Origin of the sequence: Pseudoduganella plicata (genome assembly GCF_004421005.1) — a bacterium.
In the GTDB taxonomy this organism is placed as follows: domain Bacteria; phylum Pseudomonadota; class Gammaproteobacteria; order Burkholderiales; family Burkholderiaceae_D; genus Rugamonas; species Rugamonas plicata.
Genome location: NZ_CP038026.1, coordinates 3,566,005 through 3,621,424 on the forward strand (window position 1 = coordinate 3,566,005; position 55,420 = coordinate 3,621,424).

The 55,420-nt window shown below is 64.6% G+C and carries 59 protein-coding genes, 1 tRNA gene and 1 pseudogene (2 of these 61 running past the window's edge); 24 read left to right on the forward strand and 37 right to left on the reverse strand.

Features of this window, described 5'->3' with window-relative positions:
* Positions 1-146, forward strand: partial view of an MmcQ/YjbR family DNA-binding protein gene (locus E1742_RS15595; protein ID WP_134385899.1) — the final stretch only. 208 nt of this gene lie to the left of the window's left edge; only the last 146 of its 354 coding nucleotides appear in the window; its start codon lies beyond the left edge, outside the window; the stop codon is at positions 144-146.
* Between the two features lie 73 nt (positions 147-219).
* Entirely contained in the window at positions 220-795 is a 576-nt protein-coding gene (locus E1742_RS15600) for a hypoxanthine-guanine phosphoribosyltransferase (RefSeq protein WP_134385901.1), read from the forward strand.
* Positions 796-924: 129 nt separating this feature from the next.
* Here E1742_RS15600 and E1742_RS26820 read toward each other — a convergent pair.
* Positions 925-1,332: pseudogene (locus tag E1742_RS26820) on the reverse strand (ATP-dependent Clp protease proteolytic subunit); the annotation flags it as partial.
* Between E1742_RS26820 and E1742_RS27395 the strand changes: the two are divergent.
* Together E1742_RS27395 and E1742_RS15610 are read left to right on the forward strand one after the other, a co-directional pair.
* Positions 1,249-1,500 (forward strand): hypothetical protein, encoded by a 252-nt coding sequence (locus tag E1742_RS27395; RefSeq protein WP_371860161.1) that lies wholly within the window; start codon positions 1,249-1,251, stop codon positions 1,498-1,500. The pseudogene E1742_RS26820 and the gene E1742_RS27395 sit on opposite strands and share 84 nt — an antisense overlap.
* Positions 1,501-1,617: 117 nt before the next feature.
* Entirely contained in the window at positions 1,618-2,304 is a 687-nt protein-coding gene (locus tag E1742_RS15610) for a hydrolase (RefSeq protein ID WP_134385903.1), read from the forward strand.
* Positions 2,305-2,380: 76 nt separating this feature from the next.
* On the opposite strand, the gene E1742_RS15615 is transcribed toward E1742_RS15610, so the two are convergent.
* From E1742_RS15615 to E1742_RS15630, 4 genes are all read right to left on the reverse strand, one after another.
* The gene (locus E1742_RS15615; protein ID WP_134385905.1) at positions 2,381-3,334 is read right to left on the reverse strand and encodes an NAD(P)H-dependent flavin oxidoreductase; all 954 of its coding nucleotides are present in this window, start codon (positions 3,332-3,334) and stop codon (positions 2,381-2,383) included.
* Between the two features lie 379 nt (positions 3,335-3,713).
* A complete protein-coding gene (locus E1742_RS15620) occupies positions 3,714-4,622 on the reverse strand; it encodes an MBL fold metallo-hydrolase (protein ID WP_134385907.1) in 909 nt (302 codons plus the stop codon).
* Entirely contained in the window at positions 4,619-5,062 is a 444-nt protein-coding gene (locus E1742_RS15625) for a hypothetical protein (protein WP_134385909.1), read from the reverse strand. Before E1742_RS15625 ends, E1742_RS15620 begins: the two co-directional genes overlap by 4 nt.
* A 10-nt stretch (positions 5,063-5,072) precedes the next feature.
* A complete protein-coding gene (locus tag E1742_RS15630; RefSeq protein WP_134385911.1) occupies positions 5,073-5,291 on the reverse strand; it encodes a DUF1289 domain-containing protein in 219 nt (72 codons plus the stop codon).
* A 268-nt stretch (positions 5,292-5,559) separates the two neighbouring features.
* On the opposite strand from E1742_RS15630, the gene E1742_RS15635 reads away from it, so the two are divergent.
* Complete coding sequence (locus E1742_RS15635) at positions 5,560-6,576, forward strand: extracellular catalytic domain type 1 short-chain-length polyhydroxyalkanoate depolymerase (RefSeq protein WP_134385913.1); 1,017 nt, start codon at positions 5,560-5,562, stop codon at positions 6,574-6,576.
* On the opposite strand, the gene E1742_RS15640 is transcribed toward E1742_RS15635, so the two are convergent.
* A complete protein-coding gene (locus E1742_RS15640) occupies positions 6,563-6,784 on the reverse strand; it encodes a cysteine-rich CWC family protein (protein WP_134385915.1) in 222 nt (73 codons plus the stop codon). The two genes, E1742_RS15635 and E1742_RS15640, sit on opposite strands and share 14 nt — an antisense overlap.
* Positions 6,785-6,947: 163 nt before the next feature.
* Between E1742_RS15640 and argB the strand changes: the two genes are divergently transcribed.
* Both argB and E1742_RS15650 read left to right on the forward strand, forming a co-directional pair.
* The gene (gene argB, locus E1742_RS15645; protein ID WP_181259275.1) at positions 6,948-7,874 is read left to right on the forward strand and encodes an acetylglutamate kinase; all 927 of its coding nucleotides are present in this window, start codon (positions 6,948-6,950) and stop codon (positions 7,872-7,874) included.
* A 59-nt stretch (positions 7,875-7,933) separates the two neighbouring features.
* A tRNA-Thr gene (locus E1742_RS15650) sits at positions 7,934-8,008 on the forward strand.
* Positions 8,009-8,046: 38 nt separating this feature from the next.
* On the opposite strand, the gene E1742_RS15655 is transcribed toward E1742_RS15650, so the two are convergent.
* Complete coding sequence (locus E1742_RS15655) at positions 8,047-8,970, reverse strand: TraB/GumN family protein (protein ID WP_229466005.1); 924 nt, start codon at positions 8,968-8,970, stop codon at positions 8,047-8,049.
* A 23-nt stretch (positions 8,971-8,993) separates the two neighbouring features.
* Between E1742_RS15655 and E1742_RS15660 the strand changes: the two genes are divergently transcribed.
* The 4 genes from E1742_RS15660 to pabB are packed head-to-tail and all read left to right on the forward strand — an operon-like array spanning position 8,994 to position 13,057.
* Positions 8,994-9,719 carry a pyrimidine 5'-nucleotidase gene (locus E1742_RS15660; protein ID WP_134385917.1) on the forward strand — a complete coding sequence of 242 codons (726 nt, stop codon included), beginning with the start codon at positions 8,994-8,996 and terminating at the stop codon, positions 9,717-9,719.
* A gap of 26 nt (positions 9,720-9,745) precedes the next feature.
* Entirely contained in the window at positions 9,746-10,321 is a 576-nt protein-coding gene (slmA, locus tag E1742_RS15665; protein WP_134385919.1) for a nucleoid occlusion factor SlmA, read from the forward strand.
* A 19-nt stretch (positions 10,322-10,340) separates the two neighbouring features.
* Entirely contained in the window at positions 10,341-11,213 is an 873-nt protein-coding gene (locus E1742_RS15670) for a DMT family transporter (RefSeq protein ID WP_229466007.1), read from the forward strand.
* A complete protein-coding gene (gene pabB / locus E1742_RS15675; RefSeq protein ID WP_134385921.1) occupies positions 11,210-13,057 on the forward strand; it encodes an aminodeoxychorismate synthase component I in 1,848 nt (615 codons plus the stop codon). Before E1742_RS15670 ends, pabB begins: the two co-directional genes overlap by 4 nt.
* Positions 13,058-13,182: 125 nt before the next feature.
* On the opposite strand, the gene E1742_RS15680 is transcribed toward pabB, so the two are convergent.
* Together E1742_RS15680 and ftrA are read right to left on the reverse strand one after the other, a co-directional pair.
* Positions 13,183-13,536 (reverse strand): DUF1428 domain-containing protein, encoded by a 354-nt coding sequence (locus E1742_RS15680; protein WP_134385923.1) that lies wholly within the window; start codon positions 13,534-13,536, stop codon positions 13,183-13,185.
* 38 nt (positions 13,537-13,574) lie between these two features.
* A complete protein-coding gene (gene ftrA / locus E1742_RS15685) occupies positions 13,575-14,540 on the reverse strand; it encodes a transcriptional regulator FtrA (protein WP_134385925.1) in 966 nt (321 codons plus the stop codon).
* An 88-nt stretch (positions 14,541-14,628) separates the two neighbouring features.
* Here ftrA and E1742_RS15690 point away from each other — a divergent pair, with 88 nt between their 5' ends.
* The gene (locus E1742_RS15690; RefSeq protein WP_134385927.1) at positions 14,629-15,018 is read left to right on the forward strand and encodes a rhodanese-like domain-containing protein; all 390 of its coding nucleotides are present in this window, start codon (positions 14,629-14,631) and stop codon (positions 15,016-15,018) included.
* A gap of 3 nt (positions 15,019-15,021) precedes the next feature.
* Here the strand turns inward: E1742_RS15690 and E1742_RS15695 are convergent, their stop codons facing one another.
* Positions 15,022-15,621 (reverse strand): glutathione peroxidase, encoded by a 600-nt coding sequence (locus tag E1742_RS15695; RefSeq protein ID WP_134385929.1) that lies wholly within the window; start codon positions 15,619-15,621, stop codon positions 15,022-15,024.
* Positions 15,622-15,851: 230 nt separating this feature from the next.
* Here E1742_RS15695 and E1742_RS15700 point away from each other — a divergent pair, with 230 nt between their 5' ends.
* Positions 15,852-16,916 (forward strand): extracellular catalytic domain type 2 short-chain-length polyhydroxyalkanoate depolymerase, encoded by a 1,065-nt coding sequence (locus tag E1742_RS15700; protein ID WP_229466010.1) that lies wholly within the window; start codon positions 15,852-15,854, stop codon positions 16,914-16,916.
* Positions 16,917-17,004: 88 nt separating this feature from the next.
* Here the strand turns inward: E1742_RS15700 and gabD are convergent, their stop codons facing one another.
* From gabD to dgoD, 11 genes are all read right to left on the reverse strand, one after another.
* Positions 17,005-18,456: an NADP-dependent succinate-semialdehyde dehydrogenase gene (gene gabD, locus E1742_RS15705; RefSeq protein ID WP_134385930.1), complete on the reverse strand. Its 1,452-nt coding sequence runs from the start codon at positions 18,454-18,456 to the stop codon at positions 17,005-17,007.
* A gap of 76 nt (positions 18,457-18,532) precedes the next feature.
* Positions 18,533-19,354, reverse strand: a complete 822-nt coding sequence (locus tag E1742_RS15710; protein ID WP_134385931.1) for a PPK2 family polyphosphate kinase — start codon at positions 19,352-19,354, stop codon at positions 18,533-18,535.
* 26 nt (positions 19,355-19,380) lie between these two features.
* On the reverse strand, positions 19,381-20,328 hold the full coding sequence (locus E1742_RS15715; protein WP_134385932.1) for a LysR substrate-binding domain-containing protein: 948 nt from the start codon (positions 20,326-20,328) through the stop codon (positions 19,381-19,383).
* Positions 20,329-20,349: 21 nt separating this feature from the next.
* Complete coding sequence (locus E1742_RS15720; protein ID WP_134385933.1) at positions 20,350-21,123, reverse strand: SDR family oxidoreductase; 774 nt, start codon at positions 21,121-21,123, stop codon at positions 20,350-20,352.
* Between the two features lie 14 nt (positions 21,124-21,137).
* Complete coding sequence (locus E1742_RS15725) at positions 21,138-22,337, reverse strand: glycoside hydrolase family 53 protein (RefSeq protein ID WP_166793497.1); 1,200 nt, start codon at positions 22,335-22,337, stop codon at positions 21,138-21,140.
* A gap of 22 nt (positions 22,338-22,359) precedes the next feature.
* The gene (locus E1742_RS15730; RefSeq protein WP_134385935.1) at positions 22,360-23,277 is read right to left on the reverse strand and encodes an SMP-30/gluconolactonase/LRE family protein; all 918 of its coding nucleotides are present in this window, start codon (positions 23,275-23,277) and stop codon (positions 22,360-22,362) included.
* Positions 23,277-25,919 carry a TonB-dependent receptor gene (locus tag E1742_RS15735; RefSeq protein WP_134385936.1) on the reverse strand — a complete coding sequence of 881 codons (2,643 nt, stop codon included), beginning with the start codon at positions 25,917-25,919 and terminating at the stop codon, positions 23,277-23,279. The genes E1742_RS15730 and E1742_RS15735 overlap by 1 nt, the downstream gene beginning before the upstream one ends.
* Positions 25,920-25,964: 45 nt before the next feature.
* Positions 25,965-28,412: a beta-galactosidase gene (locus tag E1742_RS15740; RefSeq protein WP_134385937.1), complete on the reverse strand. Its 2,448-nt coding sequence runs from the start codon at positions 28,410-28,412 to the stop codon at positions 25,965-25,967.
* Positions 28,413-28,452: 40 nt separating this feature from the next.
* On the reverse strand, positions 28,453-29,082 hold the full coding sequence (locus E1742_RS15745) for a 2-dehydro-3-deoxy-6-phosphogalactonate aldolase (RefSeq protein WP_134385938.1): 630 nt from the start codon (positions 29,080-29,082) through the stop codon (positions 28,453-28,455).
* 10 nt (positions 29,083-29,092) lie between these two features.
* On the reverse strand, positions 29,093-30,034 hold the full coding sequence (locus tag E1742_RS15750; RefSeq protein ID WP_134385939.1) for a 2-dehydro-3-deoxygalactonokinase: 942 nt from the start codon (positions 30,032-30,034) through the stop codon (positions 29,093-29,095).
* Positions 30,028-31,176: a galactonate dehydratase gene (gene dgoD, locus E1742_RS15755; RefSeq protein WP_134385940.1), complete on the reverse strand. Its 1,149-nt coding sequence runs from the start codon at positions 31,174-31,176 to the stop codon at positions 30,028-30,030. Before dgoD ends, E1742_RS15750 begins: the two co-directional genes overlap by 7 nt.
* Before the next feature lie 327 nt (positions 31,177-31,503).
* Here dgoD and E1742_RS15760 point away from each other — a divergent pair, with 327 nt between their 5' ends.
* The 4 genes from E1742_RS15760 to E1742_RS15775 all read left to right on the forward strand — a co-directional run bounded on the left by E1742_RS15760 (position 31,504) and on the right by E1742_RS15775 (position 35,204).
* Complete coding sequence (locus E1742_RS15760) at positions 31,504-32,205, forward strand: response regulator transcription factor (RefSeq protein ID WP_134385941.1); 702 nt, start codon at positions 31,504-31,506, stop codon at positions 32,203-32,205.
* Positions 32,183-33,382, forward strand: coding sequence for a sensor histidine kinase family protein (locus tag E1742_RS15765; protein ID WP_134385942.1), 1,200 nt, complete (start codon positions 32,183-32,185; stop codon positions 33,380-33,382). Before E1742_RS15760 ends, E1742_RS15765 begins: the two co-directional genes overlap by 23 nt.
* Before the next feature lie 74 nt (positions 33,383-33,456).
* Positions 33,457-34,332 (forward strand): extracellular catalytic domain type 1 short-chain-length polyhydroxyalkanoate depolymerase, encoded by an 876-nt coding sequence (locus E1742_RS15770; RefSeq protein WP_134385943.1) that lies wholly within the window; start codon positions 33,457-33,459, stop codon positions 34,330-34,332.
* A 122-nt stretch (positions 34,333-34,454) separates the two neighbouring features.
* A complete protein-coding gene (locus tag E1742_RS15775) occupies positions 34,455-35,204 on the forward strand; it encodes a carbonic anhydrase (protein WP_134385944.1) in 750 nt (249 codons plus the stop codon).
* Between the two features lie 117 nt (positions 35,205-35,321).
* On the opposite strand, the gene E1742_RS15780 is transcribed toward E1742_RS15775, so the two are convergent.
* Positions 35,322-36,944, reverse strand: coding sequence for an NAD(P)-binding protein (locus E1742_RS15780; RefSeq protein WP_134385945.1), 1,623 nt, complete (start codon positions 36,942-36,944; stop codon positions 35,322-35,324).
* Complete coding sequence (locus E1742_RS15785) at positions 36,944-38,458, reverse strand: polyamine aminopropyltransferase (RefSeq protein ID WP_134385946.1); 1,515 nt, start codon at positions 38,456-38,458, stop codon at positions 36,944-36,946. Before E1742_RS15785 ends, E1742_RS15780 begins: the two co-directional genes overlap by 1 nt.
* A 59-nt stretch (positions 38,459-38,517) precedes the next feature.
* On the opposite strand from E1742_RS15785, the gene E1742_RS15790 reads away from it, so the two are divergent.
* The 6 genes from E1742_RS15790 to rsgA all read left to right on the forward strand — a co-directional run bounded on the left by E1742_RS15790 (position 38,518) and on the right by rsgA (position 43,345).
* On the forward strand, positions 38,518-38,904 hold the full coding sequence (locus tag E1742_RS15790) for a DUF350 domain-containing protein (protein WP_134385947.1): 387 nt from the start codon (positions 38,518-38,520) through the stop codon (positions 38,902-38,904).
* A gap of 19 nt (positions 38,905-38,923) precedes the next feature.
* Entirely contained in the window at positions 38,924-39,967 is a 1,044-nt protein-coding gene (locus tag E1742_RS15795; protein ID WP_134385948.1) for an SPFH domain-containing protein, read from the forward strand.
* Between the two features lie 16 nt (positions 39,968-39,983).
* Positions 39,984-41,453 carry a DUF4178 domain-containing protein gene (locus E1742_RS15800; RefSeq protein WP_229466842.1) on the forward strand — a complete coding sequence of 490 codons (1,470 nt, stop codon included), beginning with the start codon at positions 39,984-39,986 and terminating at the stop codon, positions 41,451-41,453.
* Positions 41,450-41,608 (forward strand): hypothetical protein, encoded by a 159-nt coding sequence (locus tag E1742_RS26205; RefSeq protein ID WP_166793498.1) that lies wholly within the window; start codon positions 41,450-41,452, stop codon positions 41,606-41,608. The genes E1742_RS15800 and E1742_RS26205 overlap by 4 nt, the downstream gene beginning before the upstream one ends.
* The gene (speD, locus tag E1742_RS15805) at positions 41,605-42,015 is read left to right on the forward strand and encodes an adenosylmethionine decarboxylase (protein ID WP_134385950.1); all 411 of its coding nucleotides are present in this window, start codon (positions 41,605-41,607) and stop codon (positions 42,013-42,015) included. Before E1742_RS26205 ends, speD begins: the two co-directional genes overlap by 4 nt.
* 286 nt (positions 42,016-42,301) lie before the next feature.
* A complete protein-coding gene (gene rsgA / locus E1742_RS15810) occupies positions 42,302-43,345 on the forward strand; it encodes a ribosome small subunit-dependent GTPase A (RefSeq protein WP_134385951.1) in 1,044 nt (347 codons plus the stop codon).
* A 121-nt stretch (positions 43,346-43,466) separates the two neighbouring features.
* On the opposite strand, the gene E1742_RS15815 is transcribed toward rsgA, so the two are convergent.
* Entirely contained in the window at positions 43,467-43,856 is a 390-nt protein-coding gene (locus E1742_RS15815) for a VOC family protein (RefSeq protein WP_134385952.1), read from the reverse strand.
* A gap of 439 nt (positions 43,857-44,295) precedes the next feature.
* Between E1742_RS15815 and E1742_RS15820 the strand changes: the two genes are divergently transcribed.
* Positions 44,296-44,847 (forward strand): hypothetical protein, encoded by a 552-nt coding sequence (locus tag E1742_RS15820; RefSeq protein ID WP_134385953.1) that lies wholly within the window; start codon positions 44,296-44,298, stop codon positions 44,845-44,847.
* Positions 44,848-45,113: 266 nt separating this feature from the next.
* Here the strand turns inward: E1742_RS15820 and E1742_RS15825 are convergent, their stop codons facing one another.
* The 13 genes from E1742_RS15825 to mnmG form a co-directional block, all read right to left on the reverse strand.
* A complete protein-coding gene (locus E1742_RS15825) occupies positions 45,114-45,539 on the reverse strand; it encodes a F0F1 ATP synthase subunit epsilon (RefSeq protein WP_134385954.1) in 426 nt (141 codons plus the stop codon).
* 49 nt (positions 45,540-45,588) lie between these two features.
* Positions 45,589-46,989 (reverse strand): F0F1 ATP synthase subunit beta, encoded by a 1,401-nt coding sequence (atpD, locus tag E1742_RS15830; RefSeq protein WP_134385955.1) that lies wholly within the window; start codon positions 46,987-46,989, stop codon positions 45,589-45,591.
* A 30-nt stretch (positions 46,990-47,019) separates the two neighbouring features.
* A complete protein-coding gene (gene atpG, locus E1742_RS15835) occupies positions 47,020-47,895 on the reverse strand; it encodes a F0F1 ATP synthase subunit gamma (RefSeq protein ID WP_134385956.1) in 876 nt (291 codons plus the stop codon).
* A 55-nt stretch (positions 47,896-47,950) separates the two neighbouring features.
* Positions 47,951-49,492, reverse strand: a complete 1,542-nt coding sequence (gene atpA, locus E1742_RS15840; protein WP_134385957.1) for a F0F1 ATP synthase subunit alpha — start codon at positions 49,490-49,492, stop codon at positions 47,951-47,953.
* Positions 49,493-49,567: 75 nt separating this feature from the next.
* Positions 49,568-50,101, reverse strand: a complete 534-nt coding sequence (locus E1742_RS15845; RefSeq protein WP_134385958.1) for a F0F1 ATP synthase subunit delta — start codon at positions 50,099-50,101, stop codon at positions 49,568-49,570.
* Between the two features lie 2 nt (positions 50,102-50,103).
* Entirely contained in the window at positions 50,104-50,574 is a 471-nt protein-coding gene (locus tag E1742_RS15850; RefSeq protein ID WP_134385959.1) for a F0F1 ATP synthase subunit B, read from the reverse strand.
* Positions 50,575-50,611: 37 nt separating this feature from the next.
* A complete protein-coding gene (gene atpE / locus E1742_RS15855) occupies positions 50,612-50,893 on the reverse strand; it encodes a F0F1 ATP synthase subunit C (protein ID WP_107139967.1) in 282 nt (93 codons plus the stop codon).
* Between the two features lie 113 nt (positions 50,894-51,006).
* Entirely contained in the window at positions 51,007-51,804 is a 798-nt protein-coding gene (gene atpB, locus E1742_RS15860; protein ID WP_134385960.1) for a F0F1 ATP synthase subunit A, read from the reverse strand.
* Between the two features lie 66 nt (positions 51,805-51,870).
* Positions 51,871-52,239 carry an ATP synthase subunit I gene (locus E1742_RS15865; protein ID WP_134385961.1) on the reverse strand — a complete coding sequence of 123 codons (369 nt, stop codon included), beginning with the start codon at positions 52,237-52,239 and terminating at the stop codon, positions 51,871-51,873.
* 367 nt (positions 52,240-52,606) lie between these two features.
* Complete coding sequence (locus tag E1742_RS15870) at positions 52,607-53,491, reverse strand: ParB/RepB/Spo0J family partition protein (protein ID WP_134385962.1); 885 nt, start codon at positions 53,489-53,491, stop codon at positions 52,607-52,609.
* A 135-nt stretch (positions 53,492-53,626) separates the two neighbouring features.
* A complete protein-coding gene (locus tag E1742_RS15875; protein ID WP_134385963.1) occupies positions 53,627-54,397 on the reverse strand; it encodes a ParA family protein in 771 nt (256 codons plus the stop codon).
* 114 nt (positions 54,398-54,511) lie between these two features.
* On the reverse strand, positions 54,512-55,177 hold the full coding sequence (rsmG, locus tag E1742_RS15880) for a 16S rRNA (guanine(527)-N(7))-methyltransferase RsmG (protein ID WP_134385964.1): 666 nt from the start codon (positions 55,175-55,177) through the stop codon (positions 54,512-54,514).
* Positions 55,177-55,420: the 3' portion of a tRNA uridine-5-carboxymethylaminomethyl(34) synthesis enzyme MnmG gene (gene mnmG, locus E1742_RS15885; protein ID WP_134385965.1), read on the reverse strand. Its footprint extends 1,685 nt past the window's final position; the window shows 244 of its 1,929 coding nt (coding positions 1,686-1,929); its start codon lies off the right edge, out of view; the stop codon is at positions 55,177-55,179. The genes rsmG and mnmG overlap by 1 nt, the downstream gene beginning before the upstream one ends.

Here is a 55,420-nt window from a genome sequence, read left to right on the forward strand (position 1 = left end):
ATCTGGCGCGGGCAAAATGGGTGCAGACTGCCGACCCGAAGGCCGTTTCCGATGCCGAGGCGGCGCAATTGCTGATCCGGGCGTATGAGCTGGTATTCGCCAGACTGACGAAGAAACTGCAGCGCGAGATTGCCGGGGCGACCTGAGCACTGCCACGTGCGACCGTCGCGCCCAATATGACGGATAATCGGGCCATTACTCACCCCGCCGTCAACGCATATGTATGAATTTCACCATCAACGCGCCCGCGCCCTGCTCGACAACGCGGAAGAGATCTTTGACGCAGCCGCCGTGCAGCACGCCGTCAGCAATGTGGCGCGCACGCTGAACGAACGCTTCGGCCACGACGACGAATTCCCCCTTGTGCTGGGCGTGATGGGCGGCGCCGTCGTGTTCACGGGCCACCTGCTGCCGCAGCTGACCTTTCCCCTTGAATTCGACTACATCCACGTCAGCCGCTACGGCGACGAGGACCGCGGCGGTGAAGTGGTGTGGAAGGTCGTGCCCCGTTCGAACGTCGAGGGCCGCACCGTCATCGTCGTCGACGATATCCTCGACGAGGGCGAAACGCTGGCGCACGTCAAGCAGCGCCTGCTGGACATGGGCGCGCGCGAAGTCGTCATCGCCGTCTTTGCCGACAAGGCCATCGGCAAGATCAAACCGATCCATCCCGATATCGTCGGGCTGACGATCCCCAACCGCTTTGTCGTCGGCTTCGGCATGGACGCTTACGGCTACTGGCGCAACCTGCCGGGCCTGTGGGCCCTGCGCGGCGAGGATCTGTCGACGGGCTGACCGTTCGGCCCTGGGGACACTCCAGCGCTGCATCGGCCAGGCCATAATCGACGGCGCTGCGGGCCGACATGAAGCCGACATGAAGTTGTCTCGCTCCCTGCCGCGGGCAATGCAAGCGCTATCCTGGCCCGTGTTCTCCGCCATGATGCGGTTGAGCTGCTCGCGCAGATACAGCACTTCCTTCGTATGGATTTCCACGTCCGCCGCCGTCTCTTGCGATCCGCCGCTGGGCTGGTGGATCATGATGCGGGCGTTCGGCAGTGCGCAGCGCTGCCCTTCTCCTGGCCGCCAGCAGGAACGCGCCCACGCTGGCCGCGAAGCCCGTGCAGCCACCGCCGGGCGGATGAAGCGCAGCGTGTCCATAATCGCCATACTTGCGTAGACGGACCCGCCCGGGCAGTTGATGGACAGTGAGATGTCCTTGTCCGGGTTGTCCGCCTCCAGGAACAGCAGTTGGGCGACGACCAGGTTGGCCGTGTCGTTGCCGATGGGGCCGACGAGGAAGACGATGCGCTCGCGCAGCAGCCGCGAATCAATGTCGTAGGCCCGTTCGGCGCGGCCCGTCTGTCGATCACGGTGGGGATCATCATGGTGTGGCTCGGGTGGTGGCGGCCGCGCCGCGGCGCTGGCCAGCGCGTTTGTCGCGGCAATACGCGAACAGGACAAGGCGGCAATGCTCCGCCTGCTGGCGCCGAAGTCGCGTAACCCGGGTCGCGTAACCCCACTTTGGGGGAGACGCCTGCCCCTTCCTAAGCCCGATGGGCGCGGGCGCGCGAAAGACTTACCATTTTTGCATACCCTACAACCGACGAGGTACAAAAAATGAGCAATGCAAAACTGGAAGTCCTGACCCCGCACAACAGCCAGATCATCTTCATCGATCACCAGCCGCAGATGGCATTCGGCGTGCAGTCGATCGACCGGCAAGTCCTGAAGAACAACACCGTCGCGCTGGCCAAGGCGGCGAAAGTGTTCAACATCCCGACCATCATCACGACTGTGGAAACGCAGAGCTTCTCGGGCAATACGTACCCGGAACTGCTGGACGTATTCCCGGGCCAGCCGATCCTGGAACGCACGTCGATGAACTCGTGGGACGACCAGAAGGTGCGCGACGCCCTGGCGCAGAACGGCAGGAAGAAAGTGGTCGTTGCCGGCCTGTGGACGGAAGTGTGCAACAACAGCTTCGCCCTGTGCGCGATGCTCGAAGGCGACTACGAAATCTACATGGTGGCCGACGCGTCGGGCGGCACGTCGAAGGAAGCGCATGACTATGCCATGCAGCGCATGATCCAGGCCGGCGTCGTGCCGGTGACCTGGCAGCAGGTGATGCTGGAATGGCAGCGCGACTGGGCGCACCGCGACAGCTACGATGCCGTCATGGACATCGTCAGGGAACACTCGGGCGCATACGGCATGGGCGTCGACTACGCCTATACGATGGTGCACAAGGCCCCGTCGCGCCAGGCATCGCAGCATGAGACGCTGGCTCCGGCGCCGGCCAGATAAGCGAGATAGAAATAACCGGAGCCAGGCACCGGTTATTTTCAAAACCGGTGCCTGGCTCCGGTTTTCCAGTTTTTGCTTACAGCGCCAGCCGCGCGCGCGCGGCGGCGTACTCCGCCTTCAAGCGCTCCACCATCTCGGCCACGGTCGGGATGTCGTCCATCAGGCCCACCCCCTGCCCCGCACCCCAGATATCGCGCCACGCCTTGGCGCTGCCGGAGCCGAAGCTCATCTTGCTCTTGTCCGATTCGGGCAGCGCTTCCGGATCGAGGCCGGCGGCGACGATCGATTTCTTCAGGTAGTTGCCGTGCACGCCCGTAAACAGGTTGGTGTAGACGATGTCCGCCGCTGCCGATTCGACGATCGCATCCCGGTAATCCTGACTCACGTTCGATTCCTGCGTGGCCAGCCAGCGCGAGCCGATGTAGGCAAAGTCGGCGCCCATCGCCTGCGCGGCCAGGATCGCGTCGCCGGTGGCAATGGAGCCGGACAGCGCGATCGGGCCGTCGAAGAACTTGCGCACTTCGCCCACCAGCGCGAACGGCGACAACGTGCCAGCATGGCCGCCGGCGCCCGTGGCGACGAGAATCAGGCCATCGACCCCGGCTTCCAGCGCCTTCTGCGCGTGGCGGATCGACACCACGTCGTGCAGCACGATGCCGTCGTAGCTGTGGATCGCGTCCAGCATCTCCTTTGGCGGCGCGCGCAGCGACGAAATGATGATCGGCACCTGGTGCTTGACGCAGACTTCGACGTCATGCGCCAGGCGGTCGTTCGACTGGTGCACGATCTGGTTGACGGCGATGGGGCCGACCTTGTTGTCCGGATTGGCGCGCTGGAAATCGGCCAGCTCGGCCTGCAGGTCCGTCAGCCACGTATCGAGCAGCTCGGCCGGCCGCGCGTTCAGCGCCGGAAAGGAGCCGACAATGCCGGCCTTGCACTGCGCCGCCACCAGGGCCGGGCCGCTGGCGATGAACATCGGCGAAGCGATAACGGGAAGGGACAGGTTTTGCAGCACTGGAGGCAGGGCCATGGTCGACTCGCGCAAAGTAAGTAAAGGTTAAGGGAGGATGCAGCCGATTATAGACCCGAAAAAGTACGGTCGTGCGAATTCTAGATGGAACGCTCTATCCACAGCCGCACCGTGTCCCACCAAGGTGACAACATCGGGGTCAGGCACAAAAACTGTCACAAGCTCAGCCTTTAAGTGGCTGGCGCCGAGGCCGTGACAGTTCTTGTGCCTGACCCCTTTGTTGTCACGAGCTCGGCTGTCAGGCGTTGACGAGGTAGTCGCCCTCGGTGACAACATCGGGGCCAGGCACCAGAACTGTCATGAGCTCAGCCTTTGATGGCTAGCGCCGAGGCCGTGACAGTTTGCGTGCCTGACCCCTTTGTTGTCAGGAGCTCGGCTGTCAGGCGTTGACGAGGTAGTCGCCCTCGACCTTCGCGGCCAGTCCCCGCACCAGTTGCTTGATGGTCCACGCGGCCAGCTCTTCTTTGCTTTTATGCAGGTAGCGCCGGTTCGATTCGACGACGACCGGGATCGATGCCAGCAGCGGCGCCACGTCCGCCACGGCGATCTTCTGGCGGTCCAGCAGCAGGAATTTGAGCAGCACCTTGACGCCGTATTCCGCATTGTTGGATGGCTTCGACGACAGGAAATCGAGCCGGCGGCGGGCCCGCTGCAGCGCCGCGCCGACGTCGTCGAAGACGGCGCCGTGGCCCGGGATGACGATGTCCACGTCCAGTCCGGCGATGACGTCCAGCGTGGCCGCCGCCTCGGCGAAGCCGGCGTCGCCTTCCAGTTCCGGGAAGATGACGCCGAAGCCGTTGTGCCACAGCGCGTCCGCGGAAATCAGCACTTTATATTGCGGGCAGTACCAGATCAGCGAATGGGCGTGGTGGCCGGGGGCGCCAAGCACGTGCCACTCGTTGCCGCCCAGCGTCAGGATGTCGCCCGGCGCTACTGTGCCGGCAATGGCGAACCGGGGACATTGCTGGCCGGTAGCCTTGAACGTCAGCGCGTCCTCGTCCCAGCGGCGCACCTTGTCCTCTTCCTCCGCCGGCACATAGGTGGCGCAGCCGTAATGCGCCTGCAGCGCCGCGTTGCCGCCGCAGTGGTCCGAATGCAGGTGCGTCGTATACAGGCGCTGCAGCGGCCGGCCCTGCAGCGCGTGGCGCACCAGTTCCACGGTCTGCGGCGCGTGCGTGACGTAGCCGCTGTCGACCAGCGCCGTGTCGTCGGGGCCAGCCAGCAGGATGTTGTTGGCGGAGAGCCAGCCGCGTTCGAAGACGCGGATGGAGTCGGGTAATGTGTTCATCGCTTTAACTGGAAAGCCAGGGATATCCTGGCGAATTCCACCAGCACGTCCTGTGTGCCGCCATTGAACGTGGCAAACGCCGTCCCGGTGCGCACGATCATCCGCGGCGGGAAAAGCCACGACAGGTACGGGATGCCGATCATCTTCGCGCCGCGCACTTCATCCCAGCGCACCCTTTTATCGATCACGCCCGTCTGGCGGATGCCGTCGGCGTCGATGGTCGTCGTGGCATGCAGGAACCAGTACAGGCTGACGGCCAGCATCGCACCGGCTCCCAGCAACAGGGCCTGCACGCCAAAGCTGAACGCCGGCAGCGGATAGCGCACGGCCACGCTGACGGCGTAGGCAGCCAGCGCGATCGTCAGGATGGCAGCGATGGTCTTGAAACCACGGCCGTAGCTTGGCCCCGAGATGGTGCGTTCGGGTCGATAGAAGGACATGGGCGGTAGCTTAATCGAAATCGATCGTCTGCTCGCGGCGCCGCAATTGGGCCCACACGGCGCGCTTGTAGTCGTCGCTGGCATTGGCCCATGCGACGATTTCGTCAATCGTGCGCAGGCAGCCCTCGCAGTAACCCGTATCGCGATTCATCTTGCACAGACTGACGCACGGGGACGGCACGGGCGATGCCAGAGGCGGTGCACTCTCCGGCGGCGGAACAGAATTCATGGTGAGGTGGAGTTGAATGGTAAGCCGTATTCTAGCCGATACAGTGTGGCGCCGGTCCGTGGCGATTCTGGCTATACTGGCCCGAAACAAGGCCCGTGGAACGCGATTGATCGAACACGGAGCGCCGAGGAGACGCAGTCCCGAAGTGCGCCAAGGTTGTACTCGAGGAAGAGTGTACCCAGCGTGCAGGTAGCGCGGCGGCAGTCATTGCGGTGTGAAATCCGCAAGGCTGGCGCAACTGACGAATCCACCAGCCTCCGAGGTACTCATGAAACACGGTCAACTATGGTTTACCCAGGTCCGAAAGACGGCGGAAGCCATCTTCGGTCGCAACGCCTTCCCTGACGGCACGTTCGACTTTCCTGCGGCCTTCGAGCTGCCCGAAGCCGTCTTCGACGCGCCGCCACCCGTGCCGCCTCCCCTGCAGCCGGGGGCCCGGTTTCTGCACGGCGTCTACAGCAACGATGCAGGCACGCGCCGCTATAAGCTCTATATTCCGTCGACATGGCGGGGGCAGCGGCTGCCCCTGGTCGTGATGCTGCACGGCTGCGCGCAGGATCCGGACGACTTCGCCGCCGGCACGCAGATGAACGCCGTGGCCGAGGAACGCAAGTGCTTCGTGCTGTATCCGGCGCAGTCCCCGGATGCCAACAACTCGCGCTGCTGGAACTGGTTCAATGCGCTCGACCAGCGTCACGGCCAGGGCGAGCCGTCCATCGTCGCCGGCATGACGGAACAGGTGCTGGCGCACTATCCCGTCGCACGCAACCAGGTGTATATCGCCGGCATGTCCGCCGGCGGCGCGATGGCAATCATCGTTGGCACGCTGTATCCGGAGCTGTTCCGCGCCGTCGGCGTGCATTCCGGCCTGCCCTACGCAGCGGCGCGCGACCTGCCGTCGGCGCTGTCGGCCATGCAGCGCGGCGCGGCGGGCGCCAGCCGCACCAACAGCGCCGGCCTGCCAATGATCGTGTTCCACGGCGACCAGGACACGACCGTCCATCCGGTCAACGGCGAGGAACTGCTGGCGCAAGGCCTGCGCAGCCACCCGCTGGGCGGCACCTCGCGGCCATCGCGGCTGGCGGGCCGCGTACCGGACGGCCATGCCTACACGCGCATCAAGCACTGGCTGCACGACGGTTCGCCGCTGGCCGAGCACTGGGTGATCCACGGGGCCGGCCATGCCTGGTCCGGCGGCAGCGCGACGGGCAGTTATACCGATGGCAAAGGGCCGGATGCCAGCCGCGAAATGATGCGCTTCTTCAGCACCGTCAGGACCGGCTAGGCGGCGCCGGCACGGCCGCGGGATGGGCCAGAATATGGGCGCGCAGGCATGTCGGACACCAGCAGCCGACAGCAGCCTGCACGTCCGGCACCGGCACGGCCGGGGGCAAGGTCGTGCACCAGCAGGGTGCAGGGTCGGCCTTGCCGTCGGGCCCCGGGACCGCCATCGCACAGTGAAAGGTCGCGCCGCAGCGCTCGCAGGTGCTCATGGGGCGAGCCTAGCGCAAGCGCGTCGAAAATACAATCTTTGGCCCTATAATGCGCAGGCACGCCGTAAAATCGCGCTGCGCCGCGACAGGCGCGCCGCCGGCCGCCGTGCCGGAGCCTGCCGCTTCGCTGTAAAATCGCCACAATATTTTTACCGGACCCGCCATGACCCAACTGACCAACTTGAGCCTGGACATGCCAGCAGACGACCTGACCGCGGTTTCGCCGCAGATCAAGGCACAAATCCTGGCCGAGGCTCTGCCGTACATCCGCAATTTTCATGGCAAAACCATCGTCATCAAATACGGCGGCAATGCGATGACCGACGAGCGCCTGAAGCACGGCTTCGCGCGCGATGTGATCCTGCTGAAACTGGTGGGCATGAATCCGGTGGTGGTGCACGGCGGCGGTCCGCAGATCGACAATGCGCTGAAAAAAATCGGCAAGCAGGGCACCTTCGTGCAGGGCATGCGCATCACCGACGAGGAAACCATGGAAGTGGTCGAGTGGGTGCTGGGCGGCGAAGTGCAGCAGGATATCGTGATGCTGATTAATCACTACGGCGGCCAGGCCGTCGGCCTGACGGGCAAGGACGGTGGCCTGATCCGCGCGCGCAAGATGGCGATGCCTGACAAGCAGAATCCCGGCCAGTACCTGGACATCGGCTTTGTCGGCGAGATCGATGCGATCAATCCAGCGGTCGTGAAAGCGCTGCAGGACGACGCGTTCATCCCGATCATCTCGCCGATCGGTTTCGGTCAGGATGGCCAGGCCTACAACATCAATGCCGACGTCGTGGCCGGCAAGATCGCGGAAATCCTGAAGGCTGAAAAACTGATCATGATGACCAATATCGCGGGCGTGCAGGACAAGAACGGCAACCTGGTCACCGACCTGTCGGCGCGCGAGATCGACGAGATGTTCGCCGACGGCACCATCTCCGGCGGCATGCTGCCGAAGATCTCGTCCGCGCTGGACGCGGCCAAATCGGGCGTCAATACGGTCCACATCATCGACGGGCGCATTGAACATAGTCTGCTGCTGGAAGTGTTGACCGAACAGGCGTTTGGCACTATGATCCGGTCTCATTAAAAAATCGGCGGCGCAGCAGCAACAGTAGTCACAACGCAGCGCCGCCCGGTTCTTTCAATGCCCTTTTAGCTCAGTGGTAGAGCACTCCCTTGGTAAGGGAGAGGCCACGTGTTCAATCCACGTAAAGGGCACCATCGGTTCAGCTCCCTGCCCGCAGCACCCTCCCCGCCTGTCAGTACACCCGCTCCACCCGCAATCCTTTCTTGCACAGCAAGTCCGGCACGCTGCCTGCGCCAACCAGGTGCAGCACGCCGATGGCTGCCACGCTGCGCCGCTCCGTCTTGAGCAGGTGCGCGACGCCGTCCGCCAGGCCCGGATTGCGCTCGGCCAGCAACACCTGGCTGACGAATTTTCCGGAGTAGGTCGTGTCGCTGGCAGTCTTGGCCGCAATGCGGTCCAGTGCCGCGGCGTCCGCGCTTTGCCACGCCTGGGCGATGACGCGCGCGTCAATGGCCTGTTCCTTGTCCTCGATCGCGTCGATGCTCTCGCGCAGGAAGCGCGCCTGGTCGGCGGCGCTCATGCGTCCGAACAGCGCCATCTGCGCACCGACCGACTCCAGTTCCACCACCTTCTGGCCGCGCGCATGCGCCTGCCGCGACAGCCAGGCATCGACGGCCAGGTCGGCCTGGTAGCCCTGCGCCTCGAACTCGCGCACGGCTAGCAGGCTGGCGATCATCCACGGCTTCATCAGCGCCACCGTGCGCGGGTCGATGCCGTACTGGCGCAGCAGGCGATCGAGTTTCGGCCGATACGCGGCGGGCAGCTCGGCGCTGGCCGGCCCGCGCCCGTTCTGGTACATGCCATGTTCGCGCACGGCACGCGCGATCTCGTCCTGCGCGCCGAGCGGATCGACTTCCAGTGCCAGCGCGTCCGCCTCGCGCAGCGCCGTCATCAGGCGCGGCTCCAGCGGATAAAAACTGTTTGCGCCCACGTGGATGGTGCCGAACAGCCAGGCCACGTGGCTGCCCTGCTCGATGCGAAACAACGCGCCCCGGTTGGGCGCCAGCCCGCTTTCCCGTGCATGGGAGAAGGACGGCGCCAGCCCGGTCGTAAACCAGAGCAGGCTCGTAAACATCACTATAATCAGGCGTCTCATGCTGTCCTTCTATTTCAACAGACGTGAATATTAAACCCTCCGCACCGGTCTGGCTGTTCGACCTCGATAACACGCTGCACAACGCGTCCCACGCCATCTTCCCCGCGATCATGGCGAACATGAACACGTATATCGCGCGCGTGCTGGGCGATGGCGTCACGCCCGCCGGCATCGACGCCGTCAACGCGGCGCGCACGCTGTACTGGAAGCGCTATGGCGCCACGTTGCTGGGACTGATCCGGCATCACGGCGTGCGGGCCGACCACTTCCTGCGCGAGACGCACGACATGGACGACCTGCTGTCGATGATTCGCCACGAAAAAGGACTGGGCAGCTTGCTGCGCCAGCTGCCGGGACGCAAAATCCTGCTGACCAACGCGCCGCATCGCTACTCGACGAAGGTCCTGCGCCACCTGGGCATCCACCGCCAGTTCGCCCACCACATCGCCATCGAATCGATGCGGGTCCACGGGCAGCTGCGGCCCAAGCCATCGAAACTGTTGCTGCGCAAGGTCATGCGCCACCAGCGCGTGCCGGCGCGCCGCTGTATCCTGGTCGAAGACACGCTGGCCAACCTGCGCACGGCCCATGCGCTGGGGATGCGCACGGTGTGGGTTACGCAGTACCTGAAAGTGGGCGACCCGATCGGCACCGCCCATCCGCCAAAACGGCTGACGCGGCCCGGTTGGGTCGATGTCAAAGTAAAATCCGTCCGGAAGCTGCCGGCCCGCTTGTCCCGGCTGCTCTGATTCCCGCGTTTTTTCAAAGAGAACCCATGGCAAGCACACCTCCTGGCCAACGCAAGCTGCAAATCCTGCAAGCCCTCGCCACGATGCTCGAGCATCCGAAGGGTGAGAAGATCACCACCGCCGCACTGGCGCGCAAACTGGAGGTGTCCGAAGCGGCGCTGTATCGCCACTTCGCCAGCAAGGCGCAGATGTTCGAAGGGCTGATCGAATTCATCGAATCGACCGTGTTTGGCCTCATCAACCAGATCGCCGAACGCCAGCAGGACGGCCTGGCGCAGGCGCGCGATATCCTCGGCATGCTGCTGCAGTTCGCGGCCAGCAATCCGGGCATGACGCGCGTGCTGATCGGCGACGCCCTCGTCAACGAGGACGAGCGGCTGCAGCAGCGCATGAACCAGTTTTACGGGCGCGTCGAGCTGGCGCTCAAGGGCGCGCTGCGCCAGGCGGCCGCCGAAGGCCATGGCCATGAAGCCGATGTCGCCGCGCGCGCCGACCTGCTGGTCAGCTTCGTGCTGGGCCGCTGGCACCGTTACGCGAAAAGCGGTTTCCAGCTGGCGCCCGGCCAGGAAGCGGCGGTGCAGATCGCCCTGCTGCTGCATTGACGCCGTTACCGATATCGCGATGAAACCATTTAACGCTGTGGCGTTCGCCGCCCTGCTGGCCGGCGGCGTGGCCATCGGTTTTGCCGGCATCTTCATGCGCCTGTCCGACGTCAACCCGATCGCTTCGGCTTTCTGGCGCATGCTGCTGGCCGCACCCGTCCTGTGGGGCTGGGCATTGATGGCAGCGCGCGGCGACCGCGCCGTCGGCCTGCGCACGGACCTCTCGACAATCCTCGTGCTGGCGGGCCTGTTCTTCGGCATCGAACTGGGCATCTGGCACCTGTCGCTGCATTACACCACGGTGGCCAATGCCACCCTGCTGTCGAATATGGCGCCGCTGTTCATCGCGCTGTGGCTTTGGCTGGCGCACGGCACCCGCTTTTCGCGCGGCTTCCTGGGCGGCATGGCGCTGGCCCTGATCGGGGCCGTGATCCTGATCGGCCCCAGTGCAGCCGGCGGCGGCACGCATTTGCTGGGCGACGGCCTCGGTTTGCTCTCGACGACGTTTTATGCGGCCTACCAGCTCGTCATCAAGGATGCGCGCGACAGCTATTCGACGGCGCGGCTGATGGCATGGAGCACGACGATCACGGCCATCGTGCTGTTTCCCTTTGCCCTGTGGATGCCTGGCGCGTTCTGGCCCGCCGACGCCGCCGCGTGGCTGCCGCTGCTGGGCCTTGCACTGATCGCCCAGATCGGCGGCCAGACCGTGATAGCCTATGCGTTCGCACATCTCCCCGCGTCGCTCGCTTCGGTCAGCCTGCTGATCCAGCCGTTGACGGCGGCCATTGCGGCGCTGGCTATCTTCGGCGAACGCATCGGCCCATGGCAGCTGGGCGGCGGCGCCCTGCTCCTGTGCGGCATCTACTTTTCCAAGCGTGGTTTCAAATGAGTACCGAATGCTTTGCCCTGCTCGATGACGCGGGCGCCGGCCGCCGTTCCCGGCTGTTCAGCCGTCATGCAGGCACCCTGACCTGCGCCAGGCCGGACGACTGGCCGGCACTGCTGGCGGACCTGCAGGCAGCGCTGCAGCGCGGCCAGCATGCCGTGCCGCTGTTGACCTATGAGCTGGGCCATGTGCTGGTCGGTCTGGCGCCACGCGCGCCAGCGGCGCCGCTGGGACAGGTGCTGCTGTTCGACCATTGCGACCTGCTTTCGCAGCAGGAGGTGGCGGCCTGGCTGGCGCAACGCACCGCCGGCGACGACGCCCCCGCCGGCATTGCGGCGATCCAGGCCAATATCACGGCGGCGCAGTTCACGGCGGCGATCGACCGCATCCGCGCCTATATCGCCGCCGGCGACACGTACCAGGTCAACTACACCTACCGCCTGCGCTTCGACGCTTTCGGCTCACCGGCTGCGCTGTATCAGCGCCTGCGCGCGCGCCAGCCGGTGCCGTATGGCGCGCTGGTGACGCTGCCCGACGGCGGCGCCGTGCTGTCGCTGTCGCCCGAGCTGTTCATCCGGCACGACGCCGGCACCCTGACGGCGCGGCCGATGAAAGGCACGGCGCCGGCAGCCACAGGCCCCGATGCCGACGCGGACAACGCACAGCGCGCCGCGGCGCTGGCTGCCGACCCGAAGAACCGTGCCGAAAACCTGATGATTGTCGACCTGCTGCGCAACGATATCGGCCGCGTCGCCGTCACCGGGTCCGTGCAGGTGCCCGCGCTGTTCGACGTCAACCGCTATGCCAGCGTGCTGCAGATGACGTCGACCGTGCAGGCCACGCTGCGTCCCGACGCCACGCTGGCCGACATTTTTTCGGCACTGTACCCGTGCGGCTCCATCACGGGTGCGCCGAAGCGTCGCACGATGGAAATCATCGCCGAGCTGGAACCGGCGCCGCGCGGGCTGTACACCGGGGCCATCGGCTGGTTCGATCCGGCTCCCGCGGGCGCGTCCTTCGGCGACTTCTGCCTGAACGTGCCGATCCGCACACTGTCGCTACAGCCGCCCGTCAACGGCGTGCGCCGCGGCGAGATGGGCGTCGGTGCCGGCATCGTCTACGACAGCATGGCCGCCGACGAATACGACGAGTGCGGCTTGAAGGCGCGCTTCCTGACCGGACTGTCGAACGATTTCGAACTGTTTGAAACCATGTACGCCACGCGCGAGGAAGGCGCGCGGCACGTCGAACGCCACCTGGCGCGGCTGGCGGGATCGGCCCGTTATTTCGGCTTCGCCTGGGACGAGGCGGCCGCCCGCGCCTACGTCGCGATCGCTTGCGAAGCGCTGCCGCCGGCCACACCGCACCGCCTGCGCCTGGTTACGAACCGGGCCGGCGCCTTTGCCGTGCAAACGGGCGCGCTGACGCCGCTGACAGAGCCCGTGCGCGTGCTGCTGGCATCTGGCCGTACTACGTCGGACGACCTCTTCCTGCGCCATAAAAGCACACTGCGCGCCGGCTACGACGCGGCGTGGCGGGCAGCCGAAGCGCAAGGCGCGTTCGACCAGCTGTTTTGCAACGAACGCGGCGAGATCACGGAGGGTGGGCGCAGCAACGTGTTCGTGCGGCTGGACGGCCAGTGGCTGACGCCGCCGCTGTCGGGCGGCCTGCTGCCGGGTGTCATGCGCGCCGTCGTGATCGACGGGTGGGGCGCGCGCGAAGCCGTCATCACGCCCGCGATGCTGGCCGCGGCCGAGGAAATCGTCGTCTGCAATGCGCTGCGTGGCGCCCTGCGCGCCGTGCTGGTGCCCGCTAGTGTGGTGAATCACCAGTTCATTGACGAATAAATTTGACGAAATCGTCTCAGACAAGCCGGAAATTCACGGTAAGGCCGGGGCCTTTCCGTGAATTTTCGACGCGGTATTGGGGCGATTTTCGTCGGATTTATTCAATGAATCTGTGATTCGCCACACTAGAGACTGACGAACGGGGTGAACCCGCCCATGATCATGCGCTTGCCGTCGAACGGCATCGTCTCCATCATGTCGCCCATGCGTGGATCCTTCATGACCTTGTCGTTGACGGCATCGCGTTCTTCGCGCGAGTTGTAGACGATCCACGAGAAGAACACGACCTCGTCATCCTTGAGCTGTACGGCCTGTGGAAAAGATGTCAGTTGTCCCGGCTTGACGTCTTCGGCCATGCATTCGCGAAACTCCAGCGCGCCGTGTTCGCGCCAGATGGCACCGGCCTTTTCCGCCAGCGCGCGGTAGGCGTCCAGCTGAGATTTCGGGACAGGTAAGATAAATCCGTCGACATAAGCCATGCTGATCTCCTGGTTGTGGTGGGTGGTACGCCACCAGCTTAGTCAACGGATGCGCCTGCAACAAGGAATGCTTTGCGATAAGCCCCCGGGCTCGTGTCCAGCAGGCGGCGGAAATGGTGACGCAGCGATTCCTCCGAGCCGAATCCGGCCCGCTCGGCCACCTGCGCCAGCGGCAGGGGCGACTCCAGCAGGTCCCTGGCGATGGCGATGCGTTCGCGCGTCAGCCATTCGGTCGGTCCCAGGCCGGTGGCGTCCTGGAACTGCCGTTGCAAGGTGCGCGGGCTCATCGCCGCGCGCCCCGCCATCGACGCCACCGTGTGCGGCCCGGCCGGGTGGCGGCGCAGCCAGTCCATCAACCGGGCCAGCCGCCCCGCCTCGTCTGCCGGCATGGGACGCGGCAGGACCTGCGCCTGGCCGCCCGCCCGATGAGGCGGCACCACCAGCCGCTGCGCCACCAGATTGCCGACCCGCGCGCCGTAATCGCGCCTGACCAGGTGCAGCAGCATGTCCAGCCCGGCCGCCGAGCCGGCCGACGTGATGACCTGGCCGTTGTCGATGTACAGCGCGTCCGGCTCGACCTGTATGCGCGGGTAGCGGCGTGCCAGCCGGTCGGCGTAGCGCCAGTGCGTGGTAACGCGCTGGCCGTCCAGCACCCCGGCCGCGGCCAGCACGAATACGCCTGAGCAGATGGAACACAGGCGCGCCCCGCGCCGGTGGGCCGCGCGGATCAGCGCCAGCAGCGCGGCGGGCGGCTCTTCGTCGGCGTCGCGCCAGCCGGGAATGACGATCGTGTCGGCCCGCCGCAGCAGCCCGGGCGCGTAGCGCGCCTGCACGGTAATGCCGCCGGCGGCGCGGATCGGCCCCCGCTCGACGGCGGCGACACGGAAGTCGTACCAGTCCACGCCCAGTTCCGGACGGTCCAGGGCAAACAGCTCGACGGTACAGCCGAATTCGAACGTACACAGGCCGTCGTAGGCCAGGGCGACAACGCGATGGGAGCTCATGGCGCAATCTTAACGCATGTTGGCATTCGCGCCAGTGCCCGACCGGCGGCACCGCCCCGACAATAGAGGCACACACACAGGAGGAAACATGTCGATCGTAACGGAAGTGGCGCCAGCCGCCAGCGAAGAGGCGCTGGCGCATTTTGAACGTTCGCTGCGCTTTGAAACGGATTGCTGGGACGTGCACAGCGTGCTTGGCACACCCGAACAGGATTTCGTGCTGCTCGACGTGCGCGGCACGGAAAGCTATGCGCGCGGCCACATACCCGGCGCCGTGGATCTGGCGCACCGCAAGATCATCGCATCGAAACTGGCGGACTACCCGCCCACGACGGTGTTCGTCACGTATTGCGCGGGCCCGCACTGCAACGGCGCCGCCCGCGCCGCCATCCGGCTGGCGCGGCTGGGGCGGCCCGTCAAGATCATGCCCGGGGGGGTGACCGGCTGGCTGGATGAAGGTTTTACGCTGGTGGCCTAACCGTCAACCGGCCAGCGCCTTTTCGACGGCGCCCACGAGGTCCTTGTCGGTCGGCTTGACCTTGCTGGGGAAACTGTCGAGGACTTTGCCATCGCGGCCGATCAGGTACTTGTGAAAATTCCAGGCGGGGGTCTTGCCGGTGGCCTTGATCAGGTCCGCGTACAGCGGGTTCGGCGCGCTGCCCGACACGACGCTCTTGGCGAACATGGGGAACTTGACGCCGTAGGTGTTATAGCAGAAGTCGGCGATCTCCTTGCTGCTGCCCGGTTCCTGCTTGCCGAAGTCGTTCGACGGGAAGCCCAGCACAACGAAACCCTTGTCGGCATATTTGGCATACAGGCCTTCGAGCCCCTCGTACTGGCTCGTGAACCCGCAGTAACTGGCCGTGTTCACGACGAGGACGACCTTGCCGGCGTACTGGCACAGCTCTTGCGGCACATCGTCCTGCAGGCGCTTGAACGACTGGCGCAGGATCGTCGGGCAGCTGGCGGGACGGGCGCCCAGCGCCGGTGTGGCCGGCTTGGCGGGCTGCTGCGCAAAGACCGGCGCCGTGCTCAGCAAGCCTAGCAGCGATAAAGACGCAACGAGAATCGTATAAGTCATGGTGGGCTCGACAAAGTGAAGGGAAAAGCTCATTGTATGCCACCGTCGCGGGGGCCGTGATTCGTCCGCAGCAGGGGTGCATGCAAGCGGCCGGCGGGCAGTGCAATGCGTATCGCGCTGTGTGTCATGACTGCCTGCCGTTACGATTCAGCGACAATTCGAAGGCGGCTTTGCGCGACACTGTAGCCCGGCACGCAGCATCCGACGCCATCGCTATGGAGAGGTCCGCCATGTATCGCATCAGCCGTACCCTTCTCGTTCGCCTTCTGATCGCCCTGGCCATGCTGGTGGCGACACTACTGCTGCCACCGGCGTTGCGGCCCACTCAGGCACAACCGATCGCCTTGCCGGCGCTGAAGGCGGACCAGCTATCGGTGTCCGGCCTGTCGTCCGGCGGCTTCATGGCCGTCCAGTTCGACGTGGCCTATTCGGCCAGCGTTGTCGGGGCCGGCATCATTGCCGGTGGCCCGTACAACTGCTCGCGCGGCAGCGTCAATGTCGCCACGATGATCTGCAGTTGTACCAGCGGCCTGCCGTGGTGCAGCGTGTCCGAAGGCGGCACGGGTGTGGCGAACCTGGTCGAGACCACTGCGCTGTACGCGTCGCGCGGCCATATCGACCCTACCGCGAACCTGGGCGGGCAGCGCATCTGGCTGTTCTCGGGCCGCGCCGATACCGTCGTGCCCACCGCTGTGATGAACGACCTGGCGGCCTACTACCGTCATTACCTGCCGCCCGAACGCATCCGCTATCGCAGCGATATCAGAGCGGAACACGCCATTCCCACCGATAATTTTGGCAACGCCTGCGCACAGCTCGGTGCACCATACATCAGCGACTGCGACGTGGACGGCGCGGGAGAACTGCTGAACTGGATTTATGGCGCCCTGAATCCGAAATCGGCGGGGGCGCCGGCGGGACGGTTCATCGAATTCGACCAGGAAGAATTCCTGCCGTCGCCGCGCCGGCACGGCATGGCCAGCACGGGCATCCTGTATGTGCCACCGGGCTGCGAAGGCGACGCCTCCGGCTGCCGGCTGCACGTTGCCTTCCACGGCTGCAAACAGACCGCCGCGCTGGTCGGCGAAGCGCACACCCACCACGCCGGGTACAACGCCTGGGCCGACACCAACCGCATCCTCGTGCTGTATCCGCAAGCCGCCCCCGTCTTCCCGTGGACCAATCCCAACGCGTGCTGGGACTGGTTCAGCTATGACGACGCCAATTACGCCATCCAGTCCGGGCGGCAGATGCGCGCCGTCAAACGGATGACCGAACGGCTGATGGGCCAATAAAAAAGGAACCGGCACCTCGTCGGGCGAACGCCCGGCAAGGTGCCGATTCCGACGTAAAGACCCTGGCGTCTTCCGGGCGACCTGCCCCTTACATCCCGCCCAAGCAGATATATTTGATGACCAGGTAATCGTCGATGCCGTACTTGGACCCTTCACGTCCCAGACCCGACTGTTTCACACCGCCAAACGGCGCGATCTCGTTCGAGATCAGGCCCGTATTGACGCCCACCATGCCGGACTCCAGCCCTTCGGAGACGCGCCAGATACGGCCGATATCGCGCGAGTAGAAATAGGCAGCCAGGCCAAACTCGGTGCTGTTGGCCAGCGCCACCGCCTCGTCGTCCGTCTTGAAACGGAACAGCGGCGCCAGCGGGCCGAACGTCTCTTCGCCGGCCACGATCATGTCGTTGCTGGCGTCGGCAATTACGGTGGGCTGGAAGAAGCTGTGACCCAGCGCGTGGCGCTTGCCGCCAGTCAGGACGCGGCCGCCCTTGGCCAGTGCGTCCGCCACGTGCTGCTCCACCTTCTGCACGGCCTTCTCGTCGATCAGCGGGCCTTGCGTGACGCCCTGCTCCACACCGTTACCCACTTTGAGCTTGTTGACGGCGGCGGTAAACTTCTCGGCAAAGGCCTCGTAGATGCCGTCCTGCACGTAGATGCGGTTAGCGCAGACGCAGGTCTGGCCGGCGTTGCGGTATTTGGAGGCGATGGCGCCTTCCACGGCCGCGTCCAGGTCGGCGTCGTCGAACACGATGAATGGCGCATTGCCGCCCAGCTCCAGCGACAGTTTCTTGATCGTCGGCGCGCACTGCTGCATCAGGATACGGCCCACGGCGGTGGAGCCGGTGAACGTCAGCTTGCGCACGATCGGGTTGGCGCACATCTCGGCGCCGATCTCTTTCGGCGAACCCGTGACGACCGAGAATACGCCCGGCGGCACGCCGGCCTGCTCGGCCAGCACGGCCAGCGCCAGCGCGGAAAACGGCGTCGCCTCGGCGGGTTTGAGCACCATCGGGCAGCCGGCGGCCAGGGCCGGACCCACCTTGCGGGTGATCATCGCGATCGGAAAGTTCCACGGCGTGATGGCGGCGCAGACGCCGATCGGCTCCTTCGTGACGATCAGGCGGCGGTCGGGCCATGGCGAGGCCAGCGTGTCGCCGTGCACGCGCTTGGCTTCCTCGGCAAACCATTCGATGAAGCTGGCGCCGAACGCGACTTCGCCCTTCGCCTCGGCCAGCGGCTTGCCCTGCTCCGTCGTCATCAGGAGCGCCAGGTCGTCCGCATTGGCCATGATCAGGTCATACCATTTGCGCAGCACGGCGGCGCGCTCCTTGGCCGTCTTCTTGCGCCACGCGGGCCACGCCGCATTGGCCGCCTCGATGGCGCGGCGCGTCTCGGCCGCGCCCATCATGGGAATGGTGCCCAGGTGTTCGCCTGTGGCCGGATTGGTCACGGGATGGGTCTCGCCGTTGTCGGCATCGAGCCAGGCGCCGTCGATATATGCCTGCTGGCGCAGCAGGGTCGGGTCTTTCAGTTGCATGGTCGTTCTCCGCATTGGTCAATAGTGAGAATAAGACAACCACTATGCCACATCGTGCGCGGCCTTGCAGGCGACGCTAACGGACCCGGATGTTGGACAATTCGGGGTCGCCCGGCGGCCAGCGCAGGTCCATCTCTTCCAGCGCCTCGACCAGCAATGTCGCCACGGCCAGGTCGCGGTGCGGCTTCGAATCGGCCGGCACAATGTACCAGGGCGCATGCGGCGTGTCCGTCTCGGCGATGGCCTTTTCGTAAGCACGGTGAAAATCGTCCCAGCGTTCGCGGTGTTTCAGGTCGGCCGGATCGAACTTCCAGTGCTTTTCCGGATTGTCGATGCGCGCCTGCAGGCGTGCGCGCTGCTCGTCCTTCGAGATATGCAGGAAGATCTTGAGGATCGTCGTTCCCGTCTCGGCCAGCATGCGCTCGAAATCGCGGATGTGAGCGTAGCGCTGGCTCAGCGCCGCCGCGTCGAGCTGGCCGTAGACGAACGGATGCAGCACGTCCTCGTAATGGCTGCGGTTGAAGACGGCGATCTGCCCGCTGCGCGGCACCTGCCGGTGCACCCGCCACAGGTAGTCATGGGCGAGTTCTTCGCCGGTCGGCACGTCGAAACGGGCCGCGTCCAGGCCCATCGGATTGATCTTGCGGAACAGCTGATGGACGGTGCCGTCCTTGCCGGAACAGTCCACGCCCTGCAGCACGATCAGCACCTTGCGGTGCCGCTCCGCGTACAGTTTTTCCTGCAGTTCGGCGATGGTGTTGTGCAGGCGTTTCGCCCCGGCCTTGTCATGCTTGGCGCCCTGACCGTCGTCGTCCCCCGCGCACAGTGGCGTGGCGGCGGCATCGGCATCCTTGAAACGGGGCTGGGCGGAGGCACGGAATCGTTTACTGGCCTTCAAAAGCGGGTCTCCTGGCGGGCGCAAGGTCACCGGGGATAACGCAGCGCCGCCACCTCGCGCAGGGCCGCCAGCATTGCTTCCGCGCCGGGGGCCAGACGATGCTGCTTGCGTGTGACGATACCATACAGGTCCATCCGCAAGCCCAGGTCGTACGGCAGTACCGTGAGCAGTCCCATGTCCAGGTACGGACGCACCAGTTCTTCCGGCAGCGCGACGACCATGCGGCTGCCGATCAGCAGGTTGGCGATGACGGGCAGCGCCAGCGACTCCACCGTCTCGGCCGGCGGCTCAAGGCCGTGCGACAGGAACAGTGCCGTCAGCCGGTCGCGCAGGATGCTGCCGGCTGGCGGCATGATCCACGGCTCGCCGGCCAGTTCCTCCAGGCTCAACGTGCCGCATGCCGACAACGGGTGGCCGGCACCGGCAATCAGGCAATGGGGTTCGTCGGTGACGGGTTCGAAATGCAGTTCGGCGGCGGCATCCGAATCGAGCACGCGGCCGATCACGAGATCGAGTTCGCCGGCGCGCAGGCGCTCGGTCAGGATCTTGCTGGTATCGACGGTAACGGACACCTTCACGCGTTCGTAGCGCGACTTGAGCAGCTTGATCGCATCGGGCAGCAGGCCGGCGGACGGCGTCAGCACGGCGCCCACGGCAACCGTGCCGGCAATCCCCGCCAGCAGTTCCATCACCTCCTGGTAGCCCGCATCCATTTCGGCCAGCGCGGCGCCGGCGCGGCGGATCATCACTTCGCCATACCAGGTGGGCTGTACGCCGCGCGGCAGGCGTTCGAACAACTGCACGTTGAGGGAGTATTCCAGCTCCGCGAGCAGTTTGGAGGCGGCGGGCTGCGTCAGGTTCGCCGCTTGCGCGGCGTGCAGGATCGATCCATGCCTGCCCAGTTCCACCAGCAGGACCAGCTGGCGCATCTTCAGGTGAGAGCGTACGAACCGGTCGGCGTGGATGTCGGGCATGCGATCTGTCAAGGCAAAGGCTTACTCATGATAGAGCTGCGACCTGCCCCCGTCAATCAGGATGTCCGCCGCGTTGATGAAGCGCGCTTCGTCGCTGGCGAGGAACAGTGCCGTATAAGCCACTTCCTCGGGCGTGCCGATGCGCCTGGGCGGCAGCAGCGCGGCCTGGCGTGCTTCCTCGGCGGCAGGGTCGGGACAGCCATCGAGCCAGGCACGGATATTGTCCGTCATGATCAGGCCCGGCGAGATCGAATTGACGCGGATGCCGCGCGCGGCGTACTCGATGGCGAGCGACTTCGTCAGCCCCAGCAACGCGTGCTTGGCGACAGGGTACGGGAAGCACCCCGGGATGATCTTGTGGCCATGAACCGATGCGATATTGACGATGCTGCCAGCTCCCTGCTCCAGCAGCGCGGGAAGCGCGCTGCGGATCACGTTCCATGCGCCTTCCAGATCGACGGCAAAGCAGCGCTGCCACTCTTCGGCCGTGGTCTTCAACGGATCGGTGAACACGTTCATGCCGGCGTTGTTGACGATGATGTCGATGCGTCCGAAGTGCATCAGCGCCTCCTTCGTCATCGCCGCCACCGCGTCGCGGTCGGCGATGTCCGCGACAATGAACAGCGTGCTGGCGCTGCCCAGTTCCTCCCTTGCTGCCGCGGCGTGCTCGTCGTCGCGGTGGCTGTTCAACACCACTTTTGCCCCTTCGGCCAGGAACAGCCTTGCCACTGCCTTGCCGATGCCCTGCGTGGAGCCAGTGACGATGGCTACCTTGTCCTTCAGTCTGTCGACCATGCGCTTCCTCTTTACTAATCAACTTCCGGCACGGGCGCCGTGTGGACATGCCAGCTGTCGAGCACGGGCAAGGCACGTCCCTCAAAATCGAACAACGTTGTGTTGGCGACCACGTTCGGTCCAGGTTTCCGGTCGGCGTCACGCACGGCCCAGCCGACGCCCGGCGTGGCGACCATCACCGGGTCCCAGTACAACAGGCCCAGCACGCGCGGCGCGCGCCGCAGCGCCGGCAGCAGTTCGTCCATGAACGCGCGCTGGCCCTCGGGTGAACTCATGGCTGCGGGATACGGGCCGTTGTCGCTCAACTGGCCGGGATAGCCATTGGGAAGATTGGGTGCCCAGTTGAAGCCGGCCTCCATGATGAACAGGTCCTTGTCGTACCGCGCCGTCACCGCGCGGCTGAAGTCCACGACCTGCTGTACCGTTTTCTTCGTCCAGAACGGGTAGTACGATGCGCCGATCACGTCGTAGTCCACTTTCAGCGCGCGCAGGTGATCGAAGTAGCTGCGGTACTTGTCCAGATTGCCCGCATCGTCCAGGTGCAGGATCACGCGCGACGTCGGCGACACCGACTTGACGCCCTCGTACCCGGCCTGCAGCAGCGCCCCCAGGCGCGGCCAGTTCGCCTCCGTCATCGCGCCATACGGATACAGCATCCCTCCCTCGATTTCGTTGCCGACCGAGACGAACTGCGGCACCGTGCCCTGCGCCTGCAGCGCGCGCATCACCTCGCGCGTGCGTTCGAACACGAGCTGGCGCAGGCGCGCAAAGCGCGCGTTCTCGTCCGGCAGCTTGTCAAGCTGTGCGCGCCACTGTACCGGCACGTTCTGCGTCTTCGAATTGGTCCAGAAGTCGCTGTAGTGGAACGTCAATTGAATCTGCATGCCCAGTGCGGCGCTGCGCCTGGCCATCGCCAGCAGATCCGGTAAATCCATCGATCCGGCCGGCCAGTGATAGCCGTCGTTGCCGTTGCCGGGACCGGGCGCTTCGTACAGGCGCAGACGGACGATGTTATGGCCGCTGTCGCGCAGGATTTTCAAGGCATCGCCCTGCCTGCCCTGGCGGTCGAAGTAGCGCGCGCCGTGCTGCTCCATCAAGGGCAGCACGGAGACGTCCCCACCGGCCAGAAATGGGGTGGACGGCATGGCGGCATGGGTGTGCAGCGCGAGCGCGCAGAAAACGGCGCCCACGGCGCGGAGCAGAAACTTGACCATGCGGTTTTCCTGGTGGATGGCCTCAGCCATCGTTGAATAAGGTATCGGCGATGCCGCGCACGCCCGGCGTCGCCAGGCCGAACAGGCTGCCCGCGCCCGGCGCGGACGGTTTGCCGGCGCCGCGTGGACCGGCACTCGTGACCATCAGCCTGTCTAACGCCGCGCCGCCGAATGCCGGCCGGGTCGGATGCGCCACCGGCAGCAGGTGGCTGCGCATGACGGCACCGTCGGGCGCATAGCGCGTCAGCCGGCCACTGCCCCATTCGGCATTCCACAAGCATCCTTCGCTGTCGATGACGGCGCCGTGCGGGCGGGAGTCGCCATCGACCAGCTGGGAGAACGGGCGCACGGCCGCGACCTGGGCGCCGTCGGCGTCGTAATCGCATTGCAGGATGTGGCGCCGCCCGGCATCGCTGAAGTACATCGTGCCGCCATCGGGGCTGAAGCAGATGCTGCCGGCGACAGCCGCCGCGGGCAGCGCCAGGCGGCGCAGCCCGTGCGCATGCGAGAACTGATAAAAGCTGCCGATCGCGCGCGCTTCGGTCGCTTCGTTGCGCGTGCCGAAGACGAAATTGCCGGCACGGTCGGTGCGGCCGTCACCCACGCGCGTGCGTGGTTCGGCCGGATCGACCGCCACGACAGGCTGCAACGCCAGCCGCGCCGGCAACGGGGCGGCCGGTGTCTCGGCATAGCACAGCCACTTGGCCAATCCCACCAGCATTCGCCCTGAGCGGCAGAACGCGACGCTGCCGGCGCGGTCCGGCAGGCGGCACGCATAAGCCGACGGCGCGCCGTCATCCCATGCGTACAGCATGGCGGCCGGCACGTCCGTCCACCACCAGCGCGCGGCGCCCGGCTGCCACAGCAGGCCGTCGCCCAGCGCCGCACGATGGGGCAACGCCAGCGACAGCGCCTCGCCTTCGTGCGGTCGGTGCGCCATTACAGGTCCGCGTGCAGGCTGAGGGCGAAGCGGCGGTCGTCCACGTAACGGCCGAACGGCGTGCCGGTGGCGCCGTAGCTGCTGCGGCGCGACGTGCGCGTCAGGTTGCTGACTTCGAACGACAATTTGACGGCCTTGCTGACGGCATAGCTCATGTAACCGTCGACCATGCCGTAGCCGTCCGTGTACAGCGGCGTCTGCGCCAGCGTATTACCGTTGTTGACGTAGTAGTTCTTCGTGCCCGACAGGTAACGGCCGCGGTAGTTGTACGCCAGGCGGAAGCCGAAGTCGTTGTAATCGTACATGCCGACGATGTTGTAGCTGGTGCGCGACAGCCCTTCCAGCGACGTCTCCTGGCCGCCGATCGGACCCGGCGCCTTGCTGTCCACGTACGTGAAGTTCGCCTGCAGGCCCAGGCCGCGCAGCATGCCCGGCAGGTTCGTGAAGAAGCCCTGGTAGCCCAGTTCCACGCCCTTGATCGTGCCGTCCTTGCCGTTCGTCGGCGTCGACACGTCATACGTCGTGCCGGCGTACTGCAAGGTGCCTGGCGTGGTCTGGATAAAGCCGTCGACCTTCTTGTAGAACGCCGCGCCGAACAGGTAATCGCTCTTGCTGATGTAGTACTCCAGCGTCGTATCGAACTGCTTGGCCGTCAGCGGCTGCAGGTCCGGGTTCCCCATGTACGCGGTGCGGTCGTTGGCGTTCAGCGACAGGCTGGGTGTCAGCTGGTCGAAGTTCGGGCGTGTCACGACCTTCGACGCGGCCACGCGGGCCACCAGCTTGTCGCTCAGCTCCATGCGCACGTTCAGGCTTGGCAGGACGTCGTCGTCGCTGGTGCTGTTCGAACGCGGTACATACGTGCCGTTTTCCAGCATCGAGTAGCCGCGCGCCGTGCGCGTTTTCACGTAGCGCACGCCGACGTTACCGGAGACGGCCTTGCCCAGCAGTTCACTTTCGAAGTCGGCCATGCCGTAGATGGCGCGGGTCTTTTCGCTGAAGTCGAACGTCTGCGCCGCATCGAAGTCCGGCACGGGCAGGCCGATGGCTTCCCGGCTGGCCTGCGTGTTGCGCAGCCAGTCCAGGTTGGCGATCGAGAGCCACTGCGTCGGCCACGTGCCGCCGCCTTCGCGTTTCAGCAGGTCATTGTGCGGCGTCACGCCGATCTGGCTGGCCAGACCCGGCAGCGCACCAGCCACGGCGCCGGTACCGGCGGCGTTCCAGATGTCGTTGATGGTATTGACTTCGCTGCTGCTGGCGTCGCGGTTGGACAGGCGCACGCCGGCGCGCACGCGCGGAATGAAATCGCTGTCCAGGGAACGTTCGCCGTCCACGCGCCACACGGTCTCTTTACCGTCGTTCTTCTGGCGGAAGTACAGCGCCTTGCTGGCCCAGTATTTGGACGGATTGACCAGGTCATCCTGGTTCGCCAGTTCCGGGTAGGCGGATGGGATTTTCGTCGTCAGGTCGTATGTGAACGCCGTGGATGCCGCGCCCAAGCGCACTTCCTGGTAGATGCGGGCGAAATCGCTCTTGGTGTGGCCCAGTTCCGATTTCACCACCCAGCCGTCGGCCTTCCAGCTGCCGCCGATCGCCAGCTGGCGCGTCCTGGTGTTGTTGTCGCCGATGTAGCCGGACGTCGTCAGGTCCGCGCCGAAGAAGGTGCCCTTCTGGAAGCTGCCGTCGGCGGCCGTCGTGACGGGGCCCTTGGGCCACATCGCGCCCGCATTCGTAGCCGCGTTGTAGTTCGGCCAGTATGGCGTGCCGTAGAAGCCGTAAGTGTCGGTCGTGGTGTCGAGCTTCGTGTAGTTCGCGTCGAGGTAGAAGTCGAGCTGACGCGTCGGGCGCCATTGCAGGGTGGCGCTCACGCCGGTGCGTTCGCGCTCGCCCGTCTCGTACGAATACCAGGCGCCGATGGGTGCGTAGGTGCCCGAGCCGTCCGCCAGCTGGGCCGGCGCGCCGATTTCCTGCGTGTCCGAGCGGTAGTCGCGCTTCTGGTGCGCCACGCTGAGCAGCGCGCCGAAGTCGCCGCCGCCCACCTTCCAGCGGTTGCTGACCAGGAGCGAGCCTTCGGCGTTGCGCTTGTCGGCGTAGTCGGCGTCCGTCGCCTTGATCGTGCCGGCCACCTTCATGCCGGCGAAGTCGAACGGCCGGCGCATGCGCAGGTCGATCACGCCGCCGATGCCGCCTTCGACCTGGTCGGCCGTCGGAGTCTTGTAGACGTCGGCGCCGGCCAGCAGTTCGGCCGGCACGTCCTGGAACGACAGGCCGCGCTCCTTGCCGGCGGTGAAGATCGAGCGACCGTTCAATAACGTCTGCGTTTGCGACAGGCCGCGAATCTGCACGCGGTCGCCTTCGCCGCGGCTGCGCGAGATCTGCACGCCCGTGATGCGCTGCAGCGCTTCGGCCACGTTCGCGTCCGGCAGCTTGCCGATATCGTCGGCCACGATGGAATCGACGACCTGGTCGGCATTGCGTTTCAGGTCCTGCGCCTTGGACAGGCTGGCGCGCATGCCCGTCACGACCACCTGCTGCGGTTCGGCAGCGGTATCGGCAGTCTGGGCCCAGGCGGGCATCGTGCAAAGGGCGGCGGCGGCAGCGGCGATCGCGCGGCGGCGGCCAAACATCGTCTGGTTGTTGCTCATTTGGGTAAAGTCTCCGTGATTGAATTCTTATTTGCGTCGGTCGTGTTACGGCTTGATCGCCAGGCGGTACACGGGAACGATGCTGATCTTGTTGACGCGGGCGATCTGCGGCTGGCCGCCGAAATCGGGGCGGCCTTCGCGCGGGATGTAGACCGGGGCATCGGCACGCAGGGGCAAGACGGCCAATGTCAGCGGCCCCTTGGTCCCGGCGGCCGTCAGCTCCTTCAAGCCGATCTGCCATGGGTAGCCGCTGTAGTACCAGTCGTCGACCATGCGCGTGCCGGCCAGCAGGCGGCCGATATCGCCCGTGAAGTCGAGTTGCAGCAGTGCGTCGTCAAGGCCCTCCAGCGCGTTTTGCGGCAGGTCGATACGCCACGTGCCGGCCGCGCGCCAGGCTTCGGGGATCGGCTGGATGGCCGCCTTGGCCAGGCCGCCGCGCATCACGGCCGGTGCCGGCTGCGCCGCGCGCACGGGCGTCACGTTGACGACCGGCTTGCGCTCGGGCAGTTGCGCTTCGTACGCCTGGAACACGCCGTCCTGGCCGGCCGCCTTGACCTCAGCAGGCGCCTTTGCCAGCGCCGGGTAGACGGCCACGCGGAAGCGGTTGCTGCCGGCCGAACGCAGTTGCAGCGCGCCGTCGTCGAACCACGCCTGCTGGGCGCTCAGCACGAGGCGGCGCTGGCCGGCGAAGTCGCCCACGGCCAGCTGCTGCGCCTGTTCCGGCGACAGCACCAGCACATTCACGTTGCGACCGCCCTGGCGGCGCACCGTCAGCGCCGTGCCGGTGCCCGGCTTGACCCCCTCCACCAGCACGCTGCCTGCGGTGCGCTGCACGCGCGGCGCATCGACCGTGGTGCCGGCCGGCGTATCGATCGCCAGTTCCACCGGCACGCCCGCGCTGGCGGCGAAAACGTATGTGATGCCGGCTGCGCCCTGGTCCAGGCGCGTGACCGGCTGCGCCGTCGCGTAGCGCAGGCACGTGCCGTCCATATCGAAATTGACGGGCCAGACGAAATACGCGCCGTTCGGCACGTCGACACCTTTACGGGGGAATTCGACGGTACCGCCAGGCAGCTTGACGGCAAACTTGATGTCCTTCTGCGCTGGCATCGGGTATTGGCGCACGTGGTTGTTCACGAACAGGAAGGCGCTGTCGCCCGCGGCGCGCAGCGCCACGCGCGCCGTTTTCAGGTCGGTTGCATTGGCCGGCGTGATGGCCGGACGGCGCACCGTCATCGGCGCCAGGCGGCTGCCGAAATCGTGCATGAAGTAGTGGAACGGACGCAGTTTCGTCAGCACGGCGCGCTGCTGGCCGTCCGGGCCCAGCGGCGCCTGGAAATCGTAGTTGACGGCCGTGGTGTCGTTATAGCCGCCGGACAGCGTGCTTTCCTCCAGCGTGCTGTCGCCGATCGGATTGCGGCCGCCGTGGAACATGTAGTAACCCATCAGGTTCACGCCGGAACCCAGCTGCACGGGCAGCATCGAGGCGATATCGTCCGGCGAGACGACGGGACGGCGGCGGTACATGAACGGCAAGCCGGCGCCATACTCCGCGCCCAGGAACGGCGTCAGCGCGATGTCCGTTTCGGCGGTGCCAGGCGCCTGGGCGGCCGTCTGCGCGCCAAGGTCGCCGCTGACGCGGCTGTCGAAGCGGAACGCGTACGTCTCCTTCGGGGGCAGCTCCGTCGTGCTGGTGCTCCACGGCTCATCCGGGTAGCCGCCGAACACCGGCGTGACCTGGCCGGACGGATAGACGGCGCCATCCCAGCCCGTGACGGTATAGAACGGCACGTCCATGCCCGCCTTCAGCGCCAGCTTTTTCAGTGTGGCGATGTGCTGGGCGCCCTGGTCGGGCCCCGTCAGGTTGTATTCGTTTTCCAGCTGGATGCCGATGACCGGACCGCCGTCCTTCCAGTATTGACCGCGCAACTGGCGGCCGATCTCGTCATAGAAGCGGCCCACGTAACGCAGGTATTCCGGATCGTCGCCGCGCGTGCGCATGCTGGTGACGACCCAGTCGGGAATGCCGCCGTAGCGCACTTCCGCATGCACCCACGGGCCGACGCGCACGACGGCCTTCAGGCCCACCTTGGCGCACAGTTCGATGAAACGGCGCAGGTCGCGGTTGTCCTGCCACGTGTACTTGCCCTCGTGTTCCTCATGGTGATTCCACATGACGTAGCTGGCGACGACGGTGATACCCGCCGTCTTCATCTTGCGCAGCTCCGCTTCCCACGTGTCGGCCGGGCTGCGGCTGTAGTGGAATTCGCCCATCACCGGCATCCACGGCTGGCCGTCCAGGCTCAGATACTGGTTGTTCGCCTCCAGGCGCCCGCCCGATGGCGACACGGCCGTGCCCAGTTGCAGGTGCCCGGTGACGGGTTTGGCCACAGGCGCGGTGGCGTCGATGGTGAGGACAGTCTGCGCCATGGCGCCGCCGGCGGCGATGGCGCATGCGAGGGCAACCGCGGTACGCGGGAAGTGTTTCGTCATTATTGTCTCCGATGAGGGGTGGCGCGATGGCCTGATTTTTTTAGTGCCACGCGGCGGCAAAGCGGCGCGCGTTGGTGCCGACCGTGGCGGCATCCATGCCGGGCCGGAACAGCGCCGAGCCAAGGCCGAAGCCGGCGACGCCGGCGGCGCGGTACTCGCCCATGTTTTCCGGCGTAATGCCACCGACGGGCAGCAATGGCAGCGCGGCCGGCAGCACGGCGCGCATGGCGCGCACGATCGTTGGCGTGATCAGTTCGGCCGGGAACAGTTTTAATGCATCGGCACCCGCCTTGATGGCGGCGAAGGCTTCCGTCGGCGTGGCGACGCCGGGGCAGCAGATCATGCCCGCCCCCTTGGCCGCGCGGATGACTTCCGTGTCCGCATGGGGCATGACGATCAGCCGGCCGCCCGCGCCCTGCACCTGCGCGACAACGTCCGTCGACAACACGGTGCCGGCGCCGACGAGGCAATCGCGCGGCAGGCTTTGGGCCAGCAGCGCGATCGATTCGAGCGGTTCGGGAGAGTTCATCGGCACTTCGATCAGGCGAAAGCCCGCGTCGTACAGGGCGGTGCCGATCGCCACGGCCTCCTGCGGGCGCAGGCCGCGCAGGATGGCAACAAGGGGCAGGCTGGCAAAGGCGGTATTGAAAGCGGTGGTCAGGTCGGACATCGTGTTGTTTTCAGTAGGAGATGAGTTGGGCCGCACGCGCCAGCGCCAGCAGGCCGGCCGGGGCGGTGTTGTCCAGCACGAGGTCGGCCGGCTGGCCGAAGTGGCACAGCGCCAGTTGGTAGCGATCGCACAATTGCGGCGCGCCCACCAGCGCCAGCGGCTTGTTGGCCAGCGCGTGGCCGGTGCGCCAGGACAGACCAGCGCGCAGTTCGTGGCCGATCAGCAGCCCGCTCAGGTATTCGGCCAACGCCGCATGGGGCAGCTGCCCCGTCACGCCCAGGCTGCGCACGGCAAACAGCTGGTGCGGCAGGCCCAGGTTTCCGTGGTCGCGTGCCGCGCCGACACCGCGCAGGAACGCATCGGCATCGGTGGGCACTTCCGGCGTCATCAGGCGGCCCAGCACGGAATGCTGGCGCAGCACGGCATACAGTTCGCCCGTCATATGCGTGGCAAAACGCACGATGCGGCCTTGCGCAACGTGCGTCCATTTCGAGTGGGTGCCGGGCAGGACCACGCAGCTGTCGGCCAGTTCAGCGTGGTGCGCCAGCGCGCCGACGATCTGCGTCTCTTCGCCGCGCATCACGTCCGGCGGCAGTTTGCCGTCGTCGCACAGCACGCCCGGCACGATGCGCAGGTTGGTGTCGTCCGGCTGGCGCAGCCCTGCCGCCAGGTCCGCGGCACCAGCCGGGCAGCGCACGTATGGCACATCCAGCCATCCATGCTGGCTGCCCACCATGCCGCAGGCCTGCAGCGGCAGCGTCGCGTGCTGCTCGCGCCAGGCACCGGCGACCTCCTGCAGCGCCGCGACAAAGGCGGAGTGGCCCTGCAAGGTCGAGGCGCCCTTGGCGGCCGCGTGTTCTTCCAGCACGGCACCGTCGGCCGAGATCAGGTATGCCCGCAGGCTCGTGCTGCCCCAGTCGATGCCGACCAGGGCCGGCTGGCGCGTCACCATTCGGCCACGCTGCCGTCCGGGTGGCGCCACAGCGGGTTGCGCCAATCGGTGACGGCCTTGCTGGCGGCGATGAGGCGTTCCTCGTCAACGATCACGCCCAGGCCCGGTTTCGGCAACGGTGCGAAATAACCATCCTGGATCTGGAAGTCTTCCTTGTTCACCACGTAGTCCAGCAACTCGGCGCCACGGTTGTAGTGGATGCCCATGCTCTGTTCCTGCAGCACGGCGTTGTGCGACACGAAGTCCACCTGCAGACAGGCGGCCAGCGCGACCGGGCCAAGCGGGCAATGCGGCGCCAGCGCCACGTCATACGCTTCGGCCATCGCGGCAATCTTGACGCACTCCGTGATGCCGCCCGCATGCGACAGGTCGGGCTGCACGATGGCGATGCCGCCGGCCTGGAACACGTGCTTGAATTCGAAGCGCGAGTACATCCGCTCGCCGGCCGCCAGCGGAATCGACGTGCTCTCGGCCAGGCGCGGATAGTATTCGGCCTGCTCGGCCAGTACGGGTTCCTCGACAAACAGCGGGCGGTACGGCTCCAGCTCGCGCAGCAGCACCTTGGCCATCGGCGCGGCCACGCGGCCATGGAAGTCGATGCCGAATTCGATCTCGCTGCCGAACGTGGCGCGGATTTCAGCGATGCGGGCCACCGCCGCATCGACCGCTTTTGCCGTGTCGATGATGCCCAGCTCCTCGGTGCCGTTCATCTTGAACGTGTCGATGCCGATCTCGCGCAAGGTGCGGATGCCGTCGATGACGTCGGCCGGCCGGTCGCCGCCGACCCAGCTGTACATCTTCATGCGGTCGCGCACCAGGCCGCCCAGCAGCTGGTAGACGGGCACGCCGAGAGCCTTGCCCTTGATATCCCACAGCGCCTGGTCGATACCGGCAATGGCGCTCATCAGGATGGCGCCGCCGCGATAGAAGCCGCCGCGGTACATCACCTGCCACAGGTCGTTGATGCGCAGCGGATCCTGGCCGATCAAATATTCGGACAGCTCGTTGACCGCCGCCTCGACGGTGCGCGCCCGGCCCTCGATGACAGGTTCGCCCCATCCCGTGATGCCCTCATCGGTCTCGATTTTCAGGAACATCCACCGGGGTGGAACACGGTACAAGGTCAGCTTGGTGATTTTCATGGCGGGCCGGATGATGGAAACGGCGCCAGTGTAGCGACGATTGCTACTATTGAAATATGGCGTTTTCGGCCAGTGCTATATCGTTTTGGAATATCGGTTATGGCGTTGACCTGTCGCGTCAGTAGGTCGGCCGTCGGCGCAATCGCAGGCGTCGTCGCTGGCCCTGCCGTTCCGTCCGCCGCCAACATAGCGCGATCGCGGTCGCTGCGCAGGCAGTGGCCGGCCCGATTGCCCTGTTCCCACAGTGTCCTGGCGGCTTTGCAGCGCGGCTTTGTATTGTGGCTTGCAGCTATACTGACGAGCGATCAGTCCCCGATGCCCATGCCAATGCACCGTCCCCCCCTGTCCATCCTGGTCGTCGAAGACCACCCGACCATCGCGCGCCAGATCGTGGATTTCCTCGATGGCCTGAAGTGGCAGACCGACCATGCCGGCACCGGCGCGCTGGCCATCGATCTGGCCACGCGTGGCGCCTACGACGTCGTACTGCTCGACCTGAACCTGCCGGACATGGATGGCCTGGACGTCTGCCGCGCAATCAAAGCGAACGCGCCGCGCAACGTACCGGTGCTGATGCTGACGGCGCGCGATGCGTTCGAGGACAAGGCGCGCGGCTTTCACGGCGGCGCGGACGACTACGTGACCAAGCCGTTCGACCTGCGCGAACTGGCGCTGCGCTGCGAAGCGCTGGCGCGGCGCGGCCAGCTGCACGTGCGCCAGGAAACACGCGTCGGGCCACTGACACTGCTGCCGCGTGAGAAACGCGCCCTGTATCGCGACGTGCCTGTCGCGCTGACCGGCGCCGGCTTCCGGATTCTGCTGGCGTTGTGCGCCGCGTATCCGCATGCCGTGTCGCGCTCGACGCTGATGCACGAGCTGTGGGGCGCCAATCCGCCCGACAGCGACGCACTGAAATCGCACGTCTACGCACTGCGCAAGCAGCTTGAAAAGGCCGGCGCGCCCGACCTCATCGCGACCATCCCCCAGCTCGGCTACCGGCTCCATCATGTTCACGTCGATCCGGCATAAGCTGTTTGCCGCACTGGCGGGTTTTACGGTGCTGCTGTGCGTGGCCTACACGGGACTGGCGCTCGTCATTTCCTACGTCACCGAAGATGCCGTGATCGACCGGCTGCTGGAACGCGAGGCGGCCACCATCGCCGCGCAACAGCGACCGGGCGCCGGCGACCTGGTGGCCGCCTACGACAGCGTCGACGCACTGCCGGCTGTCGTACGCGAGCACATCGGCGCCGGCCGCACCCGCGGCGAAATATTCACGGACACCGGGCAGCACTATCACCTGCGCACGCTCGACCTGCCTGGACGGCGCGTCTACCTGCTGGCCGACGTCGGCCCGATCCTCGTGGTCTCTCAACTGTTCCAGAAGGTCGGCGGATTTCTCGTGGCGGTCGCACTCGGACTGGTCGCCGTGGCGTTGCTGGTGGCGTGGTGGCTGTCCCGGCGCCTCGTCGCGCCATTGCAGGTGCTGGCGGACGAAGTACGCCATCTGGGGGCCGCCTCCCCCGCTGCCTTCAGCGCCAGCGACCGGCGCGACGAAATCGGCTATCTGGCCCAAAAACTGGCGACGACGTTCGACGACCTGCAAGGGGCGCTGCGCCGTGAACACGCGTTTACACGCGACGTCAGTCACGAGCTGCGCACGCCGCTGACCGTGATGACCAACACCCTGGCGCAGGCGGGCCACCGGCCGCTGGACGACCGGCAGATGGCCGAGCTGCGCGCCGGCCTGGCCGATATCGGCAAGACCGTGGACGTGCTGTTCGCGCTGGCCCGCGCGGAGCACATTGCGTGCGAGTCCTTCGACCTGCGCGGCTGCATCGAGGACAGCCTGCTGCGTCTCCTCGACAGCGACAGCGCGGAAGAGCGCTTGAAGCTTGACCTGCTCGACCTGCCCGACCGCCTGCCGGTGCTCGGCAACCGCCATCTGGCGACGCTGCTGCTCAATAACTGCCTGGGCAATGCATTCTTCCATGGCGGCGCCGGTGCGCTGCTGCGAGTCTCGTGGGCCGGCGGGGTGCTGAGCGTCGTCAACACGGTCGATCCGTCACGCGCCGGCACGATGCAGGGTTTCCAGCATGGCCAGAACCTGCTGCACCGCATCGCTGGCGCGATGCGCTGGCGTATCGACTTCCACGCCGATACGGCCGCGTACCGCGTCGATATCGCGCCATTGCCGGGACACTGAAAGCGGCGCGATTTCACCGGGAATTCACCACCCGTTTCCTATGCTGCGTGCTCGATCTTTTTCCGGGTATGCCCATGAAATTCCTGTTCAGTGTCCTTCTTCTTGCCTGCACCGCCGTCCCGGCGCTGGCGCAAATCAAAACCCTCGTGCACAAGGAAGAAAAGCGTCGCTACCTCGTCTACACGCCCCCCTCTTACGACAGCCAGCCCGCCAAACCCTTCCCGGTTGTCTTCAACTTCCACGGCGGCGGCATGACGATGGCCGAACAGATGCTGTACACGGGGATGAACCGCGCTGCGGACAAGCATGGCTTCATCGTGGTCTACCCGGCCGGTATCAAGCAGGACTGGAATGTCGGTTTCGGCATGCCCTACCTGGAAGGAAGCGACGACACGGGCTTCACGGAGGCCCTCCTGGTCAAGCTGGAGCAGGACTACCGTATCGACGCCAGCCGCGTGTACGCCACCGGCCTGTCGCGCGGCGGCTTCTTTGCGCTGCGCCTGGCGGCCGACCTGCCCCACCTGTTCGCGGCGGTGGCATCGGTGGGCGGCCCCACGCCGGAACCGGTCGTGCAGCACCATACGAAGCCGGGCAAGGTCGGCGTGCTGCTGGTACACGGCACCGCCGATCAGGTCGTGGCCTACGGCGGCAAGCCGATGGGTTACCTGTCGGCCGAGGACAGCTACGGCTACTGGGCGAAACGCAACGGCATGGTGGCAACGGAGGCCAACCGCCGCATCATCGACACGGACGCGACTGACGGCACGTCCGTCACGTGGCAGGAACAAGACAACGGCCAGCAAAGCGTGGCGCTGGCGACAGTGCGTAATGGCGGCCACACGTGGCCGGGCGCCGATCCGTTCAATGTCGGCCATCCGCTGGGGAAGACCACACGCGATGTCGACGCCAATGACGTCATCTGGCGGTTTCTTGCGCGGCACCGGCGTTGATGCTCCGCCTTAAGTTTCCCCTCATCGTTCGATAACGAAATCTGAACGGCATCGTTGCTAATGTGAGCAGGTTCTCGCCGCAATGAAACTTTGGCGAGCGTCCTCTTCTGACAGGGTTATCGATGAAAACAAAATACATGCTGGTGGCAGCCGCCGCACTGGCGGCCATGGCAAGCGTTCAGGCTGCCGATCACACGCCGGCCCATTGGGACTACCGGGGCAAGGCAGGCACGGCGCACTGGGGCGACCTGGAACCGGACTTCGCCACCTGCAAACTGGGCAAGGCGCAGTCGCCAATCGACATTCGCGCCGTCAGGCACGGGGCACCAGCGCCGATTGATTTCCACTATGCCGCCAGCAATGCTGAAATCGTCAACAACGGTCACACCGTGCAGGTGAACCTGCCCGACGGGGGCACCGTACACCTGGCCAGTGGCGATTATCACGTCGTGCAGTTCCACTTCCATACCCCAAGCGAAGAGGCGGTCAACGGCAAGCACTACCCGCTGGTGGCGCACCTTGTGCACCGCAACGACGCCGGCGAACTGGCGGTCGTCGCCGTGCTGTTCAAGCAGGGTAAGGAAAATCCTGCGTTGAAGCCGCTGTTTGCCGCACTGCCGCCACATGCCGGCGACAAGCATGCCGTGGAGGGCGAATTCGACCTGGGCGCGCTGCTGCCCGCGCACCACGACTACTATGCCTACACAGGCTCCCTGACGACGCCGCCCTGCAGCGAAGGTGTGCACTGGCAGATCCTGAAACAGCCTGTCGATATCTCGAAAAGGCAGCTTGCCGCGTTCCGCAAGTTGTACCCGATGAACGCACGCCCCGTGCAGCAGCTGAACGGCCGCGTCGTCGAAATCACGGGCTGACGTAGCGGTGGGCGTTACGCCAGCACCGCCAGGACACGCATCCACAATCCTCGACGATGGCGGGACGACGATGCGGCCTGGCTTTCCGCCGCCGCAGCGGCTATTCCGCCAAGTCGCTCAGAGCAGCGTCAATGCCTTGCGCGCCGCCTGCACGCCCCACCACGACGCCTCCTCGAACACGGAAAACCCGGACAGATCCGCGTGCGCAAACAGCAGCGGTCCATTCAGTGCCTGCAGCGCCGCCAGTCCGGCATTGCTGCGAAAGCCTGGCAGCGGGACGGCCATCGCATGCGCGCGCAGCGTGATGTCGGCCCGCTCCACGTAACGGCCCACGTCGCGGCCATAGGCCGCGTGCAGGTCGGCAGCAGCCAGCGCCAGCAGCTCGTCGGAAGACGCGGACTGCAGCCAGCGTCGCGCGGCCAGTGGCGACAGATGCGACAGCGCCGCGTAGGTCGTGAACACGGTGCGCTCGGGCGGCGCAACGCGGATGTCCTGGTGCGTCGAGACGATGTAGCCCAGTTGCGGACCGCCCTCGGGGCGAAGGACGACGTTGTCCCACGCCAGCGGCGCTTCCGGCAGTTCTTCGGGAAAGCCGCGCAGCAGGAAATTGGCCACCAGCCATGGTGCCGTGGCTGGCAAGTGCCGCACGGGATCGAAGCCATACGCCGCGATATTGTCCACCACGCGGCTGGCGACAAACAGCGGCATCGCGCAGATCGCCTTGCGGGCGCGCACCAGATAGCTGCGCGGCTTGCCGTGTTCCAGCGCGCAGCACAGCGCCTCCACTTTGCCCTCCACTTCCCGGATGGAGACGGCGGCGCCGGACAGCCGTCGCGCGCGAGCTCGCGCCGCCAGCCCGGCGGCCAGCGGCTGCAGGCCGCCCGGCCACGTCAGCCACGCGCCATCGCCCGCGTTGGCCGCTGTGCCGCCGCGGGCGCAGAAATAGTGCAGGCCGGCCCATGCCGACACGGTGGCGGCGCTCGCGCCATAATCGTCGCGGCAGCAGTAATCGACGTACCAGTACAAGGTGGGCGACGTATAGCCATTGCGCTCGAACCAGCCCTTCAATGTCAGCGTGTCCAGTTGCAGCCAGGCGGGGTCGCGCGACGATGCACTGCTGGGCAGTGTGAACACGCGCCGGCCATCGCTGCCATGCAGGCCGCGCAGCCGCTCCATCTCCGCAAAAAAGCGCGCGTGCTCGGCCAGTTCCGCCGCCGGCACGCCCGCGCGTGGCACGATCCCCTCGTGCCAGCGCCCGTTCGCCAGCAGGCGTTCTTCCGGCGCATGCAACAGATAGCGCTCGTCGTAGTACGGCTTGTCGCCATGCGGATCGCGCTGGAGGATGCCGAGGTCGGACAGGATCTCGCGCACGTGCGTGCAGTCGCGCGACGGCACCGGCAGATAGTGCGCGCCGGTGGGATAGGCCAGGTCGCCGTACTGGCCGCCGGCCGCGTTGCCGAACGGCTCGGGGCCGTCGACAACGAGAAAATCGTCGTGGCCGTCGCGGCGCAACTGCCAGGCCGCCGTCAGCCCGGCCATGCCGGCACCGAAGATGGCGACATCGGTGTCGATGACCTCGGAAGGAGGCGGCACGCTACCCCGGTCGCGCAGGTAGTGGCCCAATTCCCGACCCGGTGCACGGACGACGGGATCGATTTCCTGCCAGCGCCGGTAGCCGACGCCGGCGCTGACGGCGGCTGCACCGGCGGCGGCGGCAAAGAGAAAACTGCGGCGCTCCATCAGCGGATCGTGCGGTGCCAGTCCTGCTCGAATTCATGCACGAGCGACTGGGTGTTGAGGCGATTGGGCGGCAGCGCCAGTTTCGGCATGTCGGGCGGGAAGGCAAACATCTCGCGTGTCGTCTGCCCGTTCAGGAAGCGCATCGGCAGCGGATACGACGTAGGCGGCCGGTAGTCCAGCTGCGGCGAGGCGAGGATAAAGCCCCACTCGCCGAACGACGGCACGTACGCGTGATACGGATACGTGCGCAGGCCCACTTCGCGCAAGGTCGCATCCACCGTCCAGTAGGCGTGCGGCGCGAAGAACGGCGACGTCGATTGCACGACCATGACGCCATTGGCCGCCAGGTGTTTTTTCAGCAGTCCGTAAAACGGCACCGAATACAATTTGCCCAACGCGAAGCTGGAAGGATCGGGAAAATCGACGATGACGGCATCGTACATCGTGCCCTCCTGCTGCTGCAGCCAGATGGCGGCATCGGCGTTGACGACGGTGACTCGTTTGTCGTGGAAACTGTCGCGGTTCAGCTGGCGCAGCTCGGCGCGGTTTTTAAACGCAGCCGTCATGGCCGGGTCCAGGTCGACCAGCGTCACGTGTTCGATCTGTGGATAACGCAGGATTTCGCGCAGCGCCAGCCCGTCGCCGCCACCCAGTACCAGCACCCGTTTTGCCCACGGCAGCGCTGCCAGGGCCGGGTGCACCAGCGCCTCGTGATAACGGTATTCGTCGCGCGACGAGAACTGCAGGTTGCCGTTGATGTACAGGCGCAGGTCGTCCTTCCAGCGCGTGATGACGAGGCGCTGGTAGGGCGTGCTGGTGGCGTAGACGATTTCGTCGCCGAACAGGCCATGCTCTCCCCATTGCGTCAGGCGGTCCGCGCCGGCGAAGCCAAACGTCAGCACGGCCAGCACGGCGCAGGCGCGCAGCGTGCGGCCCGTCAGGTCCGTCAGTTCGGCGCGGAAGACATAAATGGTCCACAGCGCCACGCCGATATTGAGCATGCCGAACAGGAAGCCGGATCGCACCAGGCCCAGATGCGGCGCCAGTACCAGCGGGAACAGCAGAGAAACGGCCAGCGCACCGAGGTAGTCGAATGTCAGCACGCGGCTGACCAGCTCCGAGAACGCCGTCTGGCGCGCGTTCAGCGCGCGCATCACCAGTGGCACCTCCATGCCGACAAACGCACCGACAAGGAAGACGATCACGTACAGCAGCACGCGAAACGGCGCGGCGGCCCAGGCGAACGTCAGGAACAGCAGCGCGGCGGACAGGCCGCCGACCAGACCGACGGCCAGTTCGATGTCGACGAAACGGGCCAGCACGTGTTCGTCCTTGACGTATTGCGAGAGGTGCGCGCCGACGCCCATGGCGAACAGGTAGCAGCCGATGATGGTGGAAAACTGCAGGATCGAGTCGCCCAGCAGATAGCTGGCCAGCGCCCCGGCAATGAGTTCGTAAGCCAGCCCGCACGACGCGACGACGAACACGGAAAGGATCAGAATTTTTTTGGTCATCGACGTGGTTATCGCTTACTATATTTACCTTCTGGCAAGCCAAGCACTATAACCAAATCGTGTACGCCATCGCAAATTATCTGATCCATCTGGTCGTGGCCGCCGTGCTGCTGGCCGTGTTCTTCCGCGCCTACACCTGGATGACGCCCTTTGACGAAGTCGCGCTGATCCGCGAAGGCAATCACGCGGCCGCGCTGTCGCTGGGCGGCGCGCTGCTGGGCTTTTCGCTGACGATCGCGTCCGGCCTGCTGCACACGGCCAATTACCAGGAATTCGCGGGATGGGCGTTCGGTGCGATGATCGTGCAGGCACTGGCCTATGCCGTCACGACGCGCACCCTGAAGATGGCCAAGGACCAGATCGAGTCCGGCAACAGCGCCTTCGGCGCCCTGCTCGGCGCCATCTCGCTGGCCATCGGCGGCATCAACGCCGCCTGCATTTCCTGAACATCGTCCCGGAGGCATTATGAGTATCGGCAGCTTTATCAAGAAGCAGTTTATCGATGTCCTGCAGTGGAACGAGGACGAGGAAGGCGTGCTGGCGTGGCGCTATCCGATGCAGGACTTCGAGATCCAGAATGGCGCCGTGCTGGTGGTGCGCGAATCGCAGGTGGCGGTGTTCGTCAATGAAGGCCAGATCGCCGACGTGTTCGGCCCCGGCACGCACAAGCTGACGACGCAGACGTTACCCGTGCTGACGAACCTGAAGAACTGGGACAAGCTGTTCGACGCGCCGTTCAAGTCCGACGTCTACTTCTTCAGCACCCGCGTGCAGACGGGCCGCAAATGGGGCACGCCGCAGCCGATCACGATCCGCGACAAGGATTTCGACATGATCCGCGTGCGCGCGTTTGGCATGTATTCGTACCGCGTGGCCGATGCCCGGAAATTCTTCACGGAGATCAGCGGCACCCGCGCGGCCTTTACGCGCGACGACGTGGAAGACCAGCTGCGCGGCATCCTGCTGGCGACGATGGCCAGCTCGCTGGGCGGCGCCAACGTCGCCTTCCTCGACATGGCGGCCAACCAGGCGCTGATGGCGCAGGAAGTCAAAGGCGACCTGGCCGACGCGTTCGCCCGCTACGGCATTGCGCTCGACGAGTTCAACGTCGCCAGCGTCAGCCTGCCGGAAGAACTGCAGGAGGCGCTGGACGAGCGTATCGCCGCCGGCATGAAAGGCGGCCTGTCCGCCGACAAGATGGCAGGCTTTACGCGCTACCAGACCGCGACGGCGATCCCGCTGGCGGCGCAGAACGAAGGCGGCATTGCCGGCATCGGCGCGGGCCTGGGTGCCGGCGTGACAATCGGCCAGGCGATGGGGCAAGCCGTGGGCGCCTCGCTGACGCCGGCCGCGCCGCAGGCGATGGCGCCCGTACCAGTCGCCGCACCGGCCGAGGAGTCGATCGAGGCGCGCCTGGAAAAACTCAAGGGCCTGCTGGACAAGGGCCTGATCTCGGCGGCCGATTACGACAGCACCAAGGCCGAGCTGCTGAAAAAACTGATCGGCTGATGTTCTCTTGCTGACAGTGAACTGCCCCAGCTGCGGCGCCGGCGTGCGCTTCCGTTCGCACGCGTCCGTAATGGCCGTGTGCGAATTCTGCCGCACCGCCGTGCTGAAAGATCCGGGCGCCGTGCGCGACCTGGGCAAGGTCGCCGAAGTGCTGGAGGATTATTCGCCGATCCAGCTCGGCACCAGTGGCACCTGGGGCAAGAAGCCGTTCACGGTCGTCGGCCGGCTGCAGCTGCGCTATGACGCCGGCATGTGGAACGAATGGCACCTGCTGTTCGACGATGGCAAGAGCGGCTGGCTGGGCGATGCGTCCGGCCAGTACACCATCACGACGGCGCGCGAGGCGCCGGCACCCCTGCCCGCTTTCGAAACGCTGCGTCCCGGCCTCGAATACGCCATCGGCAAGGAGCGCTACATCGCCGGCGACGTGCGTACGGCCGACTGCGTGGGCGGCCAGGGCGAGCTGCCGTTTGCCGTCGGTGCCGGCTGGCAGGCGCGCGTGGCCGACCTGCGGCTGGGGCCCGCGTTCATCACGCTCGATTACTCCGATGGGGCGCTGCCGCAGCTGTACACGGGCGTTTCCGTCACGCTGGAAGGACTGAACTGCCAGCTGCTGCGCGACGAGGACGCGATCCGGCAGTCGGCCGGGCATTACCGCGGTAAATTGACCACGCTGGCCTGCCCGTCCTGCGGCAGTCCGATCCAGTACCTGCCCGGCCTGACGACGATGCTGGTGTGCCGCGCGTGCAGCACGCAGCTGGACGCATCGAGCCCGCAGGCCGAAGTGCTGCGCGCCGGCGAACGTGTCAGCAAGGTACCCACGACCCTCGAACTGGGCGCCCAGGGCCGGCTGGGCAACAAGAAGCAAACGATCATCGGCATCATGCGCCGCGTCGACGACGAAGGCAGCGCATGGACGGAATACTTGCTGTACGGCCCCCGCGCCGGTTTTACCTGGCTGGTCGAGACGAGCGAGGGCTGGTTCAAGTCCGTCGTGCTGGACGACTGGCCGCGCGCGAGCAACGGCGCGGCGCGACTGAACAGCGTCGAGTACAAGAAGCTGTATGAGTACGATGCCACGGTGACGTTTGCCGCCGGCGCCTTCAACTGGCGCGTGCGCGCGGGCGACGTGACGCACGTCGTCGAATACGAACGGGGCCCGGCACAGCTGGCCGCCGAACGGACGGCCACGGAACTGACGTGGTCGAAATCGCATGCCGTCGCCCAGGACCAGTTAAATACCTGGTTCGGCAAGCCTGCGGCGGGAACCGTCAAGGCGCGCGGCATGCCGCCCAAGGCCGGCGTCAAGCTGACCCGCTACCGCGACACTGCCCGCTGGCTCATCATCATCATGGTGATCTGTAATGCCATTCCGCTGCTGGCCAACTTCGGCGGCACGTTCCTATACAGCGTACTGGGAGGCGCGGCGCTGTACCTGCCGGCGATGATGCTCGATTCGATGAACGATCCAACGGACAAGCGATGAAGTTTCTGATTTATGGCGTCGTGGTGCTGCTGTTTTCCGTTATCGCCAGCTGGGTCAACCTGGCCAGCGGCCCCAGCTCGTCGGGTTCGCGCGGCAGCAGCTGGTCGTCGCACACAGGCGGGGGCAGCTGGGGCGGCGGTGGCGGCCATAAATGACGGCCCTGTCGTACCAGGCAGAAGGCACGCACGTGCTGGCCGACCTGTCCGGCGCGGCACCGGCGCTGCTGGCCGACAGCAAGCGCCTTGAAGTCCTGCTGCGCGACGCTGCTGTCGCAGCCGGCGCCACCATCCTGCACAGCCATTTTCACGCGTTCGGGCCTGGCCAGGGCGTCACCGGCGTGGTATTGCTGGCCGAATCGCACATCTCCATCCACACGTGGCCCGAGCAGTGTTTTGCCGCCGCCGACATCTTCATGTGCGGCGCGTCGCAACCCGAGCTGGCGCTGGCCGTCATGCGCGCCGCGCTGGCGCCGGCCGCATGCGAGGTGCGCACGGTGCGGCGCGCGGCTCAGCGTCTTGCTGGCGACGGCGTTTTGTCGACGGAAGTCGGGATCGCTCTCTGAGGCTTCCTCGCCAGGAATGAGTTGACGGGATAGACCGGCAGTGACAAACTGGCATCTTTCCCACTTACCCCACAGGAGAGAACTCATGCATACGCCGGATATTGCCCTCCTGTCGGCCGCCTGATCCGCGCACACGTCCGCACCCGCTTTTCCGATCTGTAGTCTGGTGTAACGCCGCGCCCGATCGCGCGCCGACTTTCCCGCTTTTCGTTGCCGCCCGCGCCCCGCGTGGCCGGCTGACTGCGCGCGCCCGCGCGCGTGACCGAATCTCAGGAACCGCACCATCATGATCACGATCGACTTCGATGCATTACGCAACATCGGACTGAACAATCAAATCGCCGCCCAACTGGCGACACTCGACACCGCACCAGGCGACTGCCTGATGCGCATCACCCAACTCCAGCGCGAGGGCCTCTTGCTGCATGACGGCAGCACGGAATATACGGCCCGGCCATTACCGAGGTTGTATGAGGACGAACTTGCCGTCGGCGACTGGGTGGTGGCACGCTCCAGAGAGCACGGCGAATGGTGGGCCACCGCCCGCCTGGCGCCCATTACGGAAATCGCCCGTCGCGCCAATGACGGTCGCCGCCAGTTAATCGTCACCAATATCGACACGGCGTTGCTCGTCATGGGCCTGGACGACGATTTCAATCCCCGCCGCATCGAACGCTATATCGCCATGGTGCAGGCGGCCGATATCGCACCTGTCGTTGTATTGACCAAGGCCGATATCGGCCAGGATACTGCGGCACGCGTTTCTCAGCTGCAGCATCGATTGCCTCGGGCAATACCGGTTATTTTCCTGAATGCATTATCGGCAGGGGAATGCGAGCAATTGGCGCCGTGGCTGCAAACCGGTCAGACGGTCTGCTTATTGGGCGCCTCCGGTACCGGCAAATCGACGCTGACCAATTCGCTGACACTGGCGCGGCAATCGACAGCTGGGGTGCGTAAAAGAGATGGCCGGGGCATGCATACGACAACAACCCGCTCCCTGCATATTTGCCGGGATGGCGCATGCCTGATCGATACGCCGGGATTAAGGACGTGGCGGCCCGATACGGATGAACAAACCCTGGCAGCCACATTCGACGATATCGAACTGCACGCGTCACGCTGTCAGTTCCGCGATTGCACCCATCTTCAGGAACCAGGGTGCGCTGTCCGCGCCGCGATCGATCCGGACCGTCTGGCGAATTATCAGAAATTGCTGAGAGACGTGCGGCGCAGTGGGCAGACGCCATTGCAGCGTATTGCCGAGCGGGTCAGGTGGAAAACCCTGGAAAGGGCCGCGGCAGCGCGGATCCGGCAAAAGCATGAATAAGCCGCTTATGCCATTCTCTGGCGCGTTCTTGTCAACTTCTGGTACGGGACGCGGATAAACGGATCGGCAGACACCTCTTCAGGGCTGTGACCGATGAGGTGTCTGTCTCGACTGCAGCGGATTATGCTTCGCGCAGCGTGGCTTCGATATTGTTGCCGTCGTAGTCGAGAATGTACGCGCTATAGAAATTGGCGTAGCTGATGCGGATACCGGGAGGGCCGTGGTCTTCCGCCCCCATTTCCACGGCGGCGCGATAAAAGGCGTCGACCGCCTCACGGTTGGGCGCACAAAAGGCTAGGTGGATGGGAGCATTACCAGCCTGCTTGCCGGACGACCAATACGTTGGCACTTCCGAGCCCAGCCATAAAAACGGATGGCCGCTTTCGGGCGCATAAATGGCCCAATCAAGGTCGGTTTCGGTGCGGCGGATACCCAGCGGTGCCAGGCAGGCGTCATATAACGCCGAGCTGCGGACGAAATCGGACACCACAATACCAAGATGGTGAATCATGTCTGCTCCTCATTGTGGAGTAGACAGACTATCACTCTTGCCCAGCCACCGGCGCGCACGATTCACCAGATTAACAGGACGGTAGGTCGCGCTCGGAAAGTTATTGCCGGGAGATATTTATGTCGCAGCGTGCTTATCGGGCGCTGATACATATTGCGTCTGGGCCACTCTTGAATATGCTGGCGGGCGCGAACGGCCAATGAGCGCACTGGCGTTAATGCCCAGTGCCCGTGCATGGAAACGACGCGATTTATGGGCCATGTCGGCCCGATGTCGGAACCGGTGCGCTGTCGAGAAGAGTAGAGGCGCAGGCAATCGTTCCGTCATACGAACAGCGACTGCCGTTCCCATCGCAACACGCTCCATGCGTCGATGCCACTGTTGCGGGCACCGGGCGTCAGGTAAACTGCGTCATCCCGACATCCACGAAATGATTCTCATGCGCCGCTTTGCGCCCCTGCTTGCCCTGCTCTCCGTCACCGCCTGCGGCGATCGCTATGAACCCGTCCAGCTGTACATGGCGAAGACGCCCGAATGCAAGGACTACGTGGAAACCTCCCGTTTCGACCTGCCGGGCGGTATCACGGTCACGGCCACGAGCCCGAGCACATTGCCGGGTGGCGGCGCCGAATTCGGTTTCGTCTATCTGCTGCCTCGTGGCGCAATGGCGCAGTTCGCCACGCTGACATATCCGGTGACGCAGCCGAAAGGCGCACGGATCGCCAATGCGCAAGTGGTGACGTTTTATTCGCGCGGCACCGATACCCGGCCGGAAATCGTCGATTCGATCGAAGGCGTGCCGAAGCTGCTGGCGGCGGTGGCAAACTCCGACCATACGCAATGGCGTGCGCGGCTGCGGGTGCCCGCGAAGCTGCCGGAACGTTTCGATCTGACCCCGCCGGCGCTGTACATCGACGGCGACCGCTATCGGCTGCGCACCTTTACGTATCGCTATTTCGCCGACCGTAAAGCGTACGGCCTGTGCCAGTAAGGCGCTAGCGCTGCGTCTCGGCCCGCGGCTTGCGCACAGTATTCTCAACCAGCTCGCGCGCGGGGCCGCAGCCCAGCTTTGCCAGCTCGGCGACATCGCGCGACTTCGCCGCTTCCTGCGCCACGAGGTAACCGAGATAGTAGCCACGCCGTTGCGGCAGCGATTTGTCGCGGCTGCTCGTTGGCGCTCCAGGTCATGACATAAAACGTTCGGGACAGCGCAAAAAAAAAGCAGCCATCAGGCTGCTTTTCTACGATGCGTCCAGATCAGTGCTTGGCCTGGCGCAGTTTGGCGATCGCTGCCAGCTGGCCGATGGCCGCTGCCAGTTCCGCCTGCGCTTTCGCGTAGTCGATGCCGGTCTTGTTGTTGGTCAGGCTTTCTTCCGCCAGTTTCTTGGCGGCTTGGGCCTTGGCTTCATCCAGATCGGCGCCACGAATTGCCGTGTCGGCCAGCACCGTCACGGCGTTCGGCTGCACCTCCAGCAGGCCGCCAGCGACGAAGACAAACTCTTCTTCCGCCTTGCCTGGAACCTGGATGCGTACCGCGCCTGGACGGATACGGGTGATCAGCGGCGTGTGCTTCGGGTAGATCCCCAGCTCGCCCTGTTCGCCCGGCAACGCGACGAACGTGGCTTCGCCGGAGAAGATCAGCTCTTCCGCGGAGACCACGTCGACGTGAATAGTATTTGCCATGTTCAATCCTAAGGTGAAACGGCCCGGGAATCATCCCGGGCCATGTCGATTAGCCCAGCTTCTTGGCTTTTTCGATGGCTTCTTCGATCGTGCCGACCATGTAGAACGCCTGCTCCGGCAGGTGATCCAGTTCGCCGGAAGCGATCATCTTGAAGCCCTTGATCGTGTCTTTCAGCGAAACGTATTTACCTGGCGAGCCGGTGAACACTTCAGCAACGTGGAACGGCTGCGACAGGAAACGCTGCATCTTACGAGCGCGCGCGACCAGCAGCTTGTCTTCCGGTGCCAGTTCGTCCATGCCCAGAATCGCGATAATGTCGCGCAGTTCCTTGTAGCGCTGCAGCGTGCCCTGCACGGCGCGGGCCGTGTCGTAGTGCTCCTGGCCGACGACCAGCGGGTCCAGCTGACGCGAGGTCGAGTCCAGTGGATCGACGGCAGGGTAGATACCCAGCGAGGCGATGTCACGCGACAGAACGACGGTGGAATCGAGGTGACCGAAGGTCGTCGCTGGCGACGGGTCGGTCAAGTCATCCGCAGGGACGTAGACGGCCTGGATCGACGTGATCGAACCGGTTTTCGTCGACGTGATGCGTTCCTGCAGACGGCCCATTTCTTCGGCCAGCGTCGGCTGGTAACCCACGGCGGAAGGCATACGGCCCAGCAGAGCGGACACTTCGGTACCGGCCAGCGTGAAGCGGTAGATGTTGTCGACGAAGAACAGAACGTCCTTGCCCTGGTCTCGGAACGATTCAGCGATCGTCAGGCCGGTCAGCGCGACGCGCAGACGGTTGCCTGGCGGTTCGTTCATCTGACCGTAGACCATGGCGACTTTGGAGTTGCCCAGGTTGTCCAGATCGACGACTTTGGCATCGGCCATCTCGTGGTAGAAGTCGTTACCTTCACGGGTACGCTCACCCACGCCGGCAAACACGGACAGACCCGAGTGCGCCTTGGCGATGTTGTTGATCAGTTCCATCATGTTGACGGTCTTGCCGACGCCGGCGCCGCCGAACAGGCCGACTTTACCGCCTTTGGCGAACGGGCAGACCAGGTCGATGACCTTGATGCCGGTTTCCAGCAGGTCCTGCGATGGCGACAGTTCGTCGTATGCAGGTGGCGTGCGGTGGATCGAGGCGGTGAATTCTTGCGAAACCGGGCCGCGCTCGTCGATCGGGTTACCCAGCACGTCCATGATGCGACCCAGCGTGCCGTTACCAACTGGCACCATGATCGGCTTGCCCGTGTTCTGGATGGTCATGCCGCGGCGCAGGCCGTCGGACGAACCCAGAGCAATGGTACGGACGATACCGTCGCCCAATTGCTGCTGCACTTCCAGGGTCAGCTCGGAGCCTTCCATTTTCAGCGCGTCAAAAACCTTAGGCATCGCGTTGCGCGGGAACTCAACGTCCACCACAGCGCCGATACACTGAACGATTTTGCCATCAGCCATGTTCGTTCCTTCAAATATAGTTAAATTCGTTTAAACCGCGGCCGCACCGGACACGATTTCAGAGAGTTCTTTGGTAATTGCTGCCTGGCGGGTCTTGTTGTAGACCAGTTTCAGCTCGCCGATGACGCTGCCAGCGTTGTCGCTGGCGGCCTTCATCGCGACCATGCGTGCCGATTGCTCGGACGCCAGGTTTTCCGCCACGGACTGGTACACCAGCGCTTCCACGTAACGTTCCAGCAGTTCGTCGATGACGGTCGCTGCATCCGGTTCGTAGATGTAATCCCACTGGAGCGCCGTCTTGTCGGCGGCGCGCTTGTCCGCCGTCAGCGGCAGCAGCTGCTCGACGCGAGGCTCCTGCTTCATCGTGTTGATGAAGTTGGTATAGCACAGGTAGACCGCGTCCAGCTTACCTTCCTGGAACTTCTCCAGCATTACTTTCACAGGGCCGATCAGCTTTTCCAGGTGCGGCGTATCGCCGATCTGGGTCGCCTGCGCCACCACGGGCACGCCGACGCGGTTCAGGAAACCCAAACCCTTATTGCCGATTGCCACAGCTTCGATCCTGTTGCCGGCGGCTTCCAGTTCACGGGTTTTCGCCGTCACCATGCGCAGCACGTTGGTGTTCAGGCCACCGCACAGACCCTTGTCGGTCGTGACGATGATGAAACCCACTGCTTTTGCTTGCGTACCCTGTGCTTCGGCCAGGAACGGGTGCGTGTATTCCGGATTGGCGCCTGCCAGGTTCGTCGCGATCACACGAATCTTGTCCGCGTAGGGACGGGCGGCGCGCATGCGATCCTGCGCCTTGCGCATTTTCGATGCGGCGACCATTTCCATCGCCTTCGTGATCTTCTTCGTATTTTCTACGCTCTTGATCTTGCCACGTATCTCTTTGCCTACTGCCATGAGTCCTTACTCCTTTTGCGTTGAAAGGCGGCGCCGTCAGGCGTCGCCATCACGCTTAAAATGCGCCCGATTTCTTGAAATCAGCAATGGCGGCCGACAGCGCAGCTTCGCCGTCCTTGTCCAGTTGCTTGCTTTCTTCGATCTTGGTCAGCAGAGCGGCTTGCTTGGTCTTCAGGTACGAGTGCAGGCCGGCTTCGAACGCCAACACCGACTTGACTGGCACGTCGTCCAGGAAGCCCTTGTTGACGGCGAACAGCGATGCGCCCATCAGGGAGATCGACAGCGGCGAGTACTGTGCCTGCTTCAGCAGTTCGGTCACGCGGGCACCGCGGTCCAGCTGCTTGCGGGTCGATTCGTCCAGGTCGGAAGCGAACTGCGCGAACGCGGCCAGCTCACGGTACTGGGCCAGGTCGGTACGGATACCACCGGACAGATTCTTGATGACCTTGGTCTGAGCAGCACCACCGACGCGCGACACCGAAATACCGGCGTTGATCGCAGGACGGATACCGGCGTTGAACAGCGACGTTTCCAGGAAGATCTGGCCGTCGGTAATCGAGATCACGTTCGTCGGCACGAAGGCCGAGACGTCGCCTGCCTGCGTTTCGATGATCGGCAGTGCCGTCAGCGAACCGGTCTTGCCCGTGACGGCGCCGTTGGTGAAGGCGGACACGTAGTCGGCGTTCACGCGGGCTGCGCGTTCCAGCAGACGGCTGTGCAGGTAGAACACGTCGCCTGGGTAGGCTTCGCGGCCTGGTGGGCGGCGCAGCAGCAGGGAAATCTGACGGTAGGCAACAGCCTGCTTCGACAGATCGTCGTATACGATCAGCGCGTCTTCGCCGCGGTCGCGGAAGTATTCGCCCATCGTGCAGCCCGAGTAGGCCGAGATGTACTGCATGGCAGCCGATTCCGATGCGGAAGCGGCGACAACGATCGTATATTCCATCGCGCCGTGCTGTTCCAGGGAACGCACGATGTTCTTGATGGTCGAAGCCTTCTGGCCGATGGCGACGTAGATACACGTCATGCCCTGGCCCTTCTGGTTGATGATCGCGTCGACTGCGACAGCCGATTTACCGGTCTGGCGGTCGCCAATGATCAGCTCACGCTGGCCACGGCCGATCGGCACCATCGCGTCGATCGACTTCAGGCCCGTCTGCATTGGCTGCGAGACGGACTCACGGGCGATCACGCCCGGTGCGATCTTTTCGATTGGCGACGTCAGTTGCGTCACGACAGGACCTTTGCCGTCGATCGGCTGGCCCAGGGCGTTGACCACGCGGCCACGCAGTTCCGGGCCGACCGGCACTTCCAGGATGCGGCCGGTGCACTTGACCGTGTCGCCTTCGGAGATGTGCTCGTAGGCACCCAGAATCACGGCGCCGACGGAGTCGCGCTCCAGGTTCATTGCCAGGCCGAACGTGTTGCCAGGGAATTCCAGCATCTCGCCTTGCATCACTTCGGACAGGCCGTGGATGCGGCAGATACCGTCGGCAACCGAGATAACGGTGCCTTGATTGCGCACTTCAGCGCCGCCATCAATGCCTTGGATCCGGCTCTTGATCAGCTCGCTGATTTCAGATGGGTTGAGTTGCATACTAACTCCTAATTGTTTTCTCTCAGCTTGCGCGAGGGTAAATGGTTCTGCCGCAGGGGAGTAGCGCCTGGATCGTTACGACGTCAGCGCAACGCGCATCTGTTCCAGCCGGGCGCGTACCGAAGTGTCCAGCACTTCGTCGCCCACCACCACGCGTACGCCACCGATCAGCGATGGATCTACCGTGACGCTTGGATTGAGCTTGCGGCCGAATTTCTTTTCCAGCGTCGCGACCAGGCCTGCCGTCTGGGCAGCGTCCAGGTCGAATGCGCTCGTGATGTCAGCGTCCGCTGCACCTTCCACGCCATTTTTCAGCGCGTGGAATTGCGTGCCGATTTCCGGCAGCAGCTCGATGCGGCCGTTCTGGACCAGCATCGAGAGGAAGTTGTTCGCTTCCGCGTTGAGCGGCGTTTTGAGCAGGCCGGTCATGACGGCAGCCACATCGCTGTCCGACACTTTCGGATTGCGGGCATATGCCAGCACCTCGGGATGGGCACCGATCTGGGCCAGTTCGGACACCAGATCGGACCACTGCGCGAGGTTGCCAGCCTGGGCTACGCGGAAGAGGGCTTCCGCGTAAGGACGGGCGACGGTTGCGAGTTCAGCCATGATTACAGCTCGGTCGCAAGGCGGTTCAGCAGGTCGGCGTGGGCCGACGCGTTGACTTCGCGCTTCAGGATTTGCTCGGCGCCCTTTACGGCCAGGTCAGCGACCTGGGCACGCAGTTGCTCGCGCGCCTGGGTGACTTGCTGGTCGGCTTCGGCCTTGGCCGTCGCAATGATGCGATCGGCTTCGGCTTTGGCGTTGGCCTTGATTTCTTCAGCGATCAGCTGAGCACGCTTTTCGGCGTCCGCAACGCGCTGGGCGGCTTCGTCACGGGCGGCGGTAAGGGCTTCGGTGGCGCGCTTCTCGGCCACCACCATGGCTTCCTTACCCTGGTCGGCCGCAGCCAGACCGTCCGCAATACGCTTGGCACGCTCATCCAGCGCGCTATTGAGCGCCGGGAAGACGAATTTCATCGAGAACCAGACGAGCACCGCGAAGGTGATCATCTGACCGATGAGAGACGCATTGATGTTCATACCTTGCTCCTAAAAAGTTTCCCCGGTTGGAGCGTTATTACTGAGCTACGGCGGTGGTCAGGGCGGTCAGGAACGGGTTGTTGAACGTGAACAGCAGCGACACACCGACGCCGATCATCGAGATCGCGTCCAGCAGACCAGCGATAACGAACAGTTTCGTTTGCAGTTGTGGCATCAGTTCAGGCTGGCGTGCGGAAGCTTCCAGGAACTTGCCACCCAGGATTGCGAAGCCCAATGCGGTGCCGATTGCGGCCAGACCAATGATGATTGCGACGGCCAGAACGGTCATGCTTTGTACTTGTGCGATCAGAGCTTGCATTTGAGATTTCTCCTAAGATTTAAAAAAACTACAGATACCGAAAGATAAAAACAATTTACAGATCGGAGCCCGGGACCACCGCCGCGCTGCGACAGGTGGTCCGGGTTCCTTTGTTAGTGCTTCTCAACCGCGAGGCTAAGGTACACAACCGTCAGAGCCATGAAGACGAAGGCCTGCAGTGTCACAATCAGGATGTGGAAGATTGCCCATGGACCACCCAGCAGCCACTGTGCCCACCATGGCAGCAGCGCGATCAGGATGAAAATCAGTTCGCCGGCGTACATGTTGCCGAACAGTCGCAGCGACAGCGAAATCGGCTTGGCCAACAGTTCCAGCATCTGGAAGACGAAGTTCACCGGTGCCAGGAACACAGCGGCGATGCCGTGCGCGTGGAACGGTGCCGTGAACAGTTCCTTGGTGTAGCCGCCCACGCCTTTGGCCTTGATCGAGAAACCGATAATGCACAGCAGCACGGCAAACGACATGCCGAAGGTGTGGTTGACGTCGGCCGTCGGCACGACGCGCAGCTTGTACACGCCGAAGAATTCCAGAACGCGCGGCAGCAGGTCGACCGGCAGGAAGTCCATCGCGTTCATCAGCCAGACCCAGACGAAAATCGTGATGGCCAGCGGCGCGATCACATTGCTTTTCGCGTGGAAGGCGCTGTTGACGGTGTCGTTGACCAGTTCCATGATCCATTCGACGAAGTTCTGCAGCTTGCCCGGCACGCCGGCCGTGGCGCGGCGGGCGGCCATATAGAACACGCCCAGGAACACGAAGCCCAGGATCGCCGAGATCCAGAACGTGTCCAGGTTGAACATGCCGTCGGCGGACTGCAGGTGCGAAAGGTGGTGTTGGATATATTCCGTGGCGTTAGCCGGGGCTGCGTGCCCCCCGTGTTCAGTGGTCATAGTTAGTGATATTGAATTTAGAATTGTTGTCCGAACCCTTCGTTTACGAAGGGTCTAAACCGGCGATTAAACTGCGAGCAGTGACAACCAGTACGCCAAGGTCGCCACGGCAAAACCCAAGATCAGCCATAACCCGGTGGCCGACTGAAACAGCACCAGTGCTACGACAAACAGTACTGCTGTTATGAATAACTTCACCATCTCGGCGAGCTCGTGACGCTTCAATGCCGCTTTGGCGTCCTTGCCACCGCTTGCGACGATCAGCGCGTATGCTCCGCTGCCGATGACCGCGATCGCGCCGCCCATGGCGGCAGACCAGCCTTTCTCTACCCCGGCGAAATACGCGACGAGGGCCGAGAAAAGGACGGCGATTGTAAATTGCAGGGCGACGATTCGGACCACCGGCCGGGCGATACTTTGTGCAGAATCACTCACTTGCCGACTTTCTTAACGTAGCTTTAAGACCCAAAGACACGGGATTATAGGGCCCTTGTGTCAACGGCGTCAAACATGCTGCACCGCGTCAGAGCAAACCGGGCAACATTGCAACACCGGCAGAATGCTTGTCGCACCAGCATGGTGCGCATCAGGCCTGCATGAGCAGCTTAAACAGGCCTTAAGAACTTTTCTTGCGGTAAATGTTACGTAACTCTTCCTGACGCAGCGCCTGCCGGGCCGGCATTGTTGCATGGTTTTTGTGCAGCGGGCGCCACCGTGCGCCGTCCCGGACCGATATCGGGACAGGGCGGCGCCGGACAATGGCAGAAGGTCACGGGCGGACCCAGTGTTTTAGAGTAAACACTCAGCCGCGCAGGCGGGCAATGACGCCGTCCAGAATGTCGAGGTCGGCGAAGTCGATGATCATCTGCCCGCGCCCCTTGGCACCGATGCGGAACACAACCGGCGTGGCCAGCGTGTCGGATAACTCTTCTTCCAGGCGTTTGATGTCGCCGGACTTTTCCTTCGCCTTGCCTTCCGGTTTTGCCGTCTGCTCTTCCAGGGTGCGGGTGACGAGCTTTTCCGTTTCGCGCACGGACAAGCGTTTGGCGACCACAACATTTGCCAGGCCGATCTGCGTGGCGGCATCCACTGCCAGTAACGCGCGGGCATGGCCCATATCGATGTCACCCGCCATCAGCATCGTCTGCACGGGCGCGGCCAGGTTCATCAGCCGCAACAGGTTCGACACGGCACTGCGCGACCGGCCGACGGCGTGGGCAGCTTGCTCATGGGTGAAACTGAAATCCGTGATGAGGCGGTGAATCCCCTGGGCTTCTTCCAGCGGATTGAGGTCTTCACGCTGGATGTTCTCGATCAGCGCCATCGCCGCGGCAGCCGTGTCGTCCACTTCGCGCACCAGCACCGGCACATTGTCCAGGCCGGCGATCTGCGCCGCCCGGAAGCGCCGTTCGCCGGCGATGATTTCGTAGGTCGTCTGGCCATCCTTGCCCGTGCCGACGGGGCGCACGAGGATCGGCTGCATGATGCCCTGCGTCTTGATGGAGGCAGCCAGTTCGTTCAGACTGCCCTCGTCCATACGCGTGCGCGGCTGATATTTACCAGGCTGCAGCTGGCCGATCGCCAGTTCGGACGGCTTGCCGGCTTCGGCGGCGTTGGATTGGTCGCCGTCGCCGCCCAGCAGCGCGTCCAGGCCGCGACCCAGGCCTTTTAGTTTTTTGGTTGCCATGTGTGTCCAATAATTTTGTGTGCGTCTGAAAACCGGTGACAGGCTCCGATTTTTCCAGAACGGTGGCAGGCGCCGGGCTTCAGGTCCGCAGGCCGGTACCGGTTTGCGTAATCGGAGCCTGTCACCGGTTTTTCCTTACATCTTCTTGATGCGCTTGACCATCTCCGCGCCAAAGGCGATGTACGCCTGTGCGCCCTTCGAGCTGGGGTCGAACGTCACGCCCGGCATGCCGTACGACGGCGCCTCGGCCAGCCGCACGTTTCTCGGGATGATCGTCTTGAAGACCTTGTCGCCGAAGTGCTGTTCCAGCTGGGCCGATACCTGCTGCGACAGCGTCATGCGCGGGTCGAACATGACGCGGAGCAGGCCGATGATCTTCAGGTCCGGGTTCAGGTTCGCGTGCACCTTCTTGATCGTGTTGACCAGATCGGACAGGCCTTCCAGCGCGTAATACTCGCACTGCATCGGGATGATGACACCGTGCGCGGCGCACAGGCCGTTCAGGGTCAGCATCGACAGCGCGGGCGGGCAATCGATCAGGATGAAGTCGTAGTCCTTGTCGACCAGTGCCAGCGCATCCTTCAGGCGCGTCTCGCGCCGTTCCAGTTCGACCATCTCCACTTCGGCGCCGGCCAGCTCGCGGTTCGATGGCAGCACGTCGAAGCGCCCTGCCTCGGAGCGCAGCCGCGCCGTCGCCACATCGGACGTGCCCAGCATGACTTCATACGTCGAAGCTTCCAGGCCGGCCTTATTGATGCCCGCGCCCATTGTGGCATTGCCTTGCGGGTCCAGGTCCACCAGCAGCACGCGCTGGTTCAGCTTTGCCAGCCCCGCCGACAGGTTGACGGTGGTCGTGGTCTTGCCGACGCCGCCCTTCTGATTTGCTACACAAAAGATTTTCGCCATGTATGTCTTTTTGGACAAACCGCATGAAACCATACATACGGTTTATATTATTTATATAGTTTATACGATTTATACTGTATAAACGGTTTATACGATATAAACGATTTATACCATTTATACGGTTTCTGTTTTTTGCACAAAAACCAGATGCCGCTCCGCCTCCAGCCCCGGCACCCGTAGAGCCTGTAAATCCTGCACTGTCCAGTGGCCTTGCAGCCGCTCCTGCAGTCGCTCCCGTTCGTCCTGTGGCGCCGTGCCTTTCAGCGCGATAAATCGCCCGCCCTCGCCCAGCAGGTGCTCGGACCACTCGATGAAATCGCTGAGGTCGGCAAACGCCCGGCTCGTGATCACGTCAAACGGCTGCGTGACCTGCAAATCCTGCACTTTTTTCGTGTAGACGGTCACGTTGGCCAAGCCAAGCTCCACCTTGACCTGGGTGAGAAATGCGGTTTTCTTGTGGACGGTGTCGATCATCGACACTGTCATGTCCGGCCGCGCGATGGCCAGCACGATGCCGGGCAAGCCGCCGCCTGCCCCCACGTCCAGCACGTTGTCCGCGCCCTCGAACGCCGGCACGGCAGCCAGCGAATCGAGCAGATGCAGCGTCATCATCTGCACCGGATCGCGCACGGAAGTCAGGTTGTAGACGTGGTTCCACTTGTGCAGCAGCGCCAGATAGTCCAGCAGCTGCTCCTGCTGGGCTTCCTTGAGCTCCAGATGCAAGTCGGTCAGGCCGTTTTTCAGCAGTTGCGCCAGTGCGGCGCGCTCGAAGACGGCCATCAGGCGGCCTCGTCTTTCAGGTTGACGAAGCCGCCGAAGCCCGCCTTTTTCAGGTGCACCAGCAGCAGCGAGATCGCCGCCGGCGTCACGCCGGAGATGCGCGATGCCTGGCCCAGCGTTTCCGGGCGGTGCTTGGCCAGCTTCTGGCGCACTTCGACCGACAGCGCGGCAATGTCCAGGTAGTTAAAGCCTTCCGGCAGCTTCAGGTTTTCGTAGTGTTCGTGGCGCTCCACTTCCTTCAGC

Coding starts and splice junctions, on each gene's coding strand:
- E1742_RS15600 (WP_134385901.1), top strand. CDS start 220: ATGTATGAATTTCACCATCAACGCGCCCGCGCCCTGCTCGACAACGCG.
- E1742_RS15610 (WP_134385903.1), top strand. CDS start 1,618: ATGAGCAATGCAAAACTGGAAGTCCTGACCCCGCACAACAGCCAGATC.
- E1742_RS15615 (WP_134385905.1), bottom strand. CDS start 3,334: ATGGCCCTGCCTCCAGTGCTGCAAAACCTGTCCCTTCCCGTTATCGCT.
- E1742_RS15620 (WP_134385907.1), bottom strand. CDS start 4,622: ATGAACACATTACCCGACTCCATCCGCGTCTTCGAACGCGGCTGGCTC.
- E1742_RS15625 (WP_134385909.1), bottom strand. CDS start 5,062: ATGTCCTTCTATCGACCCGAACGCACCATCTCGGGGCCAAGCTACGGC.
- E1742_RS15630 (WP_134385911.1), bottom strand. CDS start 5,291: ATGAATTCTGTTCCGCCGCCGGAGAGTGCACCGCCTCTGGCATCGCCC.
- E1742_RS15635 (WP_134385913.1), top strand. CDS start 5,560: ATGAAACACGGTCAACTATGGTTTACCCAGGTCCGAAAGACGGCGGAA.
- E1742_RS15640 (WP_134385915.1), bottom strand. CDS start 6,784: ATGAGCACCTGCGAGCGCTGCGGCGCGACCTTTCACTGTGCGATGGCG.
- argB (WP_181259275.1), top strand. CDS start 6,948: ATGACCCAACTGACCAACTTGAGCCTGGACATGCCAGCAGACGACCTG.
- E1742_RS15655 (WP_229466005.1), bottom strand. CDS start 8,970: ATGAGACGCCTGATTATAGTGATGTTTACGAGCCTGCTCTGGTTTACG.
- slmA (WP_134385919.1), top strand. CDS start 9,746: ATGGCAAGCACACCTCCTGGCCAACGCAAGCTGCAAATCCTGCAAGCC.
- E1742_RS15670 (WP_229466007.1), top strand. CDS start 10,341: ATGAAACCATTTAACGCTGTGGCGTTCGCCGCCCTGCTGGCCGGCGGC.
- pabB (WP_134385921.1), top strand. CDS start 11,210: ATGAGTACCGAATGCTTTGCCCTGCTCGATGACGCGGGCGCCGGCCGC.
- E1742_RS15680 (WP_134385923.1), bottom strand. CDS start 13,536: ATGGCTTATGTCGACGGATTTATCTTACCTGTCCCGAAATCTCAGCTG.
- ftrA (WP_134385925.1), bottom strand. CDS start 14,540: ATGAGCTCCCATCGCGTTGTCGCCCTGGCCTACGACGGCCTGTGTACG.
- E1742_RS15690 (WP_134385927.1), top strand. CDS start 14,629: ATGTCGATCGTAACGGAAGTGGCGCCAGCCGCCAGCGAAGAGGCGCTG.
- E1742_RS15695 (WP_134385929.1), bottom strand. CDS start 15,621: ATGACTTATACGATTCTCGTTGCGTCTTTATCGCTGCTAGGCTTGCTG.
- E1742_RS15700 (WP_229466010.1), top strand. CDS start 15,852: ATGTATCGCATCAGCCGTACCCTTCTCGTTCGCCTTCTGATCGCCCTG.
- gabD (WP_134385930.1), bottom strand. CDS start 18,456: ATGCAACTGAAAGACCCGACCCTGCTGCGCCAGCAGGCATATATCGAC.
- E1742_RS15715 (WP_134385932.1), bottom strand. CDS start 20,328: ATGCCCGACATCCACGCCGACCGGTTCGTACGCTCTCACCTGAAGATG.
- E1742_RS15720 (WP_134385933.1), bottom strand. CDS start 21,123: ATGGTCGACAGACTGAAGGACAAGGTAGCCATCGTCACTGGCTCCACG.
- E1742_RS15725 (WP_166793497.1), bottom strand. CDS start 22,337: ATGGTCAAGTTTCTGCTCCGCGCCGTGGGCGCCGTTTTCTGCGCGCTC.
- E1742_RS15730 (WP_134385935.1), bottom strand. CDS start 23,277: ATGGCGCACCGACCGCACGAAGGCGAGGCGCTGTCGCTGGCGTTGCCC.
- E1742_RS15735 (WP_134385936.1), bottom strand. CDS start 25,919: ATGAGCAACAACCAGACGATGTTTGGCCGCCGCCGCGCGATCGCCGCT.
- E1742_RS15740 (WP_134385937.1), bottom strand. CDS start 28,412: ATGACGAAACACTTCCCGCGTACCGCGGTTGCCCTCGCATGCGCCATC.
- E1742_RS15745 (WP_134385938.1), bottom strand. CDS start 29,082: ATGTCCGACCTGACCACCGCTTTCAATACCGCCTTTGCCAGCCTGCCC.
- E1742_RS15750 (WP_134385939.1), bottom strand. CDS start 30,034: ATGGTGACGCGCCAGCCGGCCCTGGTCGGCATCGACTGGGGCAGCACG.
- dgoD (WP_134385940.1), bottom strand. CDS start 31,176: ATGAAAATCACCAAGCTGACCTTGTACCGTGTTCCACCCCGGTGGATG.
- E1742_RS15760 (WP_134385941.1), top strand. CDS start 31,504: ATGCACCGTCCCCCCCTGTCCATCCTGGTCGTCGAAGACCACCCGACC.
- E1742_RS15765 (WP_134385942.1), top strand. CDS start 32,183: ATGTTCACGTCGATCCGGCATAAGCTGTTTGCCGCACTGGCGGGTTTT.
- E1742_RS15770 (WP_134385943.1), top strand. CDS start 33,457: ATGAAATTCCTGTTCAGTGTCCTTCTTCTTGCCTGCACCGCCGTCCCG.
- E1742_RS15775 (WP_134385944.1), top strand. CDS start 34,455: ATGAAAACAAAATACATGCTGGTGGCAGCCGCCGCACTGGCGGCCATG.
- E1742_RS15780 (WP_134385945.1), bottom strand. CDS start 36,944: ATGGAGCGCCGCAGTTTTCTCTTTGCCGCCGCCGCCGGTGCAGCCGCC.
- E1742_RS15785 (WP_134385946.1), bottom strand. CDS start 38,458: ATGACCAAAAAAATTCTGATCCTTTCCGTGTTCGTCGTCGCGTCGTGC.
- E1742_RS15795 (WP_134385948.1), top strand. CDS start 38,924: ATGAGTATCGGCAGCTTTATCAAGAAGCAGTTTATCGATGTCCTGCAG.
- E1742_RS26205 (WP_166793498.1), top strand. CDS start 41,450: ATGAAGTTTCTGATTTATGGCGTCGTGGTGCTGCTGTTTTCCGTTATC.
- speD (WP_134385950.1), top strand. CDS start 41,605: ATGACGGCCCTGTCGTACCAGGCAGAAGGCACGCACGTGCTGGCCGAC.
- rsgA (WP_134385951.1), top strand. CDS start 42,302: ATGATCACGATCGACTTCGATGCATTACGCAACATCGGACTGAACAAT.
- E1742_RS15815 (WP_134385952.1), bottom strand. CDS start 43,856: ATGATTCACCATCTTGGTATTGTGGTGTCCGATTTCGTCCGCAGCTCG.
- E1742_RS15820 (WP_134385953.1), top strand. CDS start 44,296: ATGCGCCGCTTTGCGCCCCTGCTTGCCCTGCTCTCCGTCACCGCCTGC.
- E1742_RS15825 (WP_134385954.1), bottom strand. CDS start 45,539: ATGGCAAATACTATTCACGTCGACGTGGTCTCCGCGGAAGAGCTGATC.
- atpD (WP_134385955.1), bottom strand. CDS start 46,989: ATGGCTGATGGCAAAATCGTTCAGTGTATCGGCGCTGTGGTGGACGTT.
- atpG (WP_134385956.1), bottom strand. CDS start 47,895: ATGGCAGTAGGCAAAGAGATACGTGGCAAGATCAAGAGCGTAGAAAAT.
- atpA (WP_134385957.1), bottom strand. CDS start 49,492: ATGCAACTCAACCCATCTGAAATCAGCGAGCTGATCAAGAGCCGGATC.
- E1742_RS15845 (WP_134385958.1), bottom strand. CDS start 50,101: ATGGCTGAACTCGCAACCGTCGCCCGTCCTTACGCGGAAGCCCTCTTC.
- E1742_RS15850 (WP_134385959.1), bottom strand. CDS start 50,574: ATGAACATCAATGCGTCTCTCATCGGTCAGATGATCACCTTCGCGGTG.
- atpE (WP_107139967.1), bottom strand. CDS start 50,893: ATGCAAGCTCTGATCGCACAAGTACAAAGCATGACCGTTCTGGCCGTC.
- atpB (WP_134385960.1), bottom strand. CDS start 51,804: ATGACCACTGAACACGGGGGGCACGCAGCCCCGGCTAACGCCACGGAA.
- E1742_RS15870 (WP_134385962.1), bottom strand. CDS start 53,491: ATGGCAACCAAAAAACTAAAAGGCCTGGGTCGCGGCCTGGACGCGCTG.
- E1742_RS15875 (WP_134385963.1), bottom strand. CDS start 54,397: ATGGCGAAAATCTTTTGTGTAGCAAATCAGAAGGGCGGCGTCGGCAAG.
- rsmG (WP_134385964.1), bottom strand. CDS start 55,177: ATGGCCGTCTTCGAGCGCGCCGCACTGGCGCAACTGCTGAAAAACGGC.